The sequence below is a fragment of the Chryseobacterium taeanense genome (assembly GCF_900099685.1).
In the GTDB taxonomy this organism is placed as follows: Bacteria; Bacteroidota; Bacteroidia; order Flavobacteriales; family Weeksellaceae; genus Chryseobacterium; species Chryseobacterium taeanense.
The window spans coordinates 403,699-461,369 of the sequence record NZ_FNDW01000002.1 but is presented as its reverse complement, the minus strand read 5'-3'; the positions used below and the strand labels follow the sequence as shown (position 1 = coordinate 461,369).

Here is a 57,671-nt window from a genome sequence, read left to right as displayed (position 1 = left end):
TTTCTTTAATGGACGAAATTATCAACGAGAGAGAATCTTATGAAGCCATCGTTCTTGAAAGACACTTCACCACAGAAGAAAATTGTCCGGTCTGTAAAGGCACCCGGCTTCAGCCTTCAAGCCTGAGTTTTAAAATCGATGGTAAGAATATTGCTGAGGTAAATGCATTAAGTCTGATTGATTTAAAAGACTGGCTGGCAGATGTTAAAGATAAATTTTCCGAGAAAAAAGCCATCATTGCGCATGAAATTTTAAAGGAGATTGAAACAAGGCTACAATTCCTTCTTGATGTCGGGCTGGATTATTTAAGCCTGAGCAGAAGCTCGAAAACACTTTCCGGTGGTGAGTCTCAAAGAATTCGTCTGGCAACACAGATTGGTTCTCAATTGGTCAACGTTCTGTATATTCTGGATGAGCCAAGTATCGGGCTGCATCAGAGAGACAACGAAAGATTGATTCATTCCCTAAAAAATCTTCGCGATATAGGAAATTCAGTTCTCGTAGTGGAGCATGATAAAGACATGATTCTGGAGGCTGATGAGGTTTTAGATATCGGTCCGAGAGCCGGAAAATTCGGGGGAGAAATCCTTTGGCAGGGAAAACCTAAAGATCTTTTGAAAGCAAATACCATTACCGCTCAATATATCAACGGAAAAAGGAAGATCGAAATTCCTGATGAGAGACGAAAAGGGAACGGCAAGAATATTGTTTTAAAGGGTGCTACAGGAAACAATCTTAAAAACGTAACACTTAATATTCCTTTGGGAAAACTGGTTGTCGTTACAGGGATTTCAGGAAGCGGAAAATCTTCGCTAATCAACGGAACATTGTATCCTATTCTTAACAAACATTTTTACAGAGCCGTTCAGGAACCTTTGCCTTACAAAAAAATTGAAGGACTTGAAAACATCGATAAAATCGTAGATGTAGACCAGACACCGATCGGAAGAACACCACGATCCAATCCTGCAACATATACGGGAATGTTTACAGACATCCGGAATCTTTTCGCAGAGCTTCCGGAAAGTAAGATTCGTGGTTATAAACCGGGAAGATTTTCGTTCAACGTAAAAGGCGGAAGATGCGAAACCTGTCAGGGAGGAGGTCTGAAGGTAATTGAGATGAATTTCCTGCCGGATGTTTATGTTCATTGTGAAACCTGCAACGGAAAACGATTTAACAGAGAAACACTCGAAGTCCGCTACAAAGGAAAATCGATTTCCGATGTATTGGATATGACGATTGATGAGGCGGTAGAATTTTTCCAGCCAATTCCAAAAATTTATGCTAAAGTGAAAACTCTGCAAGATGTAGGTTTAGGATATATCACTCTGGGACAGCAATCGACCACGCTTTCGGGAGGAGAAGCCCAACGTATAAAATTAGCTACAGAATTAGCCAAAAAGCAAACCGGAAACACTTTATATATTCTTGATGAACCGACAACAGGACTTCATTTTGAAGATGTAAAAATCTTAATGGATGCTATCAACCGATTGGTAGAATTAGGAAACTCTTTCATCATTATTGAACATAATATGGATGTGATAAAACTAGCCGATCATATCATTGATGTCGGTCCGGAAGGTGGAAAACACGGAGGACAGATCATTGCGCAGGGAACTCCGGAGGAAATTGTGAAATCTAAAAAGAGTCTTACAGGAAAGTTTTTGAAGAAAGAACTATAGAGAGATAAAGACTGTTTAAATTAAAACAAATTATAGATCATAAAAAAAGCTTCGGTCATTATTTTATTGACCGAAGCTTTTTATTTTAATGATGTCTCACTCCTTTTTGATGATAGCTGATGTTCTGATTTACATTGTCATTGTCATAATTCTTTGGAATTGTATCAGCCTGTTCATTGAAGGTGTGATTTCCTGAACTTTTCTGTTCTTTAGGAGGTGTTTCAAAATGGATTTCCTTTCCGTTTTTATAAAGTTTATTTTCAAACGTTCTATAAATCTGATTTTCCTGATAGGTATTTCCATCTGGTGCTGTATATGTTTTCAGCTTTCCGTTCCTTTTTCTTTTCATTCCCCAGGCAACAATTGATCCTGCTCCGATAATCGCTAAAGCGACTTTTATTTTATTATTCATAATATAATATTTAAATTGGTTTAAAGATATTTTACTTAAAATTAAGATTGGCTGCTTTCCCTTGTAGTGCTGTAGATTTAGCTTTAGAAAATCATTAATCATGTTATAGCAATGAATATTCCAAGCTAAAAATCTTTTATATTTTTAACAGAAATTCATACGATTCTTTCACTTACTTATAATGACAATACATCTATAAACTAATATTTTGTTAATTTTTTTATTGCGGCGGCAAGAAAGTTGCTAAATTTAAAAGACCAAATGACTACTATATGAATGTACAAGTACCCAAGAAATCTCTAAACAAACTAAAAGAAGATCACGACAACCATTTTCTGAATGATGTTCTTAACGGCCTTCGAAGTACTCCCAAACACTTGTCTTCCAAATATTTTTACGATAAAAGAGGAGATGAGTTATTTCAGAAAATAATGGCGATGCCGGAATATTACCTGACGAGATGCGAACTTGAGATCTTTAAAAATAAAACAGCTGACATTGCAGAATGCATAAGGGCAGATCAGGAACCTTTCGATCTCATCGAACTTGGTGCCGGTGACGCGATGAAATCTACTTATCTTTTAAAATACCTCAATGAAAAGGGAGCTGATTTCACCTATATGCCTATTGATATCTCAGGAAATATTCTTTCTGTTCTCGAAAAAAATTTAAAAAAGAAACTCCCTGCAATAGATATTTTACCCCTAGAAGGAGAATATTTTCAAATGCTGGAAAAAGCAATGAAATTATCGTCTAAAAGAAAGGTTATCTTGTTTTTAGGTGGAAATATAGGGAATATGAATAAGGAAGAAGCAACAAACTTTTGTACGGAACTTCATCAGCTTTTGAATCCTGAAGATATTGTTCTGATAGGATTTGATCTTAAAAAAAATCCTTACACTGTTCTGAATGCGTACAGCGACCTGGCAGGAATTACCGCAGAATTCAACCTCAATCTTTTATCAAGAATTAACCGCGAGCTGGAAGCTAATTTTGTTATTAGTCAATTTCAGCATTATGAATCGTACGATCCAATTACCGGCTCATGCAAAAGCTTTTTGATAAGTCTTGCAGATCAGGAAGTAAAAATCGCAGGAGAAGTCATGACATTTGCTGAAAATGAAGCTATCGATATGGAAGTTTCTCAGAAATTTTCAAAATCTGAAATAGAAAATCTCGCTGAAAAATCAGGATTCACAATAACCGGAGAAATCAGTGATTCCAAAGACTGGTTTGTAGACAGCATTTGGAAGGTTAACAAATAAAAAAAATAAAAATGGAATCCCAAACAATTATACATCCTCTTGTTAAACGATTTCAGGAAATCAGAAAACACTCTGAAGAAATCTGCAAACCCCTAGAGATTGAAGACTATGTTGTCCAGCCCATTGTAGATGTTAGTCCTCCCAAATGGCATTTAGGACATACGACATGGTTTTTTGAAACATTCATTTTAATCCCCAACTTTCCTTCTTACGAAGTATTTGATCCGCAATATAATTTTGTTTTTAACAGTTATTATGAAACCATCGGAGCAAGAGTTATCCGCACAGACCGTGGAAACCTAAGCAGACCTTCTGTTTCGGATATTTATCGATACAGGAATTATGTAGATGAAAAAATGAAGTTATTCCTTGAAAGTGATTTTATGAATGATTCAATCGCAACACTTCTTGAATTAGGGCTTAATCATGAGCAGCAGCATCAGGAATTACTCATTAGTGATATTAAATATATTCTCGGACACAATCCGCTTTTTCCTGTTTATAAGGACAATATTGAATTACAAGAAAAAACATCTGGTTCAAACAAAATGTTACGATTTTCCGAAGGTATCTACGAAATTGGTTTTGAAGGTTCCGGATTTTGTTTTGATAACGAATTGGCGAGGCATAAAGTTTACCTTAATGATTTTGAAATTTCAGAATGTCTTGTGACAAACAAAGAATATCTTGAATTCATGGAAGCAGGAGGTTATGAAGATTTCAGATACTGGCATGCAGACGGCTGGAACTGGGTGAATGAAAATAATGTGAAATCTCCTTTATACTGGCACAACATCGATGGTAAATGGATGTATTACACGCTGAGCGGTTTAAAAGAAGTGAATCCTAATGAAGAGCTTTGTCATATCAGCTTTTATGAAGCCTCGGCATATGCTTCATGGAAAGATATGCGGCTTCCGACCGAGGAGGAATGGGAAGTAGCTTCTCCTCATTTTCAATGGGGAAAACGTTGGGAATGGACGAATAGTGCTTATCTCCCATATCCCGGTTTTAAAAAAGAACCCGGCGCTGTTGGCGAATATAATGGGAAATTTATGGTCAATCAGATGGTGCTGCGAGGAGCATCCACTGCAACACCAAACGGACACAGCAGAAATACATACCGTAATTTTTTCCAGCCAGCTTTGAAATGGCAGTTTACAGGAATACGATTGGCTAAATAAGTGTACCAATGTAACAGTTTACAAATAATCATTGTTAAATTTTCACATTGGTACATCATTATATTATTAAAACTTGTTTAAACTAATTTCAGAATTAACGGCAAAAGTTGCAAAAGATAATCACAATGAAATGATTGTATATTTAAAGTTTTCAAAAGAATAAAAATCGAAGATTTTTTTAAGCTATTGTAACCTTTTTCATTTGTAACTATCAACTTCAAATAAAAGTTTAGCTCCCCTTTTGCAACTTTTGCGGTTATATAAAAGTTTAAACAGCTATTACATTAATTCCTTCACTGCATTAATCATTTCCCTTTTTCCCGGTGGTCCCTGTTTCTTTTCTACCTTAAAATTCAGTTCCTGAAGAATTCTTCTTACACTTCCTTTTGATGAATAGGTTGTTAACAATCCATTAACCGCCATTTTGTCAGCAACCAACTCGAACAGTGGTTTTTCCCAAAGATCAGGTTGTACTCTTGCTCCAAAGCAGTCATAATACACAAGGTGTATTGGTGGTAAGTCAATGCTTTTCAGATCAAAAAAGTCGCATTGAATCTTTTTTAAATTAAAACCATTAATAATTTCCGTTTGTTTCTCCCAGTCTGCCCGATGAATTTTTTGATAAATATTTTTAAATTCCGGGTTATCAAAAAGCTCAAAATATGCCAAATCGTTAATTTCTGATTCATTTATCGGATATTTTTCAAGGGTAAAATAATTGATGACATGATTTTTGTCAGTTTTTAAATATTCATTAATTGTCACCAAAACATTCAAACCTGTTCCAAAACCGAGTTCTAAAATATTAATTTCGTAATTATTTATTAAATTTAATCCGTTTTTGATAAACACGTGTTCTGCTTCTTGAAGTGCTCCGTGATGAGAATGATAGTTTTCGTTTAATTCATTGATAAACAATGTTTTACTTCCGTCGTTTGTAGTTTTAATTTCTCTTTTCAAGCTATTTTTTTACAAATTTACTCTAAAATTTTTATATTTAGAAAATTATGTTAAATTTGTAGAACATCATAAAAAATTTTAGAAATGATAATTCAAAAAACTGAAAACTCCCGAATTTCTGCATTCGACCCAAACAATTTTTCATTCGGAAATACTTTTATCGATCATATGATTATCTGTGAGTATGACAATGGAAAGTGGGGCGATGTAAAATTGGTTCCTTACGGTCCTTTAATGTTTACTCCTGCGATGATGGGTGTAAACTACGGACAAGCTTGTTTTGAAGGTATGAAAGCCTATAAAGACAAAGACGGACAGGTTTTCCTTTTCAGGCCTGAAAAGAATTTTGAACGTATCAATAAGTCGGCAAAGCGCCTTGCAATGCCTCAGGTAACGGAAGAAATGTTTTTAGACGGACTGAAAGCATTGGTAGACATTGACAGAGACTGGATTCCTCAGGGTGAAGGAATGTCTCTGTACATCAGACCATTGATTTTTGCTACCGAAGAAGCTTTAAAAGCAAGAGTATCTAACAAATATATGTTTGCGATCGTGGCAACACCCGCAAAAAGTTACTATACAGAGCCTGTGTCAGTGAAAATTTCAGATCATTATTCAAGAGCGGCAAACGGTGGAGTAGGTTTTGCGAAAGCAGCTGGAAACTATGCGGCTTCTTTTTATCCTACCCAATTGGCGATCGAAGAAGGCTATGAGCAAATCATTTGGACAGATGACGCTACTCACGAATATTTTGAAGAAAGCGGAACGATGAATGTATTTGTAAGAATCAACGATACCATCTATACACCGCCGACATCAGAAAAAATTCTTGACGGAGTTACCAGAGACAGCTTTATTCAGTTGGCTAAAAAGAGAGGAATTGAGGTGAAAATAGAACCTATCAAAGTAAAAGACGTTATTGAAGCTCAGAAAAACGGAAGCCTGAAAGAGGTTTGGGGAGTAGGTACAGCTGTTGTAACGACTGTTTTCCAGGCTTTAGGGTACAACGGTGAAAAACTTCAATTGCCAAGACTTTCTGAAGAAGAAAGCTATGCAGAATCGCTTAAGAGAGATCTTGTTAATATCCAGAGCAATTTGTCTGAAGATCCGTTCGGATGGAGAGTTCAGGTAGATCATGTGTTGGAAACAGCTTAATCTTTAAACTTAAGATATTTGAAGCCGGAAATTTTTCCGGCTTTTTGTTTTTATCAGCTTTAAATATTTCGCCGTATTTATTATGCTGGAAGTATGGCGATACAGTTTTGTTAAAATTCAAATTAGCTCCCGCAGAAATTGAGTGGCACTTCTCATAGCCCTGATTGCAGCGATTGTCTGAGCTCATTTTATTTAGTTTCGGCTGTGGCGGCGAAGCCGCCACAGCCGAAACTAAATAAAATAGCGAGTGCGGAAAGCCGGATAAAGCTTCAAAAAATTAAGAAAGCAAAATATAAAATAAAAGTTTTATCAAGATTTTCAATTGTTATATTTGAGAATAAAGTGAAATGATGAAATTTTAATCCATTAAGTTCGTCAAGTTTTGTTAATGATTCCTGAAATGTGTATTTTCGCAAAAGTTTATGAAAAAAATACTCTTCATATCAATAATCGGTCTATTCAGCTGCAGCAAGAATACGCAGACTCATCCGCCTGTGGGTGGAGTTCTAAGCAAAAATGATCTTGATGTTTCCAGACAACGGATGAAAAATCTTAATGCTCAGGAAAGATATCACATTCAGGAATGGATCAACACTCAGCCTGTAAAATTTTATCCTACACAGCTTAATTACTGGACGAATATTCAGGGGTTTGACCAAAGACAAAGAAGGCAGGATGATACCTTTATTTCCTATTCATATGATCTTTATGATTTTGATCAGACTAAAATCTATGACCAGCCGATCGAGAGAAGAGATGCCAGATTCGGACACTTTGATGAGCTGAAAGCGGTAGAGGATGCTTTGCGTTTTATCCATGATGGTGAGGAAGTCACGCTTTTGGTTCCTTCAGCGCTTGCCTACGGTACGTATGGAGACGAAAAGAAAATAGACAACGATATCCCGTTAATCATAAAATTAAAAGCATTATAATCAATGAAATTGTTTAACAAGAATATAATTCTGGCAGCGGCAAGCATTTCGCTCATGAGTTGTACACCAATTTATAAAAAAATGAACGTAGACAAAGAAACTTACGAAGGTCTTAATGATGGACTTTATGCAAATCTTCAGACGACGAAAGGAAATATGATCGTGAAGTTTGAAGACAAAAAAGCACCTGTAACTGTAGCTAATTTTATTGGTCTTGCAGAAGGAAAAATCGACAACAAAGCAAAAGCGAAAGGAGTTCCTTATTATGACGGAACTATTTTCCACAGAGTAATCAAAGATTTCATGATCCAGGGAGGTGATCCTCAGGGAACAGGAATGGGAGATCCGGGATATAAATTCGAGGACGAAAGAAACGATCTTAAGCATACAGGAAAAGGAATCCTTTCTATGGCGAATTCTGGACCGAATACCAATGGCTCTCAGTTTTTTATCACAGAAGTAGCTACCCCTTGGTTAGATGGAAGACATACCATCTTCGGAAAAGTAGTAAAAGGAGAAGATGTAATCGATGCGATTGCCAATGTAGAAAAAGGTCCTCAGGATAAACCTAAAACAGATATCGTATTAGAGAAAGTTTCTGTTTTCAGCAAAGGTGACGAATATAAAAATTACGATGCAGCAAAAACTTTTAACGAAGGAAAAGCAAAAATCGCTGAGAATAACAAGGCTTATTTAGCAAAAGAAGAAGCTGAGAAAAAGAAAAAAGAAGAAGAGTTCAAAGCCAATCAGGAAAAAATGGTAGAAGATTTAAAGGCCGGAATGCAGAAAACAGAGTCGGGGCTTTACTATAAAATTACCAAAACGACGGATGGAAAAGCTCCTAAATCAGGAGATAACGTTTCTGTTCATTACGCAGGAAAACTAGTTGACGGTACCGAATTCGATTCTTCATTCAAAAGAAATGAGCCGATCGAAATTCCTATCGGAATGGGAAGAGTAATCAAAGGTTGGGATGAAGGAATCCTTTTGTTAAAAGAAGGTGAAACTGCTACTTTATTAATCCCGCCGGCAATGGGCTACGGAGAAAGAGGAGCAGGTGGCGTGATACCGCCAAACGCATGGTTGATTTTCGATGTTGAGCTTGTAAAAGTGAAATAATCAAACCTTATTATAAAGTGAAAGCCGTCCAAAAGGATGGCTTTTTTTATGAACCTGTACAAAAATTGTAACAATCTCCCGGAATCCGGCGACAGATCGGAAAGAATAACGTCACTTGGAGTAGGTTTTGCAAAAATCGTATCGAAAGATTTATTTAAAATAAAAAGTCTCGATACATTTTATCAATTTAATTAAAAAACACTCAAATTGACACTAATAAATTGTAATTAAATTATGAAATCCAGATTATTTATGTTTCTTTTCGTCATGATGTCTTTTTTTGCTGTTGCCCAGACGAAACAGAATTCTGATGATGCGGCCATCAAAAAATCACTAAACTATTTTGCAAATTCGATCATGTCTAAAAAAATCGATCAGGCTGTGAACTGCATTTATCCTAAGTTCTTTACAGTAGTGCCGAAAGATCAGATGACACAGATTCTGAATATGACATATAATAATCCTTTCATGAAGATTGAAATCAATAATATGAAATTTGGGAATATTGAAAAACCGGAACTCATCAACGGAGAATATTTCTCAATTGCCCATTATATTTTTACCATGAAATGCAATATGAGTTCCTTGAATGATGAGATGAAAAAGCAGTTCAGTACAATGCTGACAAAAAGATACGGTCAAAACAACGTAAAATATCTGCCTAAAGAAGGCGCTTACCTTATCAATGCTACTATGAAAGCCTGCGCTGTTTCCAAAGATCGCAAATCATGGAAGTTTGTGATCCTCGAAAAGGAATATAAACCCAATCTTGTAAAAGTGCTTCCGAAAAAGATTTTGGATAAACTTTAGAATTTTTTAATAGTATAGAAAACTGTCCGTTGGGATAGTTTTTTGAAAATCGTTATTTATTTTCAGATTATTATTTACAAATTGTAGTTTAGCTAAGATTGGCTTGTTTTGTAATGAAAATAAAACCCTTTATTTAACCATAAAATAAATCAATGCGAAAAATAATATACTCACTCATTCTATTCTCAACAATTGCATTTGGGCAATCTAAAAAGTTTTTTGAAAAAGGAGAGGTGAAACTCCAACATCCGGTCGAAAAAATTAACCTGAGATTTGAAAACAATCTGCCTTTTGTGAAGGTGAACATCAATGGAAAATTTTATAATTTTCTGTTTGATACCGGAGCACCGACTGTAATTTCTCAAAAAATTTACAACGAACTTAATCTTAAGAAAATATATAAAAAATCCATCAAAGATTCCGATGAAAAGGTACAGCAGCAGATCTTTACCGAACTTCCGGAAATGAAGGTAGATGATTTGATTTTTAAAAATGTAGGCGCTATTGTCCTGGATCTCAATTTAGCAGAACTGGGTTGCTTACAAGTCGACGGTATTATCGGAGCCAATCAGATGGCAAAACTCTTCTGGAAGATCAACTATTCTGAAAATTCACTTGTAGCTTCCAATGATCTTAATCTTCTTAATGTGGATGATTATGAAACCGTTATTCCTTTCACTGCTCAGCTACAGAAAACACCAAAGATCAATATGTCACTTTTGAACAAAAACTTGAGCCTGACTTTTGACACGGGTTTTTCCGGAAGAATGGAAGTATCTTCTGATGAAGTAAATCCTGAATCTTTTAAGACCTTTATAAAAACCTTTGGGACACGTACCACTGGGGCTTTCGGCACAGCACAGCCTGCATCAGGATATATTTTCCGCGCCGATTCCGTAAAGTTAGGAAATAGGATATTTCAGAACGAAAGAATGAGTACCGGAAAAACAGATCTCATAGGCAATGAATTTTTTAAGGACTTTATTTTTGTACTCGATTGGAAAAACAGCAGGATTTATATGAAAAGGATCGCTACAAGTCCATCTTCTCTCGAATCTTTCGGTTTCAGTTACCGCTTTATCAATGGAAACGGAATGGTAACTTTTGTTTTTGGAGAAGAAAATTTTCCACTCAAAATAGGGGATGCCATCGTTAGTATTAATAACGAACATCTTGAGAATCTCGACAGAGATACTGCCTGCCATTACTTCATCAATCGCATGGAAAAAGATCAGAAAACCATTACAGTAAAAGTGAAAAGAAACGGTAAAATTCTTGACATTACATTGAATAAAAAAGAGTATCTCAAACAAAACGCCTGAATTTTTTTTGCCTGTTTAATTTAAAGATTGCAATAAGCGAAATCTCTCATAACCATATTTTATTTTAAAGCACCTTACAAATTATTTTTACACTAAATATTTTATTGAAAAAGCATTATAAAAATTTGCTTAACCGTTTAACTTTATGATTTTTAAACAGATATAAGTATTTTAAATAGATTCATCAGAATAATTCATTATATTTAATACTCTATTACCAAAAAAATATTAAACTATGGATCTATTTGTGTTAGTCCCAATTTTCGGTGTTATTGCTTTACTGTACACTTTTTTTCAAAGTAACTGGGTAAGTAAACAAAATGCCGGAAATGAAAAAATGAAAATAATCAGCGGTCATATCGCTGACGGTGCGATGGCTTTTTTAAAAGCAGAGTACAAGATTTTAACCTACTTTGTGGTTATTGTTGCCATTCTTTTGGCAGTGATGGGTTCCAGTAATGCAAATTCTCACTGGAGTATAGGCCTTGCCTTTGTTGTGGGAGCCGTGTTTTCAGCACTGGCTGGATTTATCGGAATGAAAATTGCGACAAAAGCCAACGTCAGAACAGCAGAAGCAGCGAGAACTTCACTTTCAAAAGCTTTAAAAGTTTCCTTCACGGGCGGTTCGGTCATGGGAATGGGAGTTGCAGGTCTGGCAGTTCTGGGATTAGGAACTCTGTTTTTAGTTATAAAACAGATCTTTGCCCCGGATGCTCATGTCGACTCTGAAGAAATGGAAAGAACAATTGAGATCCTTACCGGTTTTTCCCTGGGCGCAGAATCTATCGCTTTATTTGCGAGAGTAGGTGGTGGTATTTATACGAAAGCAGCAGACGTAGGTGCCGACCTTGTAGGGAAAGTAGAAGCGGGAATTCCCGAAGATGATCCACGAAATCCGGCTACCATTGCAGATAACGTTGGTGATAACGTTGGAGACGTTGCAGGAATGGGCGCCGACCTTTTTGGTTCGTACGTAGCAACGGTTTTAGCAACAATGGTCTTAGGCAGGGAAACTGTTTCAGAAGATGCCTTCGGAGGCTTTGCACCAATTCTTCTGCCGATGCTTATCGCAGGTACCGGAATTATATTTTCCATCATTGGGACTTTATTTGTAAGAATAAATGACAACGAAGATTCATCCACCTCTAATGTTCAGAATGCATTAAATCTCGGAAACTGGGGAAGTATTGTGATTACAGCTGTATCTTCTTATTTTTTGGTGAATTACCTCTTACCTGAAACAATGGTTTTACGTGGGCATGAATTTTCTAAAATGGGTGTTTTCGGAGCGATAATGGTAGGACTTGTTGTAGGAACTTTGATGAGTATTATCACTGAATATTATACGGCAATGGGAAAAAGACCTGTTTCCAGTATTGTGAGACAGTCTTCTACAGGCCATGCAACTAACATCATCGGTGGACTCTCGGTAGGAATGGAATCAACCTTGCTTCCTATTATCGTTTTAGCAGGAGGAATCTATGGCTCATACCTCTGCGCCGGACTTTACGGTGTTGCTATTGCAGCAGCAGGTATGATGGCAACCACTGCCATGCAGCTTGCCATCGATGCATTCGGTCCGATTGCTGATAATGCAGGCGGAATTGCTGAAATGAGCGAATTACCTAAAGAAGTTCGAGAAAAAACTGATATTCTGGATGCGGTAGGAAATACAACAGCAGCTACCGGAAAAGGATTTGCCATTGCTTCTGCAGCTTTAACCGCTCTTGCTCTTTTCGCAGCGTTTGTCGGAATTGCAGGCATTGACGGAATTGATATTTACAGAGCTGATGTATTAGCAGGACTCTTTGTAGGTGGAATGATTCCTTTCATATTTTCTTCGCTGGCAATCACAGCTGTCGGACAGGCTGCTATGGCCATGGTGGAAGAAGTAAGAAGGCAATTCCGTGAAATTCCAGGGATTCTTGAAGGAAAAGCCCAGCCTGAATATGAAAAATGTGTGGCTATTTCTACTGATGCTTCCATCAGAAAGATGATGCTTCCGGGTGCGATTGCTATTGTTTCCCCTTTATTGATCGGTTTTATTTTCGGCCCGGAAGTACTAGGCGGATTCCTTGCCGGCGCCACAGTAAGTGGCGTTTTAATGGGAATGTTTCAGAATAATGCCGGAGGTGCCTGGGACAATGCAAAAAAATCTTTTGAAAAGGGAGTGAATATCAACGGGCAGACTTATTATAAAGGTTCAGAACCTCATAAAGCATCTGTGACAGGGGATACGGTAGGAGATCCTTTCAAAGATACTTCCGGACCTTCGATGAATATTTTGATTAAACTGATGTCCATCGTTTCATTGGTTATCGCACCGACATTAGCTGTTATGCATAAAGATAAAATTGAAGCTAACCGAAAAGCTAAAATTGAAAGTTTGACAGGAATTAAAAATACAGATTCCGTTTCGGGAAGTACCTCAATGGTTTCTGTTCCTGAAATAAAAGGTTACCTGAATGAAAACGGAGATTTTGTATATGATACGGGAACTTTAAAAGAAATACAGCTGAAAGATGGAAAGAAAATTTCTATTGGTGAAAACAGTCAGTTGTACAATATGTATGAAATGGTTAAAGACAAAGATCAGACAGTTTTGAATCCTGACACATGGTTTACTCTGGAAAATCTTTATTTTGAAACCGGATCTGGCGAATTGAGAACCGGTGCCGAAGCACAGCTTTTAAACCTGGTAGAAATCCTTAATGCTTATCCGGAAATGAAAATAAAACTCGGAGGTTACACAGACAATACAGGTAATGAAGAAAGTAATCAGAAACTTTCTAATCTGAGGGCGCAAACTGCAAAATTAAAATTATTGGAACTGGGAATTGCCGGTGACAGGATAGAAACTGAAGGTTATGGCGCTCAACATCCAGTGTGTGAAGATAATGATACTGACGAATGTAAGGCTAAAAACAGAAGAATTGATGTAAGAGTTTTAAGCCTTTAACAGAGTTCTCTTGAATGATAATACTAAGCACTGCTTTTTGCGGTGCTTATTTTTTTATTTACCTAAAAATTTAAAGATTTTTTCTCAGATGTTCTAATGCATTAATGATAAGATCATCATTCTTCGCAAAGCTGAAGCGTACGTGATCCGAGTTTTGTTTGGAGTTGTAAAAAGCAGAAAGCGGAAGGCATGCTACCTTTTTATCAATTGTAAGCCATTTTGAAAATTCTACATCAGTCATCGTCTGGGAAATATTTCTGAAATTCACAACCTGAAAAACTGCGCCTTCAGCTCTATGTTCCACTATAAAAGGAGTTTCCTTAATGAGATCATTAAAAATATCACGCTTTTTCTGCATCAGATGCTGATTTTCAGAAGGATCAAATATATCCAGATATCTGGCGATTGCGTACTGGCATGGGGCATTGGCGCTGTAAGATATGTACTGCTGATGGCATCTGAATTTTGCAGTGAGATCTTCGGAAGATAAAAGATAACTCACTTTCCATCCTGTGGAATGAAACATTTTTCCGAATGAAAAAATACAGAAAGTTCTTTTTTGAAGTTCCGGGTGAAGAAACGCACTGTAATGCTCATTTCCGTCATAACAGTAAGTGTCATAGATTTCTTCGGAAATCAGGTAAATTTCTTGATGTTTTATGATTTCGTAAAGCTGATTCCATTCGGTTTTTGACCATACTTTTCCGGTAGGATTTTGTGGTGAATTTACAATAATAGCTTTCGTTCTTTCAGAAATACAGCTTTTAAGTTTCTCCCAGTTAATTGTAAAATCGACATCAAGATCGTAGTAAACAGGGATTCCGTGATTTAAAACAATCGAAGGACCATAAGTATAGTAAGATGGTTGAATGACAATAACTTCATCTCCTTGATTAATAATACATTTGAGAGCTGTATATAATGTAAAGGTTGCACATGGTGTAATGGTCACCTGCCCATCATTTAGAAAAATGCTGTTAGCTCTTTTGGAATTATAACGGATTATACTTCCAATCAGCAGCGGGTTTCCCGCAAGAGGTTCATAATGGTGCGTTGACTGATCGGCTGCTTCTTTCAAAAATGTTTTAAGATGCGGATCGATATCAAAATCAGCAAGACCTAATGAAAGATCAAAGCTGTTGTTTTTCAAAGCCAGCTCAGACATTTCAGAAAAAAAGGAGTAATGGGTAAATCCGTAAACTTTCTCCATAAATTTTGCATTTAGTCAAATATAATAAATTTACACGTTCGTGTGAATTCAAATAAAATTAGTTATTTTTAGGCAAATAAAATTTATAATGATAAAACTATTAATCCCGATATTTTCAATAGCCTTACTGGTAAGCTGCGGAACAGCAAAGAATTCATCAAAATATGATAAAGCTTTTCTTTCTGCCTACAAAGAAATTAAATCTTCTGATTTAAAGAAAAATCTATACGTTATCGCTTCTGACGAGATGGAAGGCAGAGATACAGGTAGTCCCGGACAAAAAAGGGCAGGAGCATATATGGTTAATTATTATAAAAATCTTGGAATTTCTTATCCTAAAGCACTTGGTTCTTATTACCAGAAAGTTCCTTCCGATTTCATGAAAAAGTTCGGCGGATCGACTCTTCCAGATTCTGAAAATATTCTGGCTTTTGTAGAAGGTTCTGAAAAACCTGAAGAAATTGTTGTGGTTTCAGCACATTATGATCATGTAGGAACAAAAAATGGAGTCGTTTATAATGGTGCCGATGATGACGGAAGCGGAACTGTAGCCGTTATGGAAATCGCAAAAGCTTTCCAAAGTGCTAAGAAAGCCGGAAAAGGACCTAAAAGATCGGTATTATTTCTTCATGTAACGGGAGAGGAGCATGGTCTTTTCGGATCTGCATATTATGCGGAAAATCCCGTTTTTCCACTTGCCAATACAGTGGTTGATCTGAATATTGATATGATTGGTCGTGATGATCCCGAAAACAGAGGCAAGCAATATGTTTATGTCATCGGTTCTGAAATGCTAAGCTCACAGCTCAAAGTACTCAATGAAGAAGCAAACAAAAAAACAAATAATCTGGAGCTGAACTACAAATACGACGATCCTGCTGATCCGCAAAGGTTGTATTACAGATCAGATCATTATAATTTTGCCAAAAATAATGTTCCTGTCGCTTTCTTTTTTGACGGTATTCATGAAGATTATCATAAACCAACTGATGATCCTGAGAAAATTGACTATGAGCTTCTTACTAAGAGAACTCAACTCGTTTTTGCAACAGCCTGGGAAATTGCAAACAGACCCGAGAGAATCGTGGTAGATAAGAAATAATGATAATCATGAATGAAAATTTAAAATCTATCCGCCCTTTTGTCGGATCCCAAAACTTTGAAACCAGCCGAAATTTTTATAAAGATCTCGGTTTTGAAGAAATCATATTGGAGCCGAAACTATCCTTATTTCGCCGGAATGAAACAGCATTTTATCTTCAGGATGCCTATGTGAAAGACTGGATTGATAATACCATGCTTTTTGTGGAAGTAGAAAATACAGATGAATTTTGGAATTACCTTGAAAGCCTCCATCTTACGGATAAATATCCTACTGCAAAACTATCGCCAGTGAAAACAATGCCTTGGGGAAAAGAATGTTTTGTACATGATCCGTGCGGTGTTTTGTGGCATTTCGGAGAATTCTTTAATAAGTAACAGCATTATTTTTTTATATCAAATTTCAATAATTTCTTTAAGCAGCTCATGAAAAAATATCCAGAAACATGACAAATATCACCAAATATTATTTTTAATAATTCTAAATAAATATAAATTTGATGTAGTTAAGAATAGTAAAAAAACATATCTTAATCATATCCATATCAATTTTTGTTTTTAAAGCCGGCAGAATTATCTGCCGGCTTATTTATTTGTAAACTTAAATAGGGGAAAATCGAGTGATCTCACCAAGAATCGAACTTGGATCTAAAGTTTAGGAAACTTCTATTCTATCCGTTGAACTATGAGACCGTGCTCCAAATGTATTAAAAAAAATTAAAATGTAAAATAATGAGAGTTATATATAAGTCTAATAAATTAAAAGAATCCGCTCTTTAGGAACGGATTCAGTAGATAAAAACATCTCATTTTTTTAATTAGACAACAATAAAAAAGCACAGCCGACGATGCTGTGCTTAAATTTTTATAAATTTAATTGCAATTTCAGATCTGAAAAAAGCAAAATATGTTTCCACTTCAGTTGTATTTCGTAGTAAATGTAGAAATAAAAATTCGTATTTACAATAAACGAAATGTTAAAATTCACAACTTATCCACATTTTTTTGTGGATAAGTTGAAGCTATTTATTTTTAACGAGAATCTTATCTGTTGCCATTCTGCTAAGAACTTCCTGTTTTCCGTCAACTTCTACGGTTATAGATTTATCAAAACTCTCAATTTTTATAATCTTTATTTTTTTATTTAATAGTAAATTTCTTTCGGTGAGATAATTGAGAAATGCATCATCGGAAAGTGTTACGGAAGTGAATATTACTGTTTCACCAACATTGCAGGAACTCAGTTTTTGCAGATCCTGAGAAATGATATTTCCGTCTTTGTCGGGAATAGGCTCACCATGTGGATCGAATTTCGGATGATCCAGAATTTCATCCATTTTATCAAAAAATATTGTGGAATGTACATGCTCAAGCTGCTCGGCAATTTCATGAACATTTTCCCATCCAAAATTCATTTTTTTAACCAGAAACATTTCAGTAAGCCTGTGCTTTCTTACCACCAGAGCGGCTTCGCGTCTTCCTTTTTCTGTAACGATGAGAGGTTTGTAGGTCTCATAAATAACCCAGTTTTTATCGGCAAACTTCTTCATCATATTGTTGACACTCGGCATTTTTACGGATAAAAATTTGCTGAGCTCATTAATCGTTACTTTGCTTTCACTGTCTACCAAGTGAAATAAAGCTTTGAGGTAGTTTTCTTCCGTAAGTGTTGTTTTCAAAATGTTAGAGGCTTTATACTACAAATCTAACAAATTATTATCAATAATATAAGATTGTTAGTCTTAGTTTTTTTAATTTTACACTATGAAATTTTCATTTAAAAACGATTATTCGGAAGGTTGTCATCCCAATATTTTACAGGCTTTATTATCATCTAACTACGATCAACAGGCAGGTTACGGAGAAGATCAGTATTCCTTAGAAGCTAAAGATCTCATCAGGCAAAAAATTAAAAATCCGCAATCGGAAATTTATTTTGTTTCCGGAGGCACCCAGGCAAACCTGATTGTGATCTCTTCTGTTTTAAGGCCTTATCAATGTGCGATTTCTGCAAGTACAGGACATATTTTAAATAATGAAACAGGAGCTATTGAAGCCACCGGACACAAAATATTAAGTGTAGAAAAAGAAGATGGAAAACTGACACCTGCCGATATCATTCCCATTCTTGAAAGTCATAAAAATGTTCCGCATCAGGTAATGCCAAAACTGGTTTACATTTCCAACTCTACGGAACTGGGAACGATTTATACTTTTAACGAACTTAAAAATCTCTCAGTCTTCTGTAAAGAAAATAACCTTTATTTATTTATGGATGGGGCGAGAATGGGACATGGACTGACGGCAGAAACGAGTGACCTTAATCTTGAACAAGTTGCGGAGCTTACAGATATCTTTTATCTGGGCGGAACCAAAAACGGAGCATTGATTGGAGAAGCTATCGTAATAAATAATAAAGAACTGAAACAGGATTTTGCTTTTAACGTCAAACAAAAAGGGGCTTTACTGGCTAAAGGAAGACTGCTTGGAATTCAGTTTTTAGAGCTAATGAAAAATGAGCTGTATTTCGAGCTGGCAAAACAGGCGAATCAGCAGGCGATGAAGATGAAAAATGCGATGAAGGAAAGAGGAATTCAGTTTTTGGCGGATACACATACCAACCAGATTTTTCCTGTATTGAGCAACGATCTGATTGAAAAACTTTCAGAGAAATTTGAATTTTATGTCTGGAAAAAAGTTGACGACAAATCTTCGGCCATACGTCTTATTACTTCATGGAATACAAGCGACGAACCGGTGAATGAATTTATTAAAATCATCAAAGACGAATTATAAAAACAGCCTTAAATACAAGGCTGTTTTGTTGATTTACATTCTTTAATTTTATTGTAAGGCTTTTGCAACCAGAGCGCAATCGGTAGCTTTAAGCATGCGCCCTCCGGTATATTTTATTTTTTTCTCGTCTGCATATTTTGTTCCTGTTTCAGGATCTCTGTTTCCTATACCTTCGCTCAGTCCATCTTTAGTCTGAAGAAAATAAATATCATTTTTATTCCCTGATTTTCCTTCGGATGCAAATTCGTAAGTAAGTTTAAGGGTATCTCCTGATTTAAACCCGTATAATTCACCTTTATTACTGTCTTTTTCGCTGTTCTTTGTTGTCATTTTCCCGGTTATTGTTCCCAGATTTTCATCGAAACTTACAAAAACGCTGTCTTTTCCTGTCACTCCCATATAGCAATAAGATTTAGCTGTCAGAGTATCAACTACTTTTTCGCTTGCAGTCATTGTGTCTGTTTGTGCTGTCTCAGGAGCCGGAGCTTCAGCTTTTTTATTGCAGTTTATTAAAAAAACTGACAATAAACTTAATAAGATTAATTTTTTCATATCTTTTTTAATTATGTTAAATTAATTTCCAGTTAAGCTAAAATACCAATACTATTCCGATATGAAAATTAAATTAGTGAATAATCTGATAAAGCAAAATTATTAGACTTTAAGACATCCCCGAAATCCTCTTGCAGCATAATAGGATTCAGCGCCGTTATGATACATAAAAACAGTATCATATCTTCTGTCACAAAAAACTGCGCCGCCTAATTCTCTTATATTTTCGGGAGTTTTAATCCAGCTTGAAGTTTTGAGATCGAATTTTCCCAATTGCTGAAGATGGCGATATTGCTCTTCGGTTAATATTTCTATACCCATTTCATTGGCTTTGTCCACAATATTTCCTTCCGGTTTGTTGGCTTTTCTTGAATTCCATGCCGGATAATCATAGCAAAGGCTTCGGCGTTTCGGGCTTTCTGGAGCGCAGTCGAAAAAAATATATTCTCCAGTGTCTTCATCCTTACCAACAACATCAGGTTCGCCTTCAGTGATTTCCATTTCATATAAAGACCAAAGTTTTTCAGGATGATTTTCCAGTTTCTCCTGAACATCGCGCCATTCAATATTCTGATGTCTCAAGAGGTTATTTTCAAATCTGGTTTTAAGAATTTCAATTAATTCGCTGCTTTTTTCAGGAGATAGTTTTTTAGTGGCCATGGATGTTTTTATTTAATCTCCAAAATACAAAAGTTTACTTAGATATTTTTGATTTATTCTGAATATTTCCATTTTCACATAATATTTGTATAAGGAAAACTCCTTGAACAAAAGATGGTTCTCTTTAAACAAAACATCAGAAAACCTGCTGTTTAAATTGGCTTTTCATTATAAATCTGACAAAAGGCAGGAAGACCAGATTTGTTTTATTAACTTTGCAGCTCAATATAATTTTTATGCACAAAGCAGGATTTGTAAATATAGTCGGGAAACCGAATGCCGGAAAATCTACCTTACTCAATCAGTTGATGGGAGAGAAGTTGGCAATTGTTACCCAGAAAGCACAGACCACACGCCACAGAATTTTTGGAATTTATAACGAAGAAGATTTACAGATCGTATTTTCTGATACACCGGGAGTTTTAGATCCGAAATACGGTTTGCAGGAAAAAATGATGGATTTTGTAAAAGATTCTCTTCAGGACGCGGATGTTTTCCTATTTATCGTGGATGTTACCGATAAAGCTGAACCTTCAGAATTCTTAATCGATAAACTTAATAAAATACCTGTTCCGGTTTTACTGTTACTTAATAAAGTAGACCAGACGGATCAGGAAGGTCTTGAAAAACTGGTTGAAACCTGGCATGAAAGAATACCAAAAGCCGAAATACTCCCGATTTCTGCATTAAATGCTTTTAATACAGATATTATCTTGCCCAAGCTGAAATCGTTACTCCCGGAAAATCCGCCATACTACGACAAAGATCAATATACGGATAAGCCGGAAAGATTTTTCGTAAACGAAGCGATTCGTGAGAAAATCTTATTAAATTATGATAAGGAAATTCCTTATTCGGTGGAAGTAGTTACCGAACAGTTTAAAGAAAAAGAAGGAATTATATTCATCGATTCTATTATTTACGTAGAAAGAGATACGCAAAAAGGAATTCTGATAGGGCATAAAGGAGAGGCCATTAAAAAAGTAGGAACAGAATCAAGGATCGATCTGGAAAAATTTTTCAACAAAAAAATTCATCTTAATCTTTTTGTAAAGGTGAAAAAAGACTGGAGAAAAAATGACAGAGACCTTAAAAATTTCGGCTACAGATAGACTAAGAAACGTAGTAAAGCCGTTGTATTAAAAGAATTTCATTATATTTAATTTAAAATTTTTTGACTTAATGAATTATTTGAACCGGACAAATTCTAATTCAATTTTTAAAGATATTATTTTATTCATAGTAAGGGTGTTTATAGGTTTCGCCATGCTGTCTCACGGATTTCCGAAACTTCAAATGCTTCTGGAAGGAGGCAATATTCAGTTTTATGATTTTCTGGGAATGGGACCAACTGTAACTTTAACCTTAACGGTCTTTGCTGAATTTGCTTGTTCAATATTTCTTATTTTAGGACTTTTCACCAGAGTGGCTTTAGGGTTTCTGGTTTTTACAATGGTTATTGCAGGTTTTGTTGTTCATGGAGCAGATCCTTTTGAAAAGCGGGAGATGAGTCTTATCTATCTTTCAGTGTATTTGCTTTTCATGGTTTTTGGTCCCGGCAAAATCTCCGTAGATTTTATGATTGAAAAAAGGAAAAGAGCCAGTGAATGGTAATAAGATAATACAGAATTCTTCCCAACTCTTTTTGACTATTAAACATATACAAAAAGAACCAAATTATTCCATCGGAAATAAAATATAATATTTTCATAGATAATCCAGGATCTCACGAATATTTTTAAACTCCATAAAATACTCAGATTCCGGTTTTTCCTCATGATGCTCATGTGCCCAGGTAATATGATACGGAACGTGAGCTGCATATCCGCCGTTTTCCAGAACAGGTAAGATATCAGATTTTATTGAATTTCCGATCATTAAAAAACTTTCAGGCGTACAGTCAAGATGTTTTATAAGTTTCTGGTAATCGCTTTTTTTCTTATCACTCATGATTTCAATATGATGAAAATATTTCTCCAATCCAGATTTTCTGAGTTTACGCTCCTGATCCAACAGATCACCTTTGGTAGCAACCACCAGTCTGTATTTACCCTGCAGATGCTCCAAAGTTTCGGGAACACCCTCAAGAAGCTCAACTGGTTTCTGCAGCAGATCATGCCCGATATCAATAACTTTATTCATTATCGATAAAGGAGCGTTTCCGTTTGAAATTCTGCCTGCTGTTTCCATCATGCACAGCATAAAACCTTTTACACCGTATCCGTAGAGATGAAGATTCCGCATTTCGGTACCATACAGTTCACGGGCAACAGATTCATGGGGCATATAATTTTCAAGCAGACGGCAGAAAGACATTTCGGCTTCCTGAAAATAAGTTTCATTGATCCAAAGCGTATCATCTGCATCAAAAGCAATTGTATTGATAGAATTCATAATATATTAAACTAAGATTTTGTAATTTTCAGGTTCAAAATTCAGAATTAAAAATAAAACGTAAAAGGACATTTGTCCGGATCATTATTATGCTGAGAACGAATCAACCATTTTTAGACTATCTGGAAGAGCTTTATCAGAAGCAGTCACGTAAAGAAAATATCGTTTTAAAATCTTATGGAAAAGGTGAAAAAATACTTTCCCAAAACGAATCGTCTACCAAAATTATGCTTATTAGAAGCGGAATTACCAAATGTTATTTCGTAGAAGAAAATGATAAAGAATATATTGTTGAATTCCTTGGAAAAGGAGAAATTATAGGAGAGATTGAGGTGATAAAAAATGTTCCGTGTCTTTGCAGTATTGAAGCGATGACAGAAGTTACGGTGTATGCGATGTCTATTCCTTACTTCAGGAATTTACTTAAAAATGACCTTACGCTGAATAATTTTTTGCTTGATGTTTTTGCTGAACGCATTGTTAATACTTCGAGCAGAGCGTCTTATCAGCAACTGCACACCACAGAACACACCCTTAGCCAGCTTCTTGAATTAAAATCAAAAGAAATGGAAATCTCGAAAGAAGATATGGCGGCCTATCTTGGAATTACGTTAAGAAGCCTGAACAGAGCCCTGAAGGAAATAAATGAAAATAATACCGGTGAATAGGCTATAGGTAAAGAAAAATCTTCCAGTATATTTGCAGAATAAATGCTGTTAAATTATGGAAGAGATTATCTTCAGAAACGCTTCCTTTGAAGATTTACCGAAAATCGTTGAGATTTATAATTCTACCATTCCATCAAGAATGGTAACTGCTGATACCGAAAATGTTTCTATTAAAAGTAAAATTCAGTGGTTCAATGAACACAACCCTGAAAACCGTCCGTTATGGATCATTGAAGACAATCAGAAAAATGTATTGGGCTGGGTAAGCTTTTCATCATTTTACGGAAGACCTGCTTACAAGGGTACTGTAGAAATAAGCATCTATATGGATGAAAGCAGCCGTGGAAAAGGTCTTGGCAAAAAAGTTCTGAAATATTGTATTGATAATGCAAAAAATTTTGAAATAAAAATATTATTAGGCTTTATTTTTCTCCATAATGAACCGAGCTTAAAACTTTTCAGACATCTCGGATTTGAAGATTGGGGAACTTTTCCGGATGTTGCCGTTTTGGATGGCGTAGAAAGAACTCTGAAAATTCTGGGAAAAAGAATCGACTGATTATCTTATTTTTTTAGACTGTTCTACGAGACGTTTAATTCTTGCGTCAAGATCTTCACTGGAAAGTGTCTGGCGGAGGCTGTCTACTTTTATCGGGAAACTGAGCGGTGTAAATGAATTTGCAAATTTCAGAATGATTTTTGACTTTTCAATTCTTTTGAAAGCTTCCACCAACCTCTGTTCCTGCAGCTGCATATTAAAAACTTCCGTATAAGCCTGTCTTACCAGAAAATGCTCTGGATCATAATCTTCAAGCACTTTAAAAATAAGTCCTGCGGAACTCTGTAAAGATTTGTTTGATCTTTGCTGACCCGGGAAATTCTGAATGACCATTCCTGAAATTACAGCAATGTCTCTGAACTTTCTTCTCGCCATTTCTGCTGCATTAATACTTGAAATAACATCCGTTATCAAATTTTCGCGGGTTAAAATCTGTTCTAAATTATTTTCATTTAACGGAATTTCCTTATCACTGAAGAGTTCAAAACCATAATCATTCATCGCCATTGAAAATGAAATCGGAGCCAGTTTAGAAATCCTATACGCAATAAGGGCAGCCATTACTTCATGTACTAAACGCCCTTCGAAAGGATACATAAAAAGATGATAGCCTTCCCGGTTTTTAATTAATTCCACCAAAAATTCATTCTCTTCCGGAATATGTGACCGTTCTTCCTGGTTGGTCAATAGCGGGTGAAGGAATTTCAATTCTTTTTCAGAAGATTTAGGATTAAGCGCTCCCGATAATTTTTGCCTTAAAAACTGCCCGAGATTTGAACTCAACGGAAGTCTTCCGCCGAGATAGCTGGGTGCAAAAGCTTTTCCTTTTGAAGCCCTTACGAACACTGTCATATCCTTAATCATCGCGACTTCCAAGACACGACCGGCGAGGATAAATTTATCTTCTTTTTTTAGCCTTGAAATAAAATATTCTTCCACCATTCCGATATATCCTCCGGAAATAAATTTCACTTTCAGCATGGCATCACTCACAATAACACCCATATTCATCCGGTGCAGCATGGAAATTCTTCGTGAGGTTACTTTATACAAACCATTTTCGTCAATTACAATCTTATGAAACTCTTCATAACTTTTTAATGCTTTTCCACCGATGGTTAAAAAATCAAGAATGTTTTTCCATTCGTCATCTGTCATTTCCTGAAAGGCAAACGTTTCTTTAATTGCAGGATAGATATCATGAGGATAAAATCCGTCGCCAATCGCAAGTGTCATCAGGAACTGAACAAGGACATCAAAACATAAAACCTGTGGGTCACGCGGCTCAATAACATTATTTTTTACCGCTTCTTTTAAAGCAGAAACTTCAATCAATTCTAATGAATGTGTAGGAACACAGTAAATTTTGGATGTCTCAAATGGAGAATGTCCACTTCGCCCTGCGCGCTGTAAAAATCTTGCGACACCTTTTGCAGAACCAATCTGAATTACGGTATCAACAGGTTTAAAATCAATTCCCAAATCCAGAGAGGAAGTTGAAACCACGGCTTTGAGTTTTCCATTACTTAAATTCTCTTCAATCCAGATTCTTAAATGTGAATCAATGGAACTGTGGTGAATAGCGATCTGGCCCGCAAAATCAGGATAAGCATCCAGTAAAAGCTGATACCACATTTCGCTCTGACTTCTTGTATTGGTAAAAACAATTGTAGAGTTGGAATTGAGAATAATAGGAACAACCTTATCCGCTAATTTATGTCCCAAATGACCTGCCCACGGCAAAATTTCCACTTCATCAGGAAAAACGGAAAGGATATCAATTTTCTTTTTTTCTTTTGCCGTGATTTTTATTTTTTTTACATCATAAGGAATAAGAACGTTTATCGCTTCATCGAGGTTGCCTATCGTAGCAGTGATTCCCCAGATTTTTAGTTTCGGAGTATATCTTCTGAGCTGAAATATACCGAGTTCAACCATCACACCGCGTTTAGAACCTAATAATTCGTGCCATTCATCAATAACAATCGTCTGAAGATTCTGAAAAAAACGCTGATGATTTTTTTGTCCGAGAAGCAGATGAAGGCTTTCAGGGGTGGCAACCAGAATTTCAGGCATATTTTTCACCTGCTGTTGTCTAACTTTCGGATCTGTATCACCATTTCGAACGCCGACCGCCCAGTCTAAACCGATTTCATCAATTACTTCCTGCATGGCTTTGGCAATATCTTTTGAAAGCGAACGGAGTGGGGTAATCCAGATCATTTTCAGACCTTTTTTATATTTTTCAGGGCGATTCAGGAAATCTGAAATCAATGCTAAAAAGACAGAATATGTTTTACCAAAACCTGTTGGTGCCACAACCATTCCACTGTAGCCATTTCCAAATTTGCGCCAGGTTTCTACCTGAAATTTAAAGGGGGAAATGCCTTTATCGCTCATCCAGTTTTGAATGATTTGGTAGCCATTGGTATTTTCGAATGTTGTCAAACTTTAAAAATATGTAAGTTATTAACGCTATGAAAGCAAAGTTTTTTTAATATATTTAGTTACGTTCGCAAAGGCATTTCACTCAGCCAATGTCATTCCTTCAGAAGTGCACTTTGCGATCAAAAAAATATCTTAAAATAATTATTGCGGATTTTGTTTTTAAATTTTACTGTATCAATTTCTTAATCTCCTCAAGATCATCAATTTCATCTACTGTTTTATCTTTCCGCCACCTTAGAATTCTCGGGAAACGGAGCGCTACACCGCTTTTATGACGATTACTGAATCCGATTCCTTCAAAAGCAATCTCAAAAACAAGCTCTGCTTTCACGGTTCGAACCGGGCCAAATTTTTCGATTGCATTTTTATTTACGAATTTACTGACTTCCATAATTTCTTTATCCGTCAATCCCGAATACGCTTTGGCAATCGTGACCAGCTTATCCTCATTTTTTACGGCAAATGTATAATCTGTATAGTAAGCACTTCGCCGGCCGCTTCCTTTTTGAGCATAAATGAGAACAGCATCAATAGTTAACGGATTAATTTTCCATTTCCACCAATCACCTTTTTTTCTTCCGGAATGATAAGGTGAGTTTTTCTGTTTCAGCATTAAACCTTCACTGTTGATGTCTCTTGAACTTTCTCTGATTTTGTCTAATTCATTCCAATTACTAAACTCAATAACTTGAGATATTTTAATATTTTCAGGATGTTCATTTAACAATAATTCCTCAAGCATGGCTCTTCTCGCAGAAATTGGTTTTTCCCGAAGATCATTATTTTCAAGTTCCAGCAAATCGTAAACAAAAACCTGAATTGGAATTTCTGAAAGCATTTTTTTTGTTAAAGTTTTCCTGTTTAATCTTTTTTGTAATTCATTAAAATTTAAAACTTTATCATCTTTTACCGCAAGTATTTCTCCATCTAATACAAAATTCCCTTTCATGTTCTGAATAACGTCTTTTATTTCAGGAAACTGTTCGGTAACAAGCTCTTCGCCTCTCGACCAGATAAAAACTTCGTCATTCCTTCTGATGATCTGCCCGCGAATTCCGTCCCATTTGTATTCGACAAGCCATTCATCAACATTTCCTAATTCATTTAAATCTTTTTCCAAAGGATAGGCAAGACAGAAAGGGTAGGGTTTTGAATTATCGGGATTGATATTTTCCGCATAAACCAATTCATGAAAAGATACTTCATCAGGCTGCCATTTCCCCATGAGGCTGTGCGTTAAGGTACTTGATTCCTGTTGGGTAAATTTAGTCAGAGCATTGATTAATGTTTTGTCGGAAACTCCGATCCTGAAACTTCCGCCTAGTAATTTATTGAAAATCAAACGTTCCGTATAATCCAGGCCGTTCCATGAACGGAGTACGAATTCTTTTTTTTCAAGATCTGTTTTATTTTTCAGATTAATAATTTCATTCATCCATTCAGATAGAGAACGTTCAATTTGTTCTGTAGGTGGAGGAAGGATCAATGAAAGTGTTTCCCCAAGATCTCCTACCGACGAATAACTTTCCTGAAACAGCCAGAATGGCAATTCTGTAATTTCTAATGCCCATTCTTTCATGTAGTTGGTGTTCACATTTCGCTTTGGCCTTTTTCCTGTAAACAAGGCGATGAACCAGACTTTATCCTCATCCGGCGCACGTTCGAGATAATCGATAATGGCATCGATTTTAGCATTCGTTTTATTGGTGCTTTCCAAAGCGTTGATAAGTTCTGCGAAATGTTTCATTATTGATTTTTATCTTCAAAAAAAGTTCAACTTTACGATTTAATGATCTCTTTTTCTGTTTCCTCTTCATCATCGTCTCCATACAAAGTTTCTACAACATCAGATTGTATTCCTATTTCATTCAAATATTTAGAAAAAACTTCGGTCTGTCCGTGTGTTACGTGAACCAGTTCAGCTTCTGTGGCTTTGATAGCTTGCAATAGCCCTTTCCAGTCGGCGTGGTCACTCATAGCGAAACCGGCATCTGCACTTCTCCATCTTCTTGCACCACGCACCTGCATCCATCCGGAACAAATAGCCGTAGCTGCATTTGGAATTTTTTTAATAACATTAGAATCTAATAAAGCAGGCGGAACAATAACGATTTCATCCTGAAGATGTTTTACACTTTCTCTGAAATCTGGAATTTCGTATTCAGGAAGGTCGATTCCAACGGCTTCAAACGCTTCGTTGAGTTTTCCGATGGAATAATGTACATGAATTTTCCCTAAACCTTCAACCGCTTTCATTATTCTTTGGGCTTTTCCCAGAGAATATCCGATAAAGACTGAAGTCTTCTGATTTTCTTTATTTCTTAAAACCCAATTCTGTAATTTTTTATTTAAATCTTCTACCTCAAGCCAGTTATAAATAGGAAGTCCGAAAGTACTTTCTGTGACAAACTCGTTACATTTTACAAGTTCAAAGGGCGTACTCAGTCCATCGTCCTGAACTTTATAGTCTCCGGAAACAACACTTACATATCCTTTATATTCCAGTCTGATCTGTGCAGAACCAATAATATGACCCGCAGGATGTAGGGAAACTTTTACTCCGTTGATATTGACAGTCTCACCATATTCAACACTCTGACATTCGATATCTTCACTGATTCTTATGTATAAAATAGGCTTTGTAAAATGATGGCAGAGGTATTTTTTCATTCCCCAACGGGCGTGATCGGCGTGTCCATGGGTGATGACTGCAAGATCAACAGGCCGCCACGGATCAATATAAAATTTTCCTTGCGGACAGAAAATGCCTTTGTTTGTAAATATGATTAATTTCAATGGTGTAGAGATTTAAAATCCTAATATCCAAAAATCCAACCAAAAAAAGCTGACAAATTAATTTTATATTATTTCGAACTACTTTTCACATTTTCTGAAAGTATTTCAATTGCTTTTTCCATTTCATTAAAACCAAGATTTCCAAAACCCAGCCGCATTGCCGTAAGATTCCGGTTTTGGTAGAGTAGTGTTTTTGGGATGAAAAGATTATCCTGAATACATTTTCTGGAAAGTTTCATGAGGTTCACAGGAACTTTCCACTCTGTCCAAATAGCCAATCCTCCGGAGGGAATTTTAAAATCGATGTATTCATGCAAATATTCTTTCAGCAAATAAGAGAAATGGTCTCTTCTTTCCTTATAAATTTTAAGAGATTTTTTCAGATAGCGGTTGATTTCCCCTTCGGCAATCATTTCACCAAGAACATGTTCCATTAAAATATCACCCTGCCTGTCGATAATACCCAGATATTTTCTCATTTCGGCCATTACGTTTTCTGGAGCTACAATGAATCCGGTACGAAAACCCGGTACCAGTGATTTCCCGAACGATCCTATATAAATCACCATACCTTTTGTATCTGCACTTGCCAAAGGAAGAATCGGGCTTTTATCATAATGAAAATCATAATCGTAATCATCTTCTAAAATAATAAAACCATATTCCTGAGCGAGTTTCAACAATTCGAGTCTTCTTTTTGCACTCAGGGCAACTGTGGTAGGATAGTGGTGATGAGGCGTAATATATAACATTCTGATATCTTGTTTTTCACAGATTTTCCGTACTTCATCTACTTTGATTCCGTCTTCATCCATAGAAACGGAATTGATTGTAACACCTTTTCTCTGGAAAATCATATTTACGGAAAAGTAGCTTAGTTCACCTACCAGAACAGTATCACCTTCAGAAAGAAGAACTTCGGACACAATATACATACTCATCTCAGTACTTCGCGTGATGAGAAGATTGTTTTTTGAGATCGGCAATCCTCGCGATAAATTTAGGTATTGTGCAAGATGCTGTTTAAAAAATTCACTTCCGTCCTGATTGTACTGTCCGATTTTATGAGCTTTTCTTTTTAAAATGGAAGTGTAAATTCTTGAATACTGATCTACCTGAGTAAGTCGAATATCAGGGATTCCATCATTAAAAATATATTCACATGAGGAATGTTCAAATGGATTATCAAGTATATTGGAAGTCTTGAAAGAGAATCCTGTTGTGCCAGGATAGTTTTCAAGGCTGTTCTTTTTAATTTTCTCGATCTGAACAGGTTTATTCTGATCTTTTCCTATGACGAACGTTCCTTTATTAGGAAAACTTTCTACCCATCCCTGAGCCAGAAGTTCATCATAAACAGATACAATAGTATTTCTGTGAACCTTCAGAACCATGCTTAACGTTCTGGTTCCGGGAAGTTTGGTTCCGAATGGAAGAAACCCACGCTGAATGGCATTAATCAGCTGATTTGAAATCTGCATATAAACAGAAACCTCTGAAGATCTGTCTATTGTAATGAAACTTTGATAAGGAATTTCAACCGGACTATTCATTATATTAAAACTGGTACCATATAACCATCCGGCAATATACTATTTTTGAGGCAAACAAAATAAAATGTCACTTTATAATCTTTTAGAGAAAATTGTTCAGCATAATGAAAGTCATGCAAAATGGCTGAATACTTTGTCTTATATGGAAAATGCAGGTGCGAGAAAAATTTCTGCCTGCGAACATCCGTCAGAAGTTAATCTCATCCAGTTGAAACATGCAGCGGAAGAACACCGGCACGCTTATTATCTTAAAAAACAAATTCTTAGAGTTAATTCAAAAATTTGTGAAAATTACAGAAATGAAGAATTGCTTGCATCTACTTCTACCAAACAGTATCTTCATAGTCTTGACATTAAAACTTGTAAATATCTGCAACAAAAGTTTTCATTAAAAAAAGAAGAGTTAAAATACGCAGCTTATCTTTTTGTAACGTATGCTATTGAAGTTCGTGCAGATAAATTATATCCCGTTTACCAGGAGATTCTCACAAAACATTCTTCAAAGGTTATGGTAAAATCAATTATTCTTGAAGAAGAAGGGCATTTAGAAGAAATGGTAAGCCAGCTCGATAAATTTTCTGAGGATTGGAAATCTCATGCTGAATATATTTTAAAAATTGAAAATGAACTTCATGAGCATTGGATTCAGTCTATTTCGCAGGAAATGATAGAAGTAAATCATGTTTAAGGATTTTCTGTATTTTGAAAACGCTTTACAAAAGAGAAAGCAAAGCGACATTTTAAGAATTTTAAAAACTCAAAACAGCGGAATTGATTTTTATTCAAATGATTATTTGGGATTAGCAAGAAATGAGGAATTTCAGAAAATCCTGCTAAGAACAGTTCAGGGAAATCCTGAATTACTGAAAGGAAGCACCGGATCACGACTGATAAGCGGAAATAGCGCGATTGTCACAGAAACAGAAAATTTTATTGCCGAGAAACATCAGTATGAGTCAGCACTTCTTTTTCCTTCTGGATATAATGCTAACCTGGCTTTGTTTTCATCACTTCCAAACCGTCATGATACGGTTATTATCGATGAAAAGATTCACCGGTCGGTGCATGATGGCTGTATGATGTCACATTGTAGAAAATTAAAATTCGCCCATAATGACTGCTTCCACTTGGAAGAGATTCTCAAAAAACAAAAAGGCAAGGTTTATATTACTGTTGAAAGTTTGTATTCAATGGATGGAGACGTTGCTCCGCTGCATGAAATTGCTGAACTCGCAGAACAATACAATGCTGGACTTATTGTTGATGAAGCACATGCCTTCGGGGTTTTCGGATATGGATTAGTCGATCGTTTTCGGCTTCAGAAAAAGGTTCTTGCAACAGTTGTCACCTACGGAAAAGCATTGGGAACACACGGAGCTTCAATTCTTACAAATAATGTGATAAAATCTTTTCTTATCAATTTTGCTTCACCTTTCATCTACTCTACCTCGGCGCATGATTTTCTATGGAAAAGTATTTTTGAAGGATATTATTTTTTGACTGTAAATGATAAATTATCAACAAAGCTTCAGGAAAAAATTAAAATTTTTCGTAATCAGAATGTAAAAACCGTCTCTAACGAAAATAGTCCGATACAGGCTATCATTATTCCGGATAACAATCGGCTGAAAGCTTTAACAAAGACTTTATCAGATCAAGGATTTTTAACCTATGCAGTTTTCAGTCCGACCGTAAAGGAAGGCACGGAAAGACTCAGAATTTGTCTGCATACTTTCAATAAAGAGGAAGAAATTCTGAAGCTTACAGAAATCATTAAAGAATTTGCCTGAAAATAAATTAACACAACGAAATATGGATGTAAATAAACTGAAATCAATATCCGAAACTTTATTCGTTACAGGAATAGGAACCGAGGTAGGAAAAACAGTCTGTTCGGCAATTTTAACAAAATATTTTAATGCAGACTACTGGAAACCTTTACAGTCAGGGGATCTGGAGTTTTCCGACAGCATGAAAATAACAAGCTGGACCAATGAAAATACAATCTGCTATCCTGAAACTTACCGATTGAAACTGGCTGCATCGCCTCATCAGTCAGCAAAAGAAGAAGGAATTGAAATTGACTTAAACAAGTTTAAAATTCCCCAGACACAAAACAATCTTATCATAGAAGGAGCCGGAGGACTTATGGTTCCGTTGAATGATAATGAATTGATGATTGATCTTATCGAAAAACTCAACGTTCCGGTAGCACTTGTGGTGAAGAATTATCTGGGTTGCATTAATCACACTTTATTATCCATGATGGTTTTAAACCAAAGAAAAATTAAACTAAAATATTTAATTCTTAACGGAAATTTTCCTCAAGATACTGAGCGAATTATTGTTAAAAATATTCATCATGAAACAACAATTATAAGAATTCCTTATCTCAATGAAATAACAAAACAACAGATAGAAACTGCTACAAAAGAATTAGAAAAATATGAAAGATAAAACAGCACTTAGAAACGACTGGACAAAAGAAGAGATTGAGAAAATTTATAATCTCCCACTTCTTGAACTTATATACAAAGCAGCCACCACACACCGTGAATGGCACAATCCCGAAGAAATACAGATGTCTACTTTATTATCAATAAAAACCGGCGGATGTCCCGAAGACTGTTCGTATTGCGGACAGGCCGCAAGATATCATACAGATATCAAAGTAAAGGCATTACTGCCGACGGAAAAAGTAATTGAGCATGCCAAGAAGGCAAAAGAAGGCGGATCATCACGTTTCTGTATGGCCGCAGCGTGGAGAGAGGTGCGTAATAACCGTGATTTCGACCGCGTAATTGATATGGTAAAAGGAGTCAATGAGCTGGGAATGGAAGTTTGTTGTACGTTGGGAATGCTTACAGAAGAACAGGCAGTCCGTTTGCAGGAAGCAGGATTGTATGCTTATAATCACAATCTGGACACCTCCGAGCAATATTATGAAGAAATTATTTCTACACGGACTTTTGACAATAGAATCAACACGATCAATAACGTAAGAAAGGCAGGAATTACCGTGTGTTCAGGAGGAATAATAGGACTGGGGGAGACTCATGGCGACAGGATTTCCATGCTTTTAACACTGGCAACGATGCCCAGACATCCGGAATCTGTTCCTATCAATGCTTTAGCAAGAGTAAAAGGCACACCCCTCGAAAACAACCAGAAAACGGATACCTGGGAAATGGTGAGAATGATTGCTACAGCAAGAATCATTATGCCGTCATCAATGATCCGTTTGAGTGCCGGACGAATTGAAATGACGGAATTTGAGCAGGGCTGGTGTTTTATGGCAGGTGCAAACTCCATATTTACAGGGGAAAGAGAAACTTTACTGGTTACTCCGAATCCGGGAGTTTCAGAAGATATAGAATTGCTTAAAACTTTAGGTCTTAAACCGATGGTAAAAGAAAAAACAATGTGTTAAGAAGTAAATAGTGATAATGGATTATTAAATTTTCACTGATAATTCATTATCATTTTTAATTATCTAAATTAAAATTACTCATGAATCTATCAAAACGGGACAAAGCCGTCAACTGGCATCCTTATACTCAGATGAAAACAGCTAATGACATTATTCCGATCGTCAGAGGCAAAGGAATTTATCTTTTTGACGATGAAGGAAAACAATATATAGATGCAGTTTCTTCTTGGTGGGTAACGCTTCATGGTCATGCGCATCCTTATATCGCAAAACGGGTTTCCGATCAGTTGCATACTCTGGAACAGGTGATTTTTGCAGGATTTACCCATGAGCCGGCTGTACAGCTTTCCGAAAATCTCTTGAGTCTCCTTCCTGAAAATCAGAAGAAAATCTTCTATTCGGATAATGGTTCAACTGCTGTAGAAGTAGCTTTAAAAATGTGCATTCAATACGCTTACAATCAGAAACATAAAAAAACAAAAATTCTTGCTTTTAAAAATGCTTATCACGGAGATACTTTTGGTGCGATGTCGGTGAGCGGAAGAAGTGTATGGACACAGCCTTTCGGGGAAATGCTTTTTGAAGTCGTCTTTATTGATGTTCCGACTGCGGAAAACCTCGACCGCCTTACAACATTTATTGAAAGTATCTCACATGAAACCGCTTGTTTCATTTATGAGCCGTTGATTCAGGGTGCGGCAGGAATGCTGATGCATAAGGCTGAAGATTTGTCGGAATTAATGAAAGTATGCAGAAAACAGAAAATATTAATGATTCAGGATGAAGTTTTTACAGGTTTCGGAAGGACAGGAAAACTTTTCGCAGCCGATCATCTTTCGGAAAAGCCTGATATTATGTGTTTTTCCAAAGGACTTACCGGTGGTACAATGCCAATGGGGATCACCAGCTGTTCCCTTGAAATTTTCGATGAATTTTTATCAGATGATCGATACAAAACACTTTTCCACGGACATTCTTTCACGGCTAATCCGCTAGCTTGTACAGCAGCCCTCGCAAGCATGGAACTTTTACTACAGCCTGAAACGCTTGAGAATATTGATCTTATTGTTAAAAAACATTCAGTATTTTCAGAAATTCTCAGGAGACATTCAAAAGTTGAAAATGTACGGCAGACAGGAACCATTCTGGCTTGGGAAATTATAAGCAGCGGAAAGACTTCGTATTTTAATGATATTGTAAAAATGTTGTATAAAGAATTTCTAAATAGGGGAATCATCCTCCGGCCTTTGGGAAATGTAATGTATCTTGTTCCGCCTTATTGCATTACGTCTGAGGAACTTGATTTTATTTACCATCAGATTATAGAAGTTTTAGATCATTTTTACCATTAAAATATTTTATAAAATTCCTTGGCTCATTATTTGAATTTTAAAGAACAAAATAATTCAGATATGTTATCCATATTTCTTTTAAAGTTTGACTGGAAAGAACTTCTGCTGGGGCAGGAAGAATGGTCATTTTTATTCGAGGTTGCTTTACGGACATTCATCATGTTTCTGACAATTATTATCGGGCTCAGGATTCTGGGAAAGAGGGGAGTAAAGCAACTTTCGCTTTTCGAACTCGTAGTTATTATCGGTCTGGGCTCAGCGGCGGGAGATCCCATGTTTTACAGGGAAGTGGGAATTGTTTCTTCAATTCTTGTATTTGTACTGATTATTTTAATTTATAAAATTATCACGTTTCTTATTGCAAAAAGTAAAAAATTTGAAACATTGCTGGAAGGGAAATCAATATGTCTCATAGAAAACGGAGAATTTTCTATTGAAAACTTTAAAAAAGAAAATCTCGGAAGCGATGAATTTTTTGCAGAACTCAGGCTTAGAGGGATTTCACAGCTTGGCCAGATCGAGCAGGCAATTGAAGAAGTTTCGGGGGAAATAAGTGTTTTTTATTTTGAAGATGAAAAAGTAAAATACGGGCTTCCGATTATGCCGGGCTCATTGCAAGACTCATTAAAGATCATCAAAGAAAAAGCTCATTATTCCTGCACGTTCTGCGGATATACTGAAGAAAAAAATCCTGGAGACGCAGGCAACTGCCCAAAGTGCAAAAAGCAGGAATGGATACCGTCCAATAACAGAAAACGGGTGACATAAAAACAAAAGGCTCCTGATGAGGAGCCTAAAAAAACACAAATGATGAAAAAAAATTATTTCGATTCACAAATATATACAAAATAATATAATTGTCAAAACTTAAAACTCAAACTTATCTGCAAAGTTTAACTTTTTAAAATTATCCTGCATTCAGTTTCTGTGAAGTGGTAAAAAAACCGATTGCAAGTAATGCTAAAACACTTACAGCAAAGAACTTCGCTGTTTTTCTTATTTCTTCCTTGTCTGGTAATTTCTTTTTCAGGACAGAAGAATATATCTTTGTTTTCATACATTAAAGTTACAAAATTTTCATAACTACTTCTCCTAAAATCACTTATTCAAAATTTGAAAATTCAGTTAAAATAACCTATTATGATCGTAGTCATAAATAAACTATGCCAGACTTTGTACTTTTACCACATACACTACACCGTATTTTCAAGTTTTAAAAGGCAAAAAACTCCATTATAAAAGGGAGTTTTTTGTTTTTCTTTAAATTTTAATCTAAAGTTTTTTAAAATTAGTTTGAACATTTTATCCTAAAAAAAATCCCTTTCCAAAAAAAATAGAAAGGGATCAAACCTAATAAAAGAATTTTATTTAAACAATAAACAAAGAAGCAATTGTCTGGGCTTCACTTCCCGTTAAAATCTCATCATATGCCGCCGAACCTGCCGCAGCTCCGAAAGCAGCTGCTGTATTGAAGCCAGCCTGATTAGTATTTCCTTCTCCTGCATAGACAGGATTAGTCGCAGAAGGCATATTTCCTCCGTCTGCCAATTCTATCCAACCTTTATTAGCTCTCATTCTTCTTACCTGCGATGCATGTCTTGCCTCCACAGAATGAATCTGTAAAGCTGCCTGTAAGACTGTTTTGTTTGACATTACATTCCCTGCCTGCCCTTTGTATGCGCGAACTCCGGTGTCTTCAAATGCCTGAGCCAAAACCAGGAACTGATTATAATCACTGAATGGCATAAAATTACCTCCTGCCGTAAAATCAAATGTAGGCTTCGTTCCGGGAGCTACTCCCAATGAATTTAAAGTGCTTTTCAAAAAGGTAACGTGAGCCGACTCATGCTTTGAAATTTGCATAAAAACCGTACGGTCTGCATTAGGAATCAGTCCGGCGGTAGAAAGGCCTATTGCATAATATTCATCTTCAAGATATTCCAGAACCAAAGCAAGTTGCAATGCATCAGTTAAAGTGCTTTTGAATGTATTATCGTTTTTTAACGAAGCTGCCTTTGCAGGAGTACTCATGAATGCTCCTAATCCCAATGGAAGGGAAGCGATGGCTGCTTTTTTTCCGAATCTGGAAATACCAGTAAGAGTGTCTAATCTTGATGTTTCTGTAGTGAAGAATTTATCGTCAGAAAGCTTATCTAATAGTTTAAGAATGTTCATAATGTAAATTTTTGAAGTGAGTAAATTAACCGATTCCCTGTTCTTTCCATGTGAAAGGTGTTTTTATAAATCCTCCGGCTGCCATTACAATATCTTTAGGCTCTTTTGCCAGATCCAATCCATTGGCATCAATAACATCGTCTCCGGAGAATGCAGCACTGCTAGGGTTGATAAGATTCCTGATTGCTGAAGCATGCCTTGCTTCCACGGAAACAATTTTCCCGGCAATCACGAGGTAATCTGCATTGGTAATGTATTTTCCGGCACCGTTATACGCTGCTACTCCGGTATCTTCCAGTGCTTTTGCCGTAGCCAGAACAGAATTTCTGTCGTTAAAATTTACATTCGGATATTGAAACTCCAAGGTGGGCAGAACATTAGATGTTACCCCGCTGATTGCCGCTTTAAAGAAATCTCTGTGAATGACTTCATGATGATAAAGATCTGTAAAAATTTCTTTTTCAGCATTTGAAATCCCGGAGTAAAAATTATTGACCACTTTGGTATAAAAATCAGCTTCCAGTTGTTCAAGTGCATAAGCATAGTTCAAAACGCCAACATCTCCTTTCCCGAGATCAAAAACGCTGGATTCCATAAAGTCGAATTCATTGTCGTCACAGCCGATCAAGGTCAGTCCGGCCATTGCAAGACCAACACCACTCAGCTTCAAAAAATTTCTTCTGCCTGTATCAAGGGTAGCACCTTGATTAGAAACATTAATAGTTTTTTTCATAATATTATTTGTTTAAGTGTTATTGTTTATAATGATAGGGAGAGAAAAAAAACAGCATAAAAATTATGCTGTTTCAACTAACACACCACTACGGCATTAAAACCGTATCTATAACATGAATCACTCCGTTTGATTGGTTAACATCTGCTATGGTAACTTTTGCATCGTTTCCTTTAGCGTCTCTTACATATAGATTTTTTCCTTTAGTCCAAAATGTAAGTTGTTCACCTTCTACTGTTTTCATCATACTTTTTCCATTTCCTGCTTTTACGGCTGCCCAGATTTGCTTAGCATTATATCTTCCCGGTAAAACATGATAGGTAAGGATTTTTGTAAGCATAGCTTTGTTTTCAGGCTTCACGAGGTTTTCCACTGTGCCTTTCGGAAGTTTGGCGAAAGCTGCGTCTGTAGGAGCCAATACGGTAAACGGTCCTGCTCCCTGTAAAGTTTCAACTAATCCTGCTGCTTTTACTGCGGCAACTAAAGTTTTATGATCTTTAGAATTTACGGCATTTTCAATGATGTTTTTAGAGGGATACATTGGCGCTCCGCCGACCATAACTGTTTTCTCTTTCATCATTTGGGCAGATATTTTACCACTGAATGCAAATGATAAAGCGACCATACTAAAAACTGCAATTTTTGATCTAGTGTTCATTTTTTTGATTTTTTAAGTTAATATGTATTTGAATTTGTTTCTAAATTCATTTACGAGAGCATTCTTAGTTTAGTTTTATTTTTTTTGAAATAAATCATAACCAATTAATAATCAGCGAAATATTTTTATGTTAAACTCAAAAGCAAATACATCTGATTATTAAATTTTAAAGGATTGCATATTTATCTTAAAGATTATTAAACACTTGATTAATTTTATTGAGATTTTAAATGATGGTGCAGGTATTGCTTATTATCAGTTTTATTTTATTACATTTGGAAAGAAAAATATCAATTATTAAGACACAGTATTCGGAAGAGCAACTAATCGTTTTACTAAAAGAGAAAAACGAAAATGGTTTTCATTATTTGTATGACCATTATTCCGGTGCACTCTATGGTGTCATTCTTCGAATCGTTCAATCCAAAGATTACACTGAAGAGATTATTCAGGATGTTTTTGTTAAAATCTGGAATTCCATTCAACAATATGATTCATCAAAAGGGCGGTTCTATACCTGGATGATTAATATTGCCAGAAACACAGCTATAGATTATTTAAAGTCTAAAAGCTTTCAGAACGAGCTTAAAAACCAATCGTTACCCGATTTCGTATATAACTCTGCAGAACTTTCCACAACAAACGACCCATCTGATTTTATCGGATTTAATAATGTGCTGGAAAGTCTGGAAAGTGATAAAAAAGAACTCATCAATCTGGCTTATTATCAGGGGTTTACTCAAAACGAAATATCGGAAAAACTGAAGATACCCCTGGGAACGGTAAAGACAAAAATGCGGAATGCATTGATGAAATTAAAAGATTTGCTAAAAGATTATCAATAAATTGAACACTAAAGAATACATATCATCCGGAATTATAGAATCTTATATTCTAGGTCTTGCTTCACCCGACGAAGCAGGTATTTTGGAGTGTGTGATGAAGAATAATGCTGAAGTAAGAGAAGCTTTTGAAGAAGCACAGAAAACTTTGGAAGACCTTGCTACAGCACAGGCTGTAATACCTCCAGACGATCTCAGAACAAAGATCTGGAACAAAATTCAGCAGGAACAGACTCCTCAAGAGGTCGCACCTGTCGTTTCTGTAGATATTCCCGCCGCAGAACCTCAGGAAGAAATAAGAATTCAGAGAACCAGTAACTGGAAAGTGTATGCCGCGGCTGCATCAGTCTTATTTCTAATCAGCGTTGCAGGAAATATTTTCTGGATGAATGAGCAGACAAAAACAAGGCAGGAAATCGCCCAAATGGAAACTGAAAAGAAAAATCAAGATCTTGCTATGCTGAAAATGAATCAGAAAATGGAAATGATTTCTAATCCTGATATGAAAATGGTCATGCTGAAAGGCGTGGAAAAACACTCAGATTCCAAAGCCATGGTATTTTGGGATACCAAAACAAAAGAGGTTTATCTTAATGCAGAAAGCCTTCCGAAAGCTCCTCAGGGAATGCAATACCAGCTATGGGCTATTGAAGACGGAAAACCAGTGAACGCAGGAATGTATTCCGAAGAAAAGGACAGCAAAGTTGCTCTTGCCAACATCCCGAAAGCACAGGCATTTGCCATAACGCTTGAGAAACAGGGAGGAAGCCCGGTTCCAACTATGGAAAATATGTACGTTATGGGCGAAATATAATCGCAGCATGTTACGCTAAAATACAAAGATCAGCAAAATCGGTTGCTGATCTTTTTTTATTGATGTAAATTAAATTAAATTAATTATTCAGAATATCCTTTTAAGATTTGGCGGTAGCTCATCAGTATGGTCGATTTTGAGATAAAGCCGATAAATCTGTTTTGGGTATCGACGACAGGTAAATTCCAGACACCTGTATCATCAAAAGTCTGAAGAATTGCCAGTGGCTGATCTTCAGGATGAATAACTGCCGGAGGAGTTTTCATGATCTGGCTCACAGAAACCGAAACTTCGTCGTTGGTAAACAGATACGGGCGGATATCATCCAAAGTCAGAATACCCCGTAATGTTTTATCATTATTAACTACTGCAAAGATATTTTTGTTTCCGTTCTTTACCAGTTCAAACAATTCTGTGATCGGCGAATTTTCATTAATTGCCTGAGAATACTGGTCAATGAAATCTTCGGTTCTTAACGAGAATAATATATTTTTATCATGTTTATTGGTGAAAATTTTCCCCTGATCCGCAAGAGATTTAAGCTCAGGGGAAATAGGAGAAAACCATTTTGCAATCAGATAAGAAATGATAGAGACAATCATCAACGGAATAAAAAGATCGTATCCGAAGCTGGATTCAGCAATAAGGAAAATAGCCGTCAGCGGAGCATACATTACACCGCTCATGGCTCCTGCCATTCCTACCAGAACAAGATTGGTAACTGGCACTTCCGGAAAACCGATCTGTTGGCAAATAATTGCAAAAAGATAACCAACCGTACCTCCTGCAAAAAGAGAAGGAGCAAAATTACCTCCGTTTCCACCACTGAAAATCGTAAATGACGTTGCAAAAACTTTTAACAGAAGTACAAGAATCAGGAAAATAATAATTGTAAAATTCCCAATTTCAAAGTATCGGAAAAGGCTGTTTTCTATAATTCTGTGCACATCGCCATTTGTAAAAGCTTTCACTGTTTCATATCCTTCTCCAAACAAAGGTGGGAAAAGAACACATAGCAGCGATAAAACTGCTCCTCCGAACATTGCCTTTCTAAGCCTTGACATCTTTAAGGTCTTAATAAAATGCTCTACCTTTTGCGAAATAATGACAAAATATCGTGCATAAAGACCTGTTACAATCCCTAAAATGAGATAATAAGGAACATTCCTGTAATTAAACGCCTCTCTGGTGTAAAACCTGAAAAGAACATCTTCCTGTAACAGAATCCTGGAAAGTAAACTCCCACACACAGCCGCTACAACAAGAGGAATAAAGTCTGTAAAGACAACTCCTGTGAGAAGTATTTCAAATGCAAACATGATTCCGGCAATCGGTGCATTGAATGCAGAGGCAATACCGGCAGTAGCACCTGCGGCAAGTAAAAGCGTACGTTCTTTATAGCTTAAACGGTACGTCTGGGCAAAATTTGATCCTATCGCAGCTCCTGTAACGGCAATCGGGCTTTCAAGACCGGCAGAACCTCCCAAACCAACGGTCACTGCACTCTGAACGATCTGTGAATACATCTTTACCGAAGAAACAATGCTCGAATTTTGTGCAATCTCGTATAAAATAACACCAATTCCTTTTCTGTCCTGACCTTTAAATATCGTTAAAACAATACTCGTCGTTAAAACAATACCAAGAAAAGGGAACACAACATAAAACAATATCTGATACTCAAAATGAACTTTTGTTGTAATAAAATGATGAATGCTATGAACCAACGACTTTAGCAAAACACCGGCCAGCCCTGCGGTACAGCCTACAAGAATTCCTGAAAGTACCAGGAACTGATTTCTGCTTAGCCTGTTGTTCAGCCAATGAAGAATGAGCTCGTAGCTGCGCGCTTTTTCCAGTCCGTACTTTTGAAAGTCTCTTTTGAACTTCAGAAAGCTGAGATACTTTTTCTTATGATGAATATTCACTGTTGAGATTTTATACTGTAAAAGAATATTTACAGAGCCGTAAATTTATGAAATATATCATGAATATTAAAATTTAGAATGTCCACTGGTATCTTTTTTTGGCCTTAAAATTAACCTGATCGAAGGATTATTGGTAATGAATAGCCGCAACCAATTGAACGCCAGACGTACTTTATTGCTAAAACTTACAAGCGGAATGATATGAATAAAAAGCCAGGTGAGCCATGCCAGAAATCCTTTGAACGAAAACTTCGGCAAATCGACCACCGCATTAAATTTTGAGATAATCGCCATGCTTCCCTTATCATTATATTCAAATGGGATAAGCGCTTTTTTATCTTCCATTCTTTTAAAATTCTTTCCTAAATTCTTCGCATGCTGAATAGCCACCTGTGCCAGCTGAGGGTGTCCTTTCGGATATTTTTCCTCCGTAAGCTGTAACGAGATATCGCCCAAGGCATAAATATTCGCAGTACCGTTTACTTTATTATATGCATCTACCAGAATCCTTCTGCCTTTGCCGATGCTTTCCTGCGGAATCCCCGGAACTTCACGCCCGATAACACCGGATGTCCAGATCAGGGTTTCTGTTTCTATGGTCTTTCCGTCGGCGAGCATTACTTTTCCGTCCACATAATCTTTTACAGCTACGTTGAGGATTATTTTCACTCCCAATTTCGTAAGTTTTTCATAAGCAGCTTCCTGAGCCATTTTACTCATAGGCGATAAAAGAGTAGGAAGTGCATCAATAAGATAAATACTGGAAAGGTGCAATTTGATTTCCGGATATTCTTTCTCTGCGATATAGCTTCCCATTTCTGCGATCATCCCTGCAAGTTCCACACCGGTTGGGCCACCGCCTGCAATCACAATATTCTGTAGTTTCTGTGCTGCTTTTATGTTTCTATTTCTTGCTGCTTCTTCAAGCGTAAGCAACATATAATTCCTGAGATAGAGTGCCTCGTCTATTGTTTTCATTGGTAAGGCACAATTTTTCACATTTTCCATTCCGAAAAAATTAGATTCTGTACCGAGCGCCAATACAAGATAATCGTATTTTACAATGCCATTATCCGTTTCAAGAATATTATGCTCATGATCTACTTTTACCAGACTGCTCATATGAAAATTGACATTTTTATAATTGGAAATCATTTTACGGAAAGGGTAACTAATGTTGGAGGCTTCAATGAATGAAGTGGCTACCTGATAAATAAGCGGGGGAAAAAAATGATAATTGTTTTTATCGACAAGTGTAATTCTGAAACGGTTGTCGTTGACCAGCGATTTAATAAGATTGATGCCGGCGAATCCTCCACCGACGATAACGATATGCTTTTTCATAGAATTTTATATTGAAATGGTAGCGGAATAACTCCAAGAATAAAGCCAAAAACAGACTGTGTTATTTAATTCATTTAAGATTAACTTCAGATATTCAAGAAAGATATTGTTAATTTAAACCCACCTTAAAGTATGTTTATAAAATATTTATCATGAGCAGCTAAAAAGCGTTTTTAAAGCCAACCTGCACGAAACGGTAAAAACCTGAGCACACCTTATCACAAAGGTGCGCACCTTTCATCAAAAACCTAAGCAGGTTTTATTAAAAAGCTGCGCACGTTTTTAGAGTTGCATAAATTGACTTAAATAAGCAAAGTTTCTATTTGATTTTTAAGAAAAAAGATGGACCTGATTGATTCATCCTATTAAAAGTTAATTTGAAAAATGATGTTTATGTTCTGGAGTTTTTCTCCTTAAACAAAATAAGAATTGCGGTTAAACCACTGATTGCTCCGAAAATATAAATCGACTGATAATTCAGCCAACCTGCAATGAGGCCGGCAACAGGACCTGCGACTCCCAAAGAAAGATCAAAAAATGCAGAATAGGCTCCTAATGCTGTTCCTCTCATATGCGGCTGAACTTTTTTTATTGCCAGAACACCCAATGCCGGAAATACCAGTGAAAAACCTATTCCGGTCAATGCACAACCGACAATTGCCATCCATCCTGAAGTTGAAAATCCAATACATAGTTGCCCGATAATTTCTACAATAAATGAAACTAATGCTACTTTATAACCTCCGAATTTATCAGGATAGGAGGCAAAAAAGAGCCTTGTGGCAATATAGAACCCACCGAAACAAAGAAATCCCAATGATGCACCGCTCCAGTTTTTATCTGCAAAAAGCAATGCAATAAATGATGCAATACACGCAAATCCCATCGAAGAAAATGCCAATGCCAATCCCTGATTCATTACCTTGCCGATTACTTTGTAAAACGGAATCCGCACATGAGTAGCATCGACAGGAAGAACCGCAAGTTTAGCGGTGAGAAGCCAGCTTACGATGGATAACAAAACAATCAGTATAAATGGAAATTTAATTCCGGATTCGCCTTGCAGCAAAATGCTCAAAGGTACTCCCAAAGCTATTCCTGCATACATCGCTATACCGTTCCAGGTCATTACCTTTCCTGAATTCTTGGCTCCGAGAAGACCTATTCCCCAGGTTAACGCTCCTGTAACGAGCATACTTTCTCCAATTCCGTGAATGATTCTTGAAATAATAAGTAAGCTTAATGCCAAGATAGGAAAGCCATCTGAAAATGCTGCAAAAATGTAGACTAAGCCCGCAATAAAAATTAAAAAAATGCCCCGGTGATTGCTCACTTTTGCACCCAGCGTATCCGTAATTTTACCTGCATAAGCTCTTGTAAGTAAAGCTGCCAGAGACTGAAGCCCTATGGTTATTCCTATGGCAAGGTTTCCGAATTGCAAATTATTTTTAATGAATCCAGGCAATACGCCTAAAGAAATCCCCATTGTAAGATAGACCGCAAAAACGGAAAAAATAAGAGGATAAAGAATGTTTGTTGAAGATTTTTCTTTTCGAATAATGTTTTTGTCGGCTCCTGCGAAAGGTTTTGTATTTTTCATTGTCATACCGTTTTATGTTATTATTTTACGGTGACAAAAGTAAATTGATAAGTGAGGGAAAACGATGGCTAATCTAAGGGGATTATTGGACAATTAATGTTTTTTTGATTCTGAATTGAGAAGCCGTATTTCCTGTATTCTTTTTGAAAAACCTTGAAAAATAAGCATGATCGTCATAACCCAATTGATAGGCAATCTGTTTAATATCCAGATCGGTATAGTATAATAGCCGCTGTGCTTCCAGAATAATTTCTTCATGAATCCAGTGGCTTGCAGAAAACCCTGTGATTTCCTTTACAATTTCATTTAAATAAAGAGGCGTAATATTTAGTATTTCCGAATATTCTTTTACCTGTTTTAGTTTTTTGTAATGTTGCTGAACCAAATGTTTAAATTCAATAACTGTTTTATATTTTTGTCCTCCAATCAGATTTTTAGCTTTTCTGCTTTGCATTAAATTCTGAACAAAAATTCCGAGAAGGCTGTCCGTAAGAGAGGTGATAATTGAATCACTGAAAGTTTCCGCCTGCATAGTAAGCATAGATTTAAAGACAGGAATAAAATTAAAAATAAGATCATCTGGTGAAATTTCACTGAATTGATGGGAATTGAGTGAGGTATTCAGCACTTCTAGATATGCTTTAGCAACCAAAGCCGTCTCTAAAAAAACAATCCATCCTTCATTATTCTCTTGTTCCCGATATTGATGCACCTGACCCGGAGCAATATAACACAGCGAAGATCCCGATAGGATAACTTCCCGAAAATCAATCTCCAAAACAAAATTTCCCTTTATCTGAATAATCAGCATAAAATGGTCATCACGGTGCGGAACTTTGTCTTTAAACTCAAGACCTTCCAAACTAATGATTTCAATACCTGTAGATTTCAGTTCATCTTTGTGAAAAAGTATTTCAGTCTTTGCCATTTCAGTTAAATTATGGTAAAATTAAAGAATATTCTTTTTTATAAATGCATCTGCACAATCTTTGTATCCTTTACGACAACCAAATATTAAATATTAAAATATGAAAGCAGACATTTTAACAGAAAAACACAGACTCGGATTGGGTGGAGTAGCCATCGGAACCGCTTTTGAACCTCTTACGGACGGAGATTCCTATGAAGTTTTGCAGAAAGCATGGGATCTCGGCATACGGTATTACGATACTTCCCCGTGGTACGGACTTACCAAAAGTGAAAGAAGATTCGGGAATTTTCTTCATGGCAAGAACAGGGATGAATTTGTAATTTCTACAAAAGTAGGAAGATTGTTTGTTGAAGTTCCTGAAGATGAAGTTCCGCCAACGATGTGGCAGGATCCTCTGAATTTTGATTTTGAGCATAACTATACGGCAGATGCTATCAAAAGATCAATAGAAGAAAGCCTTGAGAGAACACGGCTTAACCATATTGATATTGTGTATGTCCACGACTTGTCGGAAGATCAGGTAGGTGATCGGTATCCATATTTTCTGAAGCAGGCAAGGGAAGGAGCATTTAAAGTTTTGTCAGAACTGAGAGATCAGGGCGTTATTAAAGCCTGGGGAATGGGTGTCAATAAAATAGAACCTATTCTGGATTGTCTTGATTCTGCCGATCCTGATATTTGTCTTTCTGCAACACAATATTCTATCCTTGAACACGAAGACGCAGTCGACAGGTTGCTTCCGGCCGTTAAGAAAGCAGGTGTGAAGCTCGTTTCCGGGGCAGGGTACAATTCAGGATTTATAAACGGAAGACCCAGATATAATTACAAAGACGTTATCCCTAAAGGCATGACCGAAAAGCGTGATAAAATCTCAGAAATTGCCAAAAGGTATGATATTGATATTGTAGATGCGGCGCTTCATTTTGTGCTGGCAGCAGAAGAGTTTGTTTCTATTATTCCCGGAGCAAGTAGACCGCAGCAGGTAGAAGATAATGTAAATGCTCTTCATGAAAGTATTCCCACAGATTTCTGGAAAGAATTAAAATCGGAAGGATTAATTTATGAAAAAGCACAGGTTCCTGAATAATAAAGTTTTATATCAGCAATCAATTTTTTTAATTACATATCACAATTATGAAGTCCGGATATAGTATTCGGGCTTCTTTTTTAACAATATCACTAAGCATATAGGTATATTTATTATATTTGCTGTCTTTAAAAGATAAATTAAATATATATAATTAAGATGAAAAAGTTAATCACAGCATTTTCTTTAGCAGCAGGACTTTTCCTGGCTACCAATATGGCAAATGCACAACAAAAAATCGGTCACGTTAATTCTGATGATATTTTTGCCAATCTTCCTGAAGCAAAAACAGCAGAAGCTTCTCTGGATGCTTTCACAAAAACAAAGCAAAGTGAAATTGAAAAATTAATCACCACTTATCAGACCAAGCTGAAAGCAGCTCAGGACAAGGAAAAAACAATAAGTGAGGCAAATAAAGAAACTGTTATTAAAGAACTTACTGCTGCACAGACAGAACTTCAGACTTTAGGAAAAGGTATAGAAGAAGCCAGAACAAAAGCGGCTCAGGATGTATCTAAAAAACAATCTGAATTATTTACACCTATTCAGCAAAAAGTAAGCACAATGATCTCTACCGTTGCTAAAGAAAAAGGGTTGGCATATGTATTTGACGTTGCTGCTTCACAGGGAAACAGTAATCTTGCCTATGTAGACGGAGGTGAAGATATTACACCAACAGTAAAATCTAAGCTTGGTGCTACAGGTACTGCAAAATCTGCGGGTAAGTAATAAAAGTAGAATTTCAAAAAAATAAAAGCTGGACATCTTATTGATTCCAGCTTTTTATTTTCCGTTTGTAGGCAGATTTAGTCGAGTGGCTTTCTACCTGATATCAGATTATAAAGAACAACAATAATTGCAATTACAAGCAATACGTGAACTAAATATCCTGTATCCATTCCAGGTACAATTCCTAACATTCCTAAAAGCCACACAACTATACAAATTACTGCGACTAACCATAATATACTTCTCATAATTAAATATTTTAAGTGATTCGATTAACTATATACACATATTGTGCCTTTTTATATTAAATTATGTAAAAATACATACCACAATAAAATAAAAAACAGATAGAAATATATAAAAGTTACTGATAATTAAATGATTCGAAAGTAAATAAGCGCAGATTCTATACCATGATCGTCAATATCTTTAGTCACATAATCAGCAATTTTCTTTACATTTTCGTTTGCATTTCCCATCGCAACACCGATTTTAGTATGCTTGAGCATTGAAATATCATTTCCGCCATCACCGAAAGCCATCGTTTCTGCAATATCAATATCAAAATGGCTGCAAAAATGTTTAATCCCTGTAAATTTATTGATTTCATGATGATTGACATCTGCAAAAAGGGGAGTCCATCTGGATGCTACAGAATTTGGCATTATAGTATCCATGAATTTTTTTTCATCTTCAGGTCCCAGAAAAATATTTGCCTGCAGTACATGGTCTGTATCAATATTATCTTTATCGTGAACCGGTGGGACAGGAATATTAATATGACCATACATTCCAACAACTTCAGGAGTAGCATCACTGATCTCTACTTTATCTTCATACATTAATGAATAACTTAAAGGAAAATTCTGTGAATAATTCACAAGACTCTTTATATCACCCGAATCAATATATTTTTTAAACATTACTTTCCCTTCGGCCGTTATACAGTATCCGCCATTAAACGTTATAAATCCGTCAAAGGAAATATGCCTGATATGATCTAAAGAATTTATGGAACGTCCTGTGGCAACAATTACTTTAATACCTTTTTGCCGCAGGTTTTTGATCGCCTTTTGGGTAGATTCGGGAATTTTATTGGTTTTAAAGCTGATTAGCGTACCATCAACGTCAAAAAAAATAGCTTTTATATTACAGTTTTCTAATGAATTCATAAGTAGATTTTGTGAATTTAGGATAAAAATACGCACAAAAAAGTTATAAGGATTATTATAAGTGTTAATTCATAATTCTTTAAATATATTAATGTGGTATTCCGATAATGCTGTCGGGTATAGTTATTGCACTTGTTCAAGAACACCAAAATTATAACAGTATGAAAAATAAAGAAGAAGCATCAGTACTTAATGACCTGTTGCATATTACTAATGACAGGATCGAAGGTTTTTCAAAGGTTGAAGGAAAAGTATGGGAAAACTATCCCGATGTAAAATCTGAATATGCACGCTTGAGTTCACTTTCAAAAGTGATGAAAAATGAATTAATCAATCTCATTCAGGATGATGGAGAAACTCCCGAAGATTCAACATCCGTAGCCGGAGCGCTTCACAGAACATGGATTGATATTAAAAATTCTTTTACATTGGGAAATAAAGAAGAGTCTACGATTGAAAATGTTATTTTCGGTGAAAAAGCTGCAATTGATGCTTACCAAAATGCAATCGACAGCGGTAAACTTAGCCCGGAAAGTCTTGATATTGTTTCAGAACATTTAAAAAATATTAAAGATTCTTATCATCAGTTTGAAAATATGAGCAGGTATAAGTAGTAAAATTCCAGATTTAAAGCTCAAATAAAATTCAATAAATAAAAAAAGGTTTTTTCAATAGAGAAAGCCTTTTTGTTATACTAAAATGAATTGCGTATTAGTACGGAAATTTATTTTTAAGTAAAATCACCCTTGCCTGTAAGGATGTTTTCGGTGTAATTTTATACCAACTAATAACCATGGAGACCAGAAACCATATCAAACGGGGCGCATCCTGAAAAGCCATATGAGTAAGGAGAAAATACTCTATTATGAATCATGTTAAATACAGGGTTGGAAAATGGCTTCCATCCGACAGAAATTTTCTTAATCGCTGGATCGAAAAGAAAGTTAATCGGGTAAATGCAAACCCGCTTGCCCTGAATCCTGCCATTGAAGATCTCAGAAATGCTATTTATAAGGACGCAGTACTTTATATGGGGTTTACCAGTATGTACGATCAGGTTCCTCAAGGGTACAACGATCAGGTAAAAAACTTTGAAACGATGCTTCAGATTATGAATCAGATTCTTCGGGAAGCCCCTTGTTACAGCCAGATTGAAGACAAAATCGGGCTTGTGGGATTTCCTGTTAATGCGATTCTCGACTGGGCTATGGGTACAGAAGGAGGATATCTCACGTTTACCAATGCGTTGGTGAATCAAAAACTTCAGGTTATCCTAAACGAATGGAAAAATTTTCTAAGCTCTTCAGACTCCCGTTATGTGTTGGTAAATGGTTCCATAGATCAGCCACAGCCGGATTACACGAATCCGGTAGGATGGTTTTCACCTGTAGCTTTGGAAGCTATTGCCAGTATGGATCCGCTGAGAGGGAAAGGTAATGACCCATATGAAGCTCTGGATAATTTCATCTACAATTACCAATGTAAACCAAATGAACCCTATTTTGGATACAAAAGCTGGGATGATTTTTTCACCAGAGAATTCAATCCGGGTGTAAGAGAAGTAAGTGAAGAAGATAAAGATCCGTCTGTGATTGTCAATGCATGTGAATCGGCTCCGTATAATTGCGTCAATAATGCTATGATGAAAGATAAATTCTGGATGAAAGGACAACCATATTCACTATTAGATATTATGGATAATCACAAACTGGCTCATGAATTTGGTGATAACAGTACTGTTTATCAGGCATTTTTATGTGCTAAAACTTATCATCGCTGGAACAGTCCGGTAGATGGTAAAATAGTTGCTATCCAGAATGTTCCCGGCACTTACTATTCTGAAGCGCCTGCTGAAGGTTATGATCCGGCAGGACCTAATGATTCTCAGGGATATATCGCAGAATTGGCAACACGTGCATTGGTATTTATTCAGTCAGATAATGATAAAATCGGGTTGATGTGCTTTGTCGCTATCGGAATGGCGGAAGTTTCAAGCTGTGAAATTACCGTTCGTGAAGGAGATCACGTTAAAAAAGGAGATCCGATTGGTACATTTCATTTTGGAGGATCTACGCATTGCCTGATTTTCCGTCCGGGCGTTAATATTGATTTTGATTTCCACGGACAGACACCAAGCCTGAATACCTCAAATATTCCTGTGAAAGCTAGAATTGGTGTAGTTGTATAAATTGTAAGTTTTATCATTTCAAATTTTAAATAATATCATTTAATTCGTTTTCAAAAAGACTATCTGAACTTTTTATTTTTCAGATAGTCTTTTATTATTTTATCATTATTAGGTTAATTAGTGAATAAATAAAACTGTTTAAGCTAATTTCAGAATTAACCGCAAAAAGATAATTATACCGCAATGAGCTGTAATATCAAAAGTTTTCAAAGGATCAAAATCAAAGATTTTTCAAGTTGTAGAAAGAACTCGAAATATATTCAATTTAACATAATATAAATTATAGGACTTTTTATTTAATGAAATTAGTTGAAATGTTTTCTTAAATACACATCCTTATATACAAGAAAAAAACACAACAGATTCCGTCATGGTTTAAAATTATTATTATTCCTAATTTTTTATTACTTCTTAAAAACGGCATTAAAAGTTAAGTTTGGAACTCCCGGATGCTCCTCTGGGAAGAAAAATAACTTTTCTCTTAATCATTTTTGCTTTTTCAAGTGCTTTTAAAGCTTTTTGGCGTTCAATTTCTCTGTTCAATGACAGGGAATTTTCCCATTGTGTAGATTCTTTCATAATTTAATATTTAAAAGTGTTTGATCTGATGTAAACTTGTTATACTCTTAGCATAAAGCAGACCATTTTTAAACAATTCATTTAAAATCTTTATTAACTTTCAAAAATTTAAGAATTATGTATAGCCATCCACGGCAATACTACATCAAAAAGCGACAAATCTTCGCTATTCTTAATAAGTAAACTATAAATATAATATACCAAAAATAATTTATATCACTATAAAATGAAATATATTAAAAATTATGATTAAAGTCTAGGCATATTATTTGCGTTAAAGATTAATGATTATAAAAAATTTATAAAAGTGAGGATTTTCCTTATTATTGCATATAAATAAGAATTAAAAAGGACTTAAGAACTATATCCGATGCATAACAACATTGAATTATATATACAGGCACTAAACTCAGCAAACTGCGGAATTATCATTACAGATAATCTGCAACCTGATAATCCTATTGTTTACTGCAACAAAGCCTTTGAAAATATAAGCGGCTATTCGTATGATGAAATCATCGGTCACAACTGCCGTTTTTTACAGTCTCAGGACAGATCTCAACCCGAAAGACAATATATCAAAGAAGCTATCAGCGAGGGAAAAGACTGCAGGGTCGAAATCCGAAATTATAAAAAGAATGGTGATCTTTTCTGGAATGAACTTTTTATTTCTCCTGTAAAAAATGATGACGGTATAATTACTCATTTTATTGGTGTTCAGAATGATATTACAGATCGTAAAAGAGCCGAACATGAATTAAGGGAGGAAAAATCTTCCGTAGAGCGAAAAATTCAGGAAAGAACGAAGGAGCTTATTGAAAGTGAATCATTTCTATCAAGTATAATCCAGACGGTAAGAGAAAGTCTACTTGTTTTGGATGCAAATTACAAGGTTTTAAGTGTCAATAATCATTTTTTGAGTTCATTTAAAGTAACAAAGGAAGACACGGTAGGTAAAAATCTGTTTGAGCTGGGAAATCATCAGTGGGATATTGATACGCTCAGGGAGCTTCTGATGAAGATTCTTCCTACCAATAATCCGGTAATTGACTATGAAGTGGAACATAATTTCCCTTATATCGGAAAGAAAGTAATGCTTGTGAATGCTTACCGTATCGAATTTGAAGGTCAATATAAAGACAGAATCCTGATTGCCATTGAAGATATTACCGAGAAAAAAGAAATTGACCGCAGAAAAGATGATTTTCTTTCAATAGCCAGTCATGAATTGAAAACCCCATTAACGACGATTAAAGGGTTGGTTCAGCTTCTTCAGCGGATGAAACCCGATGGAGCTTCTGAAAAGTATAACGAGACATTGGATAAAGTATCAGTTTATGTAGATCGTCTGAATATATTGATATCTGATCTTTTAGATACTTCAAAAATACAGTCAGGGAATATAGAACTTCATCTGGAACCATTTGATATTGACAAAACAATTCGAGATACGGTTGATAATCTTTCTGTATCTGCTCCAAGCCATACAATAGAATTATCGGGAACTACCAATGCTACAATTCTCGGTGATGAACTACAGATCTCACAAGTAATCAATAACCTGATTTCTAACGCTATAAAATATTCTCCCGATTCTAATAAAGTCGATGTTTATATCAACAGAGTTGGTAATTTTGTAAAAGTTTCCGTGACCGATTACGGGATGGGAATCAGCTCACAGGACAAAGCAAAGATTTTTGAGCGTTTTTACAGGGCTAAGCACATACAGAAAAAATTTCCTGGTCTTGGTATAGGACTTTATATTTCACATGAAATTATTGCCAACCATAAAGGTACACTGTGGGTAGAAAGTGAAGTCGGAGAAGGGTCTACATTTAGTTTCACATTACCTATAATGAAAAATCAATGAAATGAAGAGTAAAAAGATAATGGTCTGTGACGACGATCAGGGTATATTAGATGTCCTGCAGATGCTTTTAGAATCCGAAGGATTTACTGTGTTTACCGAAATTAACAGTACAAATCTTATAAAACAAATTCATATTCACAAACCAGATTTGCTTTTGTTGGATCTGTGGATGCCTCTCCTTTCCGGCGACCAGGTTTTAAAAGCTATAAGAAATACAGGAGAAATAAAAGATCTTTCCGTGATTGTTTTGTCTGCAAGTGTCGATGGACATGATATTGCTTCAGATGCCGGAGCAAATGATTTCGTTGCCAAACCATTTGACCTTGATGTCATTGTTTCAAAAATAGAAAAACTACTGGTTTAATTTAGCCCTACTCTACTCTTTTTCTTTTTATTGAAAACTAAATTTTAAACTTATTTTTTTAATTAAAATTCAAGCAGTTAGGCATAATAAAAAATTCCGGGTCCCAAACTTTTGTATGAGACCTGGAGCTATTATATGATTTTATTTCTATTAATTTACTGCCTTCTTTGCCTTTTCAGATTCCATCAAATGATGTTCTAATGTAGGAATTGTTGTACTGGCAAAAGATTTTAAAGACGTTTCTGAACCTTCAGCGGCTTGCTTCTTAAATTCAGCGATGTCTTCCTTGTGGTCGGTCACCATAAGATCAGTATATGCACGATTAAACTCTGTCCCTTTTTTTGCTTTCAGATCATCATACATCTTCTGTTTTTCAGCATCAAGGCTGGTTGGGAGTGTATAACCCGTAGCAGCTGCCCACTTTTTAAGCTCGTCATTGGCTTTACTATGATCTTTCACCATCATTGCGCCTAAAGATTTAACAGTTGCGTTATTGGCATTGGTTGCTGCAAGCTCCCCTATCATTACTTCCATCATCCCTCCTTTTGCTGCTGCATCTGCAAATTTTTTGTCCTGTTCGCTCAACATCTTGTTTTGCCCCTCAGAATCTGTCATGCCTGTTGTAGCAGAATCTCCTGTAATCATAGTATCAGCAGGTGTCATCATAGAAGCACTATCTGCTGACTGATCTGAAGTTGTTGTTTGGTTTTTCTTACACGCTACCATAGCAGCTAGTGCAAGAATAGTTAAAATTGAATTTTTCATAATATAATGTAAATGGTTAAATAAAAAGCAAATAATATTTGCTCGTACATATAGTAACAATTTATTTGCCAAAATATTTAAAATCAATTATTTATTATACCACAAAAAATATGAAATACACTTTGTCACAATATAAATACACTTATTGATTATTGAAAACAAAATATATTACATTAAAAAATAAACCTTTAGGTTGAATAATTTTAGCACACAGTAAGGACTTCCATCAAAATCATGATAGAAATAAACTTTTTGGAAGACTGATATTCGGGACTCAACTGATCTCTGATTTCGCCGATTGCTTTACTGAGTTTATTGCTTACAGTTTTATTGCTCAAGCCTAAAGCTTCAGCTGTTTCGTCTACAGATTTATTTTTCCGGATTCTCATATCATATACTTTCTGTTCGGTCATCGGAAGTCTGGAAACCACTTCGTCAATCATGGCAAAAAGTGTAGAAATTTCGTTTTCTTCCAATATTTCAGAATATTCTGTATCGGTAATCTCTAAAGAATTTTCAGATTCATCAATACTCACTGTAGAAAGCTCTTTTTTATGACTGTTGAAATAATCAATAACCCGGTAATGAAGATGTCTAAATAGGTATCCTTTGGCGTTTTCGTTTTCATCGGTCTGGATGCTCTCTGTGTTTTCAAGTATCCTGATCCAGAGGTTTTGCAGCAACTCTTCAGCTACCTCTTTATCCTTGGTTCTTACAAAAACGAAACGATACAAATCGTTCCAATATCGTTCATAAAGTATCATAAAAGCAGGTCTGTCCCCTGTTTTTATCTTTCTCAATAATGTGTGATCTGTCTGGTTCATATTGCTGATGCAAAATTACCTAAAGGAAAATTAACTTTTTGTGAACTTTAAGGAATTCAATATTAATTATTTCTGAAAATAAGAGGAGAAATATGAAGCAAATGTTGAGAAAATGAATACAAATCTCCGAATCTGTTAAGAAGTCCCTTTCAATATGAATTCAATGTTAAATACACCTTGGGGAAGTTTTCCGATTTCACTGTTTTATAGATGTAACGATGTTTTGATAGTGAAGATTTATGAAAAAATTAAAATATAAAAATATTCAGGGTTTTGTTTTCAGGCTTTGGGAGAGAGAAGTTTCCGGGGAAAAAATTTCAGATAAGGAAACCGAGCTTTTACACCAATGGAAAATAAGCATTGAGAATAATTTAGATAAAAAACATATGGAATATTCTAAAGAAAGAGTTTTGCTTGCTTTGGAATCTTACTTTTCCCAAACGGCTATTCACCACCATCCTTCAGGCTTTAGAAAGTATTTCTACCAGATCGCAGCCGTTATATTGCTTCTTATAACTTTAGGAAGCGTTTTCACTTACAATACTTTCTTTAAGCCGGATGTGTATGTGGCAGAAGCCGTTAACCAGAAAGTATATCTTAAAGATGGGTCGGTAGTTACATTATTTCCCGGAGCCGAGCTTACTGTTCAGAAGTCTTTCCCGGAAGATACCCGTGTTGTAGATCTGAAAGGTGACGCTATTTTCTCAGTCGCTAAATCGAAGAAACATCCTTTTATTGTGTATGCAGAAGGTTTCAGTACCAAAGTATTGGGGACTGTTTTTAAAATCACACAAACCGGAAATGACAAAGCCGTAGATCTTTATGAAGGAAAAGTTGCCGTTTCATCTGCGGGCGTGCCTGTTACTTTTCTTAAACCTAATCAGAAATGGACCAATTTCGGAGTTGCCCGCACCGCAGCAGTTATTTCATTTAAAAAAGCAAATCAATCAACAATCGGTTCAGCGTCTCTTTTGTCTTTAAGTTTTAATGATGTTAGTGTAAAGGAAGTCGCCGATGTATTACAGAAAAACTACAACATTCGTATCATCTATCCTAAAGAGACAGCAGAAAAGAAAATAACTGTCGATTTTACGGGCGGAAATACCGATGAAAATATTGAAGCTTTAGCCTTCATTCTGGGATTGGAAGTACATAAAGAGAAACATACGTACATCCTTAAAAGATAACTTAAATAAAAAACAATAATCAGAAAGAATTTAATTAAAAGAGTGTTTGAAAATGAGAAGTTTGAAGTATAGCCTTACCACCGCAGCCTTATTCTTTACGGTAGCAACCGAAGCACAGGAACTGTCCCAGAAAGTGACGTTTTCAGTTGCTGCAGAGAAGCCGCTGATCGAGGTATTGGAAGATTTTGCCGGTAAAACCCGAATGCGCATGGCGTATTCAAAAGCAGATATTCAGGGATTAAAAGTGAAATCAGCAAAATGTGAAAATATTCCTGTCAACAATTGCCTTGATAACATAATCAACGGACTTCCTGTTGTTTACCGTTTGCGGAAAGATCTTATTTCGATAAAATATGAAGGAGGAATATCCGTTTTGGGAAACGGAAAAATCTCAGGAAAAGTAGTCGATGAAGTGGGAAACGCTATTGTGGGAGCCGAAATCAATGTGGCAGGCAGAAGCACGGTGACAGATAACAACGGAGAATTTACCATCGATCTTCCTTCCGGAGTTTATACGCTTACTGTGAAAGCTTCAAGATACAATGCCCTTCGTGTA

56 protein-coding genes and 1 tRNA gene (2 of these 57 only partly in view) are annotated in these 57,671 nt (G+C 36.0%); 32 read left to right on the top strand and 25 right to left on the bottom strand.

From position 1 onward, the window contains the following. Window positions 1-1,688, top strand: partial view of an excinuclease ABC subunit UvrA gene (gene uvrA / locus BLR30_RS05045; RefSeq protein WP_089855693.1) — the 3' portion only. The gene continues 1,141 nt to the left of window position 1, outside the view; the window shows 1,688 of its 2,829 coding nt (coding positions 1,142-2,829); the start codon falls outside the window, past its left edge; the stop codon is at window positions 1,686-1,688. Between the two features lie 85 nt (window positions 1,689-1,773). Here uvrA and BLR30_RS05040 read toward each other — a convergent pair whose 3' ends face one another. Then, the gene (locus BLR30_RS05040; RefSeq protein ID WP_139164590.1) at window positions 1,774-2,100 is read right to left on the bottom strand and encodes a hypothetical protein; all 327 of its coding nucleotides are present in this window, start codon (window positions 2,098-2,100) and stop codon (window positions 1,774-1,776) included. 272 nt (window positions 2,101-2,372) lie between these two features. Here BLR30_RS05040 and egtD point away from each other — a divergent pair, with 272 nt between their 5' ends. Both egtD and egtB read left to right on the top strand, forming a co-directional pair. Then, window positions 2,373-3,365 carry an L-histidine N(alpha)-methyltransferase gene (egtD, locus tag BLR30_RS05035; protein ID WP_089855687.1) on the top strand — a complete coding sequence of 331 codons (993 nt, stop codon included), beginning with the start codon at window positions 2,373-2,375 and terminating at the stop codon, window positions 3,363-3,365. Between the two features lie 11 nt (window positions 3,366-3,376). Continuing rightward, window positions 3,377-4,549 carry an ergothioneine biosynthesis protein EgtB gene (gene egtB / locus BLR30_RS05030; protein WP_089855684.1) on the top strand — a complete coding sequence of 391 codons (1,173 nt, stop codon included), beginning with the start codon at window positions 3,377-3,379 and terminating at the stop codon, window positions 4,547-4,549. Window positions 4,550-4,828: 279 nt separating this feature from the next. On the opposite strand, the gene mnmD is transcribed toward egtB, so the two are convergent. Continuing rightward, window positions 4,829-5,509: a tRNA (5-methylaminomethyl-2-thiouridine)(34)-methyltransferase MnmC2 gene (gene mnmD, locus BLR30_RS05025; RefSeq protein ID WP_089855681.1), complete on the bottom strand. Its 681-nt coding sequence runs from the start codon at window positions 5,507-5,509 to the stop codon at window positions 4,829-4,831. An 84-nt stretch (window positions 5,510-5,593) separates the two neighbouring features. Between mnmD and BLR30_RS05020 the strand changes: the two genes are divergently transcribed. The 6 genes from BLR30_RS05020 (at window position 5,594) to BLR30_RS04990 (ending at window position 13,806) form a co-directional block, all read left to right on the top strand. Further along, entirely contained in the window at window positions 5,594-6,664 is a 1,071-nt protein-coding gene (locus BLR30_RS05020) for a branched-chain amino acid aminotransferase (RefSeq protein WP_089855678.1), read from the top strand. A 422-nt stretch (window positions 6,665-7,086) separates the two neighbouring features. Continuing rightward, entirely contained in the window at window positions 7,087-7,596 is a 510-nt protein-coding gene (locus BLR30_RS05010; protein WP_089855672.1) for an FKBP-type peptidyl-prolyl cis-trans isomerase, read from the top strand. An 81-nt stretch (window positions 7,597-7,677) separates the two neighbouring features. Further along, the gene (locus BLR30_RS05005) at window positions 7,678-8,715 is read left to right on the top strand and encodes a peptidylprolyl isomerase (RefSeq protein ID WP_228400722.1); all 1,038 of its coding nucleotides are present in this window, start codon (window positions 7,678-7,680) and stop codon (window positions 8,713-8,715) included. A 234-nt stretch (window positions 8,716-8,949) separates the two neighbouring features. Next, a complete protein-coding gene (locus BLR30_RS05000; protein ID WP_089855669.1) occupies window positions 8,950-9,525 on the top strand; it encodes a hypothetical protein in 576 nt (191 codons plus the stop codon). A 152-nt stretch (window positions 9,526-9,677) separates the two neighbouring features. Continuing rightward, on the top strand, window positions 9,678-10,847 hold the full coding sequence (locus BLR30_RS04995; protein ID WP_089855665.1) for an aspartyl protease family protein: 1,170 nt from the start codon (window positions 9,678-9,680) through the stop codon (window positions 10,845-10,847). 235 nt (window positions 10,848-11,082) lie between these two features. Beyond that, window positions 11,083-13,806, top strand: a complete 2,724-nt coding sequence (locus tag BLR30_RS04990) for a sodium-translocating pyrophosphatase (RefSeq protein WP_089855662.1) — start codon at window positions 11,083-11,085, stop codon at window positions 13,804-13,806. Between the two features lie 70 nt (window positions 13,807-13,876). On the opposite strand, the gene BLR30_RS04985 is transcribed toward BLR30_RS04990, so the two are convergent. Then, window positions 13,877-15,016, bottom strand: coding sequence for an aminotransferase class I/II-fold pyridoxal phosphate-dependent enzyme (locus BLR30_RS04985; RefSeq protein WP_089855659.1), 1,140 nt, complete (start codon window positions 15,014-15,016; stop codon window positions 13,877-13,879). Window positions 15,017-15,104: 88 nt separating this feature from the next. Between BLR30_RS04985 and BLR30_RS04980 the strand changes: the two genes are divergently transcribed. Together BLR30_RS04980 and BLR30_RS04975 are read left to right on the top strand one after the other, a co-directional pair. Further along, window positions 15,105-16,118, top strand: a complete 1,014-nt coding sequence (locus BLR30_RS04980) for a M28 family metallopeptidase (protein WP_089855656.1) — start codon at window positions 15,105-15,107, stop codon at window positions 16,116-16,118. Between the two features lie 8 nt (window positions 16,119-16,126). Then, a complete protein-coding gene (locus BLR30_RS04975) occupies window positions 16,127-16,495 on the top strand; it encodes a VOC family protein (RefSeq protein ID WP_089855935.1) in 369 nt (122 codons plus the stop codon). A 243-nt stretch (window positions 16,496-16,738) separates the two neighbouring features. On the opposite strand, the gene BLR30_RS04970 is transcribed toward BLR30_RS04975, so the two are convergent. After that, window positions 16,739-16,810 (bottom strand) — tRNA-Arg (locus BLR30_RS04970). 329 nt (window positions 16,811-17,139) lie between these two features. Next, the gene (locus BLR30_RS04965) at window positions 17,140-17,796 is read right to left on the bottom strand and encodes a metal-dependent transcriptional regulator (RefSeq protein WP_089855653.1); all 657 of its coding nucleotides are present in this window, start codon (window positions 17,794-17,796) and stop codon (window positions 17,140-17,142) included. Window positions 17,797-17,881: 85 nt separating this feature from the next. Between BLR30_RS04965 and BLR30_RS04960 the strand changes: the two genes are divergently transcribed. Next, window positions 17,882-18,913 carry a threonine aldolase family protein gene (locus BLR30_RS04960; protein WP_089855649.1) on the top strand — a complete coding sequence of 344 codons (1,032 nt, stop codon included), beginning with the start codon at window positions 17,882-17,884 and terminating at the stop codon, window positions 18,911-18,913. Window positions 18,914-18,961: 48 nt separating this feature from the next. Here the strand turns inward: BLR30_RS04960 and BLR30_RS04955 are convergent, their stop codons facing one another. Both BLR30_RS04955 and BLR30_RS04950 read right to left on the bottom strand, forming a co-directional pair. Then, a complete protein-coding gene (locus BLR30_RS04955) occupies window positions 18,962-19,465 on the bottom strand; it encodes a hypothetical protein (RefSeq protein WP_089855646.1) in 504 nt (167 codons plus the stop codon). Between the two features lie 102 nt (window positions 19,466-19,567). Beyond that, window positions 19,568-20,125: a DUF4256 domain-containing protein gene (locus BLR30_RS04950; protein WP_089855644.1), complete on the bottom strand. Its 558-nt coding sequence runs from the start codon at window positions 20,123-20,125 to the stop codon at window positions 19,568-19,570. A 236-nt stretch (window positions 20,126-20,361) separates the two neighbouring features. On the opposite strand from BLR30_RS04950, the gene era reads away from it, so the two are divergent. Then, window positions 20,362-21,237 (top strand): GTPase Era, encoded by an 876-nt coding sequence (gene era / locus BLR30_RS04945; RefSeq protein WP_089855641.1) that lies wholly within the window; start codon window positions 20,362-20,364, stop codon window positions 21,235-21,237. A gap of 70 nt (window positions 21,238-21,307) precedes the next feature. Further along, on the top strand, window positions 21,308-21,739 hold the full coding sequence (locus BLR30_RS04940; RefSeq protein ID WP_089855638.1) for a DoxX family protein: 432 nt from the start codon (window positions 21,308-21,310) through the stop codon (window positions 21,737-21,739). 93 nt (window positions 21,740-21,832) lie between these two features. Here BLR30_RS04940 and BLR30_RS04935 read toward each other — a convergent pair whose 3' ends face one another. Next, a complete protein-coding gene (locus BLR30_RS04935) occupies window positions 21,833-22,522 on the bottom strand; it encodes an HAD family hydrolase (RefSeq protein ID WP_089855635.1) in 690 nt (229 codons plus the stop codon). An 86-nt stretch (window positions 22,523-22,608) separates the two neighbouring features. Here BLR30_RS04935 and BLR30_RS04930 point away from each other — a divergent pair, with 86 nt between their 5' ends. Beyond that, window positions 22,609-23,187 carry a Crp/Fnr family transcriptional regulator gene (locus BLR30_RS04930; protein WP_089855632.1) on the top strand — a complete coding sequence of 193 codons (579 nt, stop codon included), beginning with the start codon at window positions 22,609-22,611 and terminating at the stop codon, window positions 23,185-23,187. Between the two features lie 55 nt (window positions 23,188-23,242). Further along, the gene (locus BLR30_RS04925) at window positions 23,243-23,746 is read left to right on the top strand and encodes a GNAT family N-acetyltransferase (protein ID WP_089855629.1); all 504 of its coding nucleotides are present in this window, start codon (window positions 23,243-23,245) and stop codon (window positions 23,744-23,746) included. On the opposite strand, the gene BLR30_RS04920 is transcribed toward BLR30_RS04925, so the two are convergent. From BLR30_RS04920 to BLR30_RS04905, 4 genes are all read right to left on the bottom strand, one after another. Then, window positions 23,747-26,194, bottom strand: coding sequence for a ligase-associated DNA damage response DEXH box helicase (locus BLR30_RS04920; protein WP_089855626.1), 2,448 nt, complete (start codon window positions 26,192-26,194; stop codon window positions 23,747-23,749). It abuts the gene before it with no gap. A 166-nt stretch (window positions 26,195-26,360) separates the two neighbouring features. Beyond that, window positions 26,361-27,941 carry an ATP-dependent DNA ligase gene (locus BLR30_RS04915; protein WP_089855622.1) on the bottom strand — a complete coding sequence of 527 codons (1,581 nt, stop codon included), beginning with the start codon at window positions 27,939-27,941 and terminating at the stop codon, window positions 26,361-26,363. A 32-nt stretch (window positions 27,942-27,973) separates the two neighbouring features. Continuing rightward, window positions 27,974-28,990 (bottom strand): ligase-associated DNA damage response exonuclease, encoded by a 1,017-nt coding sequence (locus BLR30_RS04910; protein WP_089855619.1) that lies wholly within the window; start codon window positions 28,988-28,990, stop codon window positions 27,974-27,976. 68 nt (window positions 28,991-29,058) lie between these two features. Continuing rightward, window positions 29,059-30,543: an aminotransferase-like domain-containing protein gene (locus BLR30_RS04905; protein WP_089855616.1), complete on the bottom strand. Its 1,485-nt coding sequence runs from the start codon at window positions 30,541-30,543 to the stop codon at window positions 29,059-29,061. 64 nt (window positions 30,544-30,607) lie between these two features. On the opposite strand from BLR30_RS04905, the gene BLR30_RS04900 reads away from it, so the two are divergent. The 6 genes from BLR30_RS04900 to BLR30_RS04875 all read left to right on the top strand — a co-directional run bounded on the left by BLR30_RS04900 (window position 30,608) and on the right by BLR30_RS04875 (window position 36,093). Further along, on the top strand, window positions 30,608-31,231 hold the full coding sequence (locus BLR30_RS04900) for a hypothetical protein (protein ID WP_089855612.1): 624 nt from the start codon (window positions 30,608-30,610) through the stop codon (window positions 31,229-31,231). Next, window positions 31,224-32,333: an aminotransferase class I/II-fold pyridoxal phosphate-dependent enzyme gene (locus BLR30_RS04895; RefSeq protein ID WP_089855609.1), complete on the top strand. Its 1,110-nt coding sequence runs from the start codon at window positions 31,224-31,226 to the stop codon at window positions 32,331-32,333. The genes BLR30_RS04900 and BLR30_RS04895 overlap by 8 nt, the downstream gene beginning before the upstream one ends. Window positions 32,334-32,355: 22 nt before the next feature. Next, window positions 32,356-33,000, top strand: coding sequence for a dethiobiotin synthase (bioD, locus tag BLR30_RS04890; RefSeq protein WP_089855606.1), 645 nt, complete (start codon window positions 32,356-32,358; stop codon window positions 32,998-33,000). After that, the gene (bioB, locus tag BLR30_RS04885; RefSeq protein WP_089855603.1) at window positions 32,990-33,973 is read left to right on the top strand and encodes a biotin synthase BioB; all 984 of its coding nucleotides are present in this window, start codon (window positions 32,990-32,992) and stop codon (window positions 33,971-33,973) included. The genes bioD and bioB overlap by 11 nt, the downstream gene beginning before the upstream one ends. Window positions 33,974-34,053: 80 nt before the next feature. After that, window positions 34,054-35,325: an adenosylmethionine--8-amino-7-oxononanoate transaminase gene (gene bioA, locus BLR30_RS04880; RefSeq protein WP_089855600.1), complete on the top strand. Its 1,272-nt coding sequence runs from the start codon at window positions 34,054-34,056 to the stop codon at window positions 35,323-35,325. Between the two features lie 60 nt (window positions 35,326-35,385). Further along, on the top strand, window positions 35,386-36,093 hold the full coding sequence (locus tag BLR30_RS04875; protein ID WP_089855596.1) for a DUF421 domain-containing protein: 708 nt from the start codon (window positions 35,386-35,388) through the stop codon (window positions 36,091-36,093). 139 nt (window positions 36,094-36,232) lie between these two features. Here BLR30_RS04875 and BLR30_RS17665 read toward each other — a convergent pair whose 3' ends face one another. From BLR30_RS17665 to BLR30_RS04860, 4 genes are all read right to left on the bottom strand, one after another. Beyond that, entirely contained in the window at window positions 36,233-36,382 is a 150-nt protein-coding gene (locus tag BLR30_RS17665; RefSeq protein WP_175443604.1) for a hypothetical protein, read from the bottom strand. Between the two features lie 311 nt (window positions 36,383-36,693). After that, entirely contained in the window at window positions 36,694-37,500 is an 807-nt protein-coding gene (locus tag BLR30_RS04870; RefSeq protein WP_089855593.1) for a ferritin-like domain-containing protein, read from the bottom strand. Between the two features lie 25 nt (window positions 37,501-37,525). Further along, entirely contained in the window at window positions 37,526-38,233 is a 708-nt protein-coding gene (locus BLR30_RS04865; RefSeq protein WP_089855590.1) for a ferritin-like domain-containing protein, read from the bottom strand. A gap of 88 nt (window positions 38,234-38,321) precedes the next feature. Next, window positions 38,322-38,891: a fasciclin domain-containing protein gene (locus tag BLR30_RS04860; protein WP_089855587.1), complete on the bottom strand. Its 570-nt coding sequence runs from the start codon at window positions 38,889-38,891 to the stop codon at window positions 38,322-38,324. Between the two features lie 275 nt (window positions 38,892-39,166). Between BLR30_RS04860 and BLR30_RS04855 the strand changes: the two genes are divergently transcribed. Next, entirely contained in the window at window positions 39,167-39,736 is a 570-nt protein-coding gene (locus BLR30_RS04855) for an RNA polymerase sigma factor (RefSeq protein ID WP_228400718.1), read from the top strand. Window position 39,737: 1 nt separating this feature from the next. Then, window positions 39,738-40,547 (top strand): anti-sigma factor, encoded by an 810-nt coding sequence (locus BLR30_RS04850; RefSeq protein WP_089855584.1) that lies wholly within the window; start codon window positions 39,738-39,740, stop codon window positions 40,545-40,547. Window positions 40,548-40,630: 83 nt separating this feature from the next. On the opposite strand, the gene BLR30_RS04845 is transcribed toward BLR30_RS04850, so the two are convergent. The 4 genes from BLR30_RS04845 to BLR30_RS04830 form a co-directional block, all read right to left on the bottom strand. After that, window positions 40,631-42,475: a chloride channel protein gene (locus BLR30_RS04845; protein ID WP_089855581.1), complete on the bottom strand. Its 1,845-nt coding sequence runs from the start codon at window positions 42,473-42,475 to the stop codon at window positions 40,631-40,633. Between the two features lie 66 nt (window positions 42,476-42,541). After that, complete coding sequence (locus BLR30_RS04840) at window positions 42,542-43,819, bottom strand: NAD(P)/FAD-dependent oxidoreductase (RefSeq protein ID WP_089855578.1); 1,278 nt, start codon at window positions 43,817-43,819, stop codon at window positions 42,542-42,544. Window positions 43,820-44,210: 391 nt separating this feature from the next. Then, window positions 44,211-45,419 carry an MFS transporter gene (locus BLR30_RS04835; RefSeq protein ID WP_228400717.1) on the bottom strand — a complete coding sequence of 403 codons (1,209 nt, stop codon included), beginning with the start codon at window positions 45,417-45,419 and terminating at the stop codon, window positions 44,211-44,213. Window positions 45,420-45,501: 82 nt separating this feature from the next. Beyond that, entirely contained in the window at window positions 45,502-46,347 is an 846-nt protein-coding gene (locus BLR30_RS04830) for a helix-turn-helix domain-containing protein (RefSeq protein ID WP_089855572.1), read from the bottom strand. A gap of 100 nt (window positions 46,348-46,447) precedes the next feature. Here BLR30_RS04830 and BLR30_RS04825 point away from each other — a divergent pair, with 100 nt between their 5' ends. Next, window positions 46,448-47,437, top strand: coding sequence for an aldo/keto reductase (locus BLR30_RS04825; protein WP_089855569.1), 990 nt, complete (start codon window positions 46,448-46,450; stop codon window positions 47,435-47,437). Window positions 47,438-47,596: 159 nt separating this feature from the next. Continuing rightward, window positions 47,597-48,166, top strand: coding sequence for an OmpH/Skp family outer membrane protein (locus tag BLR30_RS04820; protein WP_089855566.1), 570 nt, complete (start codon window positions 47,597-47,599; stop codon window positions 48,164-48,166). A gap of 77 nt (window positions 48,167-48,243) precedes the next feature. Here BLR30_RS04820 and BLR30_RS17545 read toward each other — a convergent pair whose 3' ends face one another. Both BLR30_RS17545 and BLR30_RS04815 read right to left on the bottom strand, forming a co-directional pair. Beyond that, entirely contained in the window at window positions 48,244-48,414 is a 171-nt protein-coding gene (locus tag BLR30_RS17545; RefSeq protein WP_139164589.1) for a lmo0937 family membrane protein, read from the bottom strand. 126 nt (window positions 48,415-48,540) lie between these two features. Next, on the bottom strand, window positions 48,541-49,338 hold the full coding sequence (locus BLR30_RS04815) for a Cof-type HAD-IIB family hydrolase (protein ID WP_089855564.1): 798 nt from the start codon (window positions 49,336-49,338) through the stop codon (window positions 48,541-48,543). Between the two features lie 161 nt (window positions 49,339-49,499). Between BLR30_RS04815 and BLR30_RS04810 the strand changes: the two genes are divergently transcribed. Both BLR30_RS04810 and BLR30_RS04805 read left to right on the top strand, forming a co-directional pair. Beyond that, window positions 49,500-49,952: a PA2169 family four-helix-bundle protein gene (locus BLR30_RS04810; RefSeq protein ID WP_089855930.1), complete on the top strand. Its 453-nt coding sequence runs from the start codon at window positions 49,500-49,502 to the stop codon at window positions 49,950-49,952. Window positions 49,953-50,203: 251 nt separating this feature from the next. Further along, window positions 50,204-51,526 carry a phosphatidylserine decarboxylase family protein gene (locus tag BLR30_RS04805; protein WP_089855562.1) on the top strand — a complete coding sequence of 441 codons (1,323 nt, stop codon included), beginning with the start codon at window positions 50,204-50,206 and terminating at the stop codon, window positions 51,524-51,526. Between the two features lie 423 nt (window positions 51,527-51,949). Here BLR30_RS04805 and BLR30_RS17660 read toward each other — a convergent pair whose 3' ends face one another. Next, a complete protein-coding gene (locus BLR30_RS17660) occupies window positions 51,950-52,105 on the bottom strand; it encodes a hypothetical protein (RefSeq protein WP_175443603.1) in 156 nt (51 codons plus the stop codon). 370 nt (window positions 52,106-52,475) lie between these two features. On the opposite strand from BLR30_RS17660, the gene BLR30_RS04800 reads away from it, so the two are divergent. Both BLR30_RS04800 and BLR30_RS04795 read left to right on the top strand, forming a co-directional pair. Continuing rightward, window positions 52,476-53,975 (top strand): PAS domain-containing sensor histidine kinase, encoded by a 1,500-nt coding sequence (locus BLR30_RS04800; protein ID WP_089855559.1) that lies wholly within the window; start codon window positions 52,476-52,478, stop codon window positions 53,973-53,975. A gap of 1 nt (window position 53,976) precedes the next feature. Next, a complete protein-coding gene (locus BLR30_RS04795; RefSeq protein WP_089855556.1) occupies window positions 53,977-54,339 on the top strand; it encodes a response regulator transcription factor in 363 nt (120 codons plus the stop codon). A gap of 150 nt (window positions 54,340-54,489) precedes the next feature. On the opposite strand, the gene BLR30_RS04790 is transcribed toward BLR30_RS04795, so the two are convergent. Beyond that, a complete protein-coding gene (locus BLR30_RS04790; RefSeq protein WP_089855553.1) occupies window positions 54,490-55,104 on the bottom strand; it encodes a DUF4142 domain-containing protein in 615 nt (204 codons plus the stop codon). 203 nt (window positions 55,105-55,307) lie between these two features. Continuing rightward, window positions 55,308-55,928, bottom strand: a complete 621-nt coding sequence (locus BLR30_RS04785) for an RNA polymerase sigma factor (protein WP_089855550.1) — start codon at window positions 55,926-55,928, stop codon at window positions 55,308-55,310. A gap of 239 nt (window positions 55,929-56,167) precedes the next feature. On the opposite strand from BLR30_RS04785, the gene BLR30_RS04780 reads away from it, so the two are divergent. Both BLR30_RS04780 and BLR30_RS04775 read left to right on the top strand, forming a co-directional pair. Continuing rightward, entirely contained in the window at window positions 56,168-57,115 is a 948-nt protein-coding gene (locus BLR30_RS04780; protein WP_089855547.1) for a FecR family protein, read from the top strand. Window positions 57,116-57,167: 52 nt separating this feature from the next. Continuing rightward, window positions 57,168-57,671, top strand: partial view of a TonB-dependent receptor gene (locus tag BLR30_RS04775; protein WP_089855544.1) — the 5' portion only. It continues 2,781 nt past the right edge of the window; only the first 504 of its 3,285 coding nucleotides appear in the window; the start codon lies at window positions 57,168-57,170; its stop codon lies beyond the right edge, outside the window.

Coding starts and splice junctions, on each gene's coding strand:
- egtD (WP_089855687.1), top strand. CDS start 2,373: ATGAATGTACAAGTACCCAAGAAATCTCTAAACAAACTAAAAGAAGAT.
- BLR30_RS04865 (WP_089855590.1), bottom strand. CDS start 38,233: ATGAAAAAAACTATTAATGTTTCTAATCAAGGTGCTACCCTTGATACA.
- BLR30_RS04795 (WP_089855556.1), top strand. CDS start 53,977: ATGAAGAGTAAAAAGATAATGGTCTGTGACGACGATCAGGGTATATTA.
- BLR30_RS04955 (WP_089855646.1), bottom strand. CDS start 19,465: ATGAAAAAATTAATCTTATTAAGTTTATTGTCAGTTTTTTTAATAAAC.
- BLR30_RS04900 (WP_089855612.1), top strand. CDS start 30,608: ATGTCACTTTATAATCTTTTAGAGAAAATTGTTCAGCATAATGAAAGT.
- BLR30_RS17545 (WP_139164589.1), bottom strand. CDS start 48,414: ATGAGAAGTATATTATGGTTAGTCGCAGTAATTTGTATAGTTGTGTGG.
- BLR30_RS04990 (WP_089855662.1), top strand. CDS start 11,083: ATGGATCTATTTGTGTTAGTCCCAATTTTCGGTGTTATTGCTTTACTG.
- BLR30_RS05010 (WP_089855672.1), top strand. CDS start 7,087: ATGAAAAAAATACTCTTCATATCAATAATCGGTCTATTCAGCTGCAGC.
- bioA (WP_089855600.1), top strand. CDS start 34,054: ATGAATCTATCAAAACGGGACAAAGCCGTCAACTGGCATCCTTATACT.
- BLR30_RS04940 (WP_089855638.1), top strand. CDS start 21,308: ATGAATTATTTGAACCGGACAAATTCTAATTCAATTTTTAAAGATATT.
- BLR30_RS04840 (WP_089855578.1), bottom strand. CDS start 43,819: ATGAAAAAGCATATCGTTATCGTCGGTGGAGGATTCGCCGGCATCAAT.
- BLR30_RS04835 (WP_228400717.1), bottom strand. CDS start 45,419: ATGAAAAATACAAAACCTTTCGCAGGAGCCGACAAAAACATTATTCGA.
- BLR30_RS04790 (WP_089855553.1), bottom strand. CDS start 55,104: ATGAAAAATTCAATTTTAACTATTCTTGCACTAGCTGCTATGGTAGCG.
- BLR30_RS04870 (WP_089855593.1), bottom strand. CDS start 37,500: ATGAACATTCTTAAACTATTAGATAAGCTTTCTGACGATAAATTCTTC.
- era (WP_089855641.1), top strand. CDS start 20,362: ATGCACAAAGCAGGATTTGTAAATATAGTCGGGAAACCGAATGCCGGA.
- BLR30_RS04785 (WP_089855550.1), bottom strand. CDS start 55,928: ATGAACCAGACAGATCACACATTATTGAGAAAGATAAAAACAGGGGAC.
- BLR30_RS04950 (WP_089855644.1), bottom strand. CDS start 20,125: ATGGCCACTAAAAAACTATCTCCTGAAAAAAGCAGCGAATTAATTGAA.
- bioB (WP_089855603.1), top strand. CDS start 32,990: ATGAAAGATAAAACAGCACTTAGAAACGACTGGACAAAAGAAGAGATT.
- BLR30_RS04930 (WP_089855632.1), top strand. CDS start 22,609: ATGCTGAGAACGAATCAACCATTTTTAGACTATCTGGAAGAGCTTTAT.
- BLR30_RS04805 (WP_089855562.1), top strand. CDS start 50,204: ATGAATCATGTTAAATACAGGGTTGGAAAATGGCTTCCATCCGACAGA.
- BLR30_RS17665 (WP_175443604.1), bottom strand. CDS start 36,382: ATGAAAACAAAGATATATTCTTCTGTCCTGAAAAAGAAATTACCAGAC.
- BLR30_RS04820 (WP_089855566.1), top strand. CDS start 47,597: ATGAAAAAGTTAATCACAGCATTTTCTTTAGCAGCAGGACTTTTCCTG.
- BLR30_RS04915 (WP_089855622.1), bottom strand. CDS start 27,941: ATGAAACATTTCGCAGAACTTATCAACGCTTTGGAAAGCACCAATAAA.
- BLR30_RS04800 (WP_089855559.1), top strand. CDS start 52,476: ATGCATAACAACATTGAATTATATATACAGGCACTAAACTCAGCAAAC.
- BLR30_RS05005 (WP_228400722.1), top strand. CDS start 7,678: ATGAACGTAGACAAAGAAACTTACGAAGGTCTTAATGATGGACTTTAT.
- egtB (WP_089855684.1), top strand. CDS start 3,377: ATGGAATCCCAAACAATTATACATCCTCTTGTTAAACGATTTCAGGAA.
- BLR30_RS04815 (WP_089855564.1), bottom strand. CDS start 49,338: ATGAATTCATTAGAAAACTGTAATATAAAAGCTATTTTTTTTGACGTT.
- BLR30_RS04825 (WP_089855569.1), top strand. CDS start 46,448: ATGAAAGCAGACATTTTAACAGAAAAACACAGACTCGGATTGGGTGGA.
- BLR30_RS04810 (WP_089855930.1), top strand. CDS start 49,500: ATGAAAAATAAAGAAGAAGCATCAGTACTTAATGACCTGTTGCATATT.
- BLR30_RS04780 (WP_089855547.1), top strand. CDS start 56,168: ATGAAAAAATTAAAATATAAAAATATTCAGGGTTTTGTTTTCAGGCTT.
- BLR30_RS04980 (WP_089855656.1), top strand. CDS start 15,105: ATGATAAAACTATTAATCCCGATATTTTCAATAGCCTTACTGGTAAGC.
- BLR30_RS04960 (WP_089855649.1), top strand. CDS start 17,882: ATGAAATTTTCATTTAAAAACGATTATTCGGAAGGTTGTCATCCCAAT.
- BLR30_RS17660 (WP_175443603.1), bottom strand. CDS start 52,105: ATGAAAGAATCTACACAATGGGAAAATTCCCTGTCATTGAACAGAGAA.
- BLR30_RS04830 (WP_089855572.1), bottom strand. CDS start 46,347: ATGGCAAAGACTGAAATACTTTTTCACAAAGATGAACTGAAATCTACA.
- BLR30_RS05000 (WP_089855669.1), top strand. CDS start 8,950: ATGAAATCCAGATTATTTATGTTTCTTTTCGTCATGATGTCTTTTTTT.
- bioD (WP_089855606.1), top strand. CDS start 32,356: ATGGATGTAAATAAACTGAAATCAATATCCGAAACTTTATTCGTTACA.
- BLR30_RS05020 (WP_089855678.1), top strand. CDS start 5,594: ATGATAATTCAAAAAACTGAAAACTCCCGAATTTCTGCATTCGACCCA.
- BLR30_RS04995 (WP_089855665.1), top strand. CDS start 9,678: ATGCGAAAAATAATATACTCACTCATTCTATTCTCAACAATTGCATTT.
- BLR30_RS04975 (WP_089855935.1), top strand. CDS start 16,127: ATGAATGAAAATTTAAAATCTATCCGCCCTTTTGTCGGATCCCAAAAC.
- BLR30_RS04925 (WP_089855629.1), top strand. CDS start 23,243: ATGGAAGAGATTATCTTCAGAAACGCTTCCTTTGAAGATTTACCGAAA.
- BLR30_RS04985 (WP_089855659.1), bottom strand. CDS start 15,016: ATGGAGAAAGTTTACGGATTTACCCATTACTCCTTTTTTTCTGAAATG.
- BLR30_RS04905 (WP_089855616.1), bottom strand. CDS start 30,543: ATGAATAGTCCGGTTGAAATTCCTTATCAAAGTTTCATTACAATAGAC.
- BLR30_RS04895 (WP_089855609.1), top strand. CDS start 31,224: ATGTTTAAGGATTTTCTGTATTTTGAAAACGCTTTACAAAAGAGAAAG.
- BLR30_RS04860 (WP_089855587.1), bottom strand. CDS start 38,891: ATGAACACTAGATCAAAAATTGCAGTTTTTAGTATGGTCGCTTTATCA.
- BLR30_RS05040 (WP_139164590.1), bottom strand. CDS start 2,100: ATGAATAATAAAATAAAAGTCGCTTTAGCGATTATCGGAGCAGGATCA.
- BLR30_RS04875 (WP_089855596.1), top strand. CDS start 35,386: ATGTTATCCATATTTCTTTTAAAGTTTGACTGGAAAGAACTTCTGCTG.